This is a genomic window from Streptomyces sp. NPDC107765 (genome assembly GCF_055657085.1).
In genome coordinates this window covers 285,951-343,621 of record NZ_JBVKBL010000010.1, presented here as the reverse complement: position 1 = coordinate 343,621, position 57,671 = coordinate 285,951, and the positions used below count along the sequence as shown (strand labels likewise).

General features: G+C 73.1%; 42 protein-coding genes, 1 tRNA gene and 1 pseudogene (2 of these 44 cut by a window edge). 16 read left to right on the top strand and 28 right to left on the bottom strand.

Features of this window, described 5'->3' with window-relative positions:
• On the top strand, positions 1 to 1,005 hold the 3' portion of the coding sequence (locus ACZ7MX_RS25060; protein ID WP_472135468.1) for an FtsX-like permease family protein. The gene continues 1,764 nt to the left of window position 1, outside the view; the window shows 1,005 of its 2,769 coding nt (coding positions 1,765-2,769); its start codon lies off the left edge, out of view; it ends in the stop codon at positions 1,003 to 1,005.
• On the top strand, positions 1,002 to 2,048 hold the full coding sequence (locus ACZ7MX_RS25055; RefSeq protein ID WP_472135467.1) for an ABC transporter ATP-binding protein: 1,047 nt from the start codon (positions 1,002 to 1,004) through the stop codon (positions 2,046 to 2,048). The genes ACZ7MX_RS25060 and ACZ7MX_RS25055 overlap by 4 nt, the downstream gene beginning before the upstream one ends.
• Before the next feature lie 6 nt (positions 2,049 to 2,054).
• Here ACZ7MX_RS25055 and ACZ7MX_RS25050 read toward each other — a convergent pair whose 3' ends face one another.
• The 7 genes from ACZ7MX_RS25050 to ACZ7MX_RS25020 all read right to left on the bottom strand — a co-directional run bounded on the left by ACZ7MX_RS25050 (position 2,055) and on the right by ACZ7MX_RS25020 (position 12,822).
• On the bottom strand, positions 2,055 to 2,795 hold the full coding sequence (locus tag ACZ7MX_RS25050) for a DUF8010 domain-containing protein (RefSeq protein WP_472135466.1): 741 nt from the start codon (positions 2,793 to 2,795) through the stop codon (positions 2,055 to 2,057).
• On the bottom strand, positions 2,792 to 3,226 hold the full coding sequence (locus ACZ7MX_RS25045) for an acyl-CoA thioesterase (RefSeq protein WP_472135465.1): 435 nt from the start codon (positions 3,224 to 3,226) through the stop codon (positions 2,792 to 2,794). Before ACZ7MX_RS25045 ends, ACZ7MX_RS25050 begins: the two co-directional genes overlap by 4 nt.
• 4 nt (positions 3,227 to 3,230) lie before the next feature.
• Positions 3,231 to 4,895 (bottom strand): energy-dependent translational throttle protein EttA, encoded by a 1,665-nt coding sequence (gene ettA / locus ACZ7MX_RS25040; RefSeq protein WP_472135464.1) that lies wholly within the window; start codon positions 4,893 to 4,895, stop codon positions 3,231 to 3,233.
• Between the two features lie 593 nt (positions 4,896 to 5,488).
• Positions 5,489 to 6,886, bottom strand: a complete 1,398-nt coding sequence (locus ACZ7MX_RS25035; RefSeq protein WP_472135463.1) for a thioester domain-containing protein — start codon at positions 6,884 to 6,886, stop codon at positions 5,489 to 5,491.
• A gap of 232 nt (positions 6,887 to 7,118) precedes the next feature.
• A complete protein-coding gene (locus ACZ7MX_RS25030; RefSeq protein ID WP_472135462.1) occupies positions 7,119 to 7,841 on the bottom strand; it encodes a single-stranded DNA-binding protein in 723 nt (240 codons plus the stop codon).
• 179 nt (positions 7,842 to 8,020) lie between these two features.
• Positions 8,021 to 9,904 carry a YfjP family GTPase gene (locus ACZ7MX_RS25025; protein WP_472135483.1) on the bottom strand — a complete coding sequence of 628 codons (1,884 nt, stop codon included), beginning with the start codon at positions 9,902 to 9,904 and terminating at the stop codon, positions 8,021 to 8,023.
• Between the two features lie 956 nt (positions 9,905 to 10,860).
• Complete coding sequence (locus tag ACZ7MX_RS25020) at positions 10,861 to 12,822, bottom strand: dynamin family protein (protein ID WP_472135482.1); 1,962 nt, start codon at positions 12,820 to 12,822, stop codon at positions 10,861 to 10,863.
• Between the two features lie 310 nt (positions 12,823 to 13,132).
• Here ACZ7MX_RS25020 and ACZ7MX_RS25015 point away from each other — a divergent pair.
• Positions 13,133 to 13,208, top strand: a tRNA-Arg gene (locus ACZ7MX_RS25015).
• 55 nt (positions 13,209 to 13,263) lie between these two features.
• Here the strand turns inward: ACZ7MX_RS25015 and ACZ7MX_RS25010 are convergent.
• Together ACZ7MX_RS25010 and ACZ7MX_RS25005 are read right to left on the bottom strand one after the other, a co-directional pair.
• Complete coding sequence (locus tag ACZ7MX_RS25010) at positions 13,264 to 13,890, bottom strand: DUF1360 domain-containing protein (protein WP_472135461.1); 627 nt, start codon at positions 13,888 to 13,890, stop codon at positions 13,264 to 13,266.
• Between the two features lie 394 nt (positions 13,891 to 14,284).
• Positions 14,285 to 15,928 (bottom strand): MFS transporter, encoded by a 1,644-nt coding sequence (locus ACZ7MX_RS25005; protein WP_472135460.1) that lies wholly within the window; start codon positions 15,926 to 15,928, stop codon positions 14,285 to 14,287.
• 25 nt (positions 15,929 to 15,953) lie between these two features.
• Here ACZ7MX_RS25005 and ACZ7MX_RS25000 point away from each other — a divergent pair, with 25 nt between their 5' ends.
• Positions 15,954 to 16,478, top strand: a complete 525-nt coding sequence (locus ACZ7MX_RS25000; RefSeq protein WP_472135459.1) for a CGNR zinc finger domain-containing protein — start codon at positions 15,954 to 15,956, stop codon at positions 16,476 to 16,478.
• 367 nt (positions 16,479 to 16,845) lie between these two features.
• Here ACZ7MX_RS25000 and ACZ7MX_RS24995 read toward each other — a convergent pair whose 3' ends face one another.
• Positions 16,846 to 18,300 carry an FAD-dependent monooxygenase gene (locus ACZ7MX_RS24995; protein WP_472135458.1) on the bottom strand — a complete coding sequence of 485 codons (1,455 nt, stop codon included), beginning with the start codon at positions 18,298 to 18,300 and terminating at the stop codon, positions 16,846 to 16,848.
• A gap of 314 nt (positions 18,301 to 18,614) precedes the next feature.
• Between ACZ7MX_RS24995 and ACZ7MX_RS24990 the strand changes: the two genes are divergently transcribed.
• Positions 18,615 to 19,361 carry a TetR/AcrR family transcriptional regulator gene (locus tag ACZ7MX_RS24990; RefSeq protein WP_472135457.1) on the top strand — a complete coding sequence of 249 codons (747 nt, stop codon included), beginning with the start codon at positions 18,615 to 18,617 and terminating at the stop codon, positions 19,359 to 19,361.
• A 202-nt stretch (positions 19,362 to 19,563) separates the two neighbouring features.
• Here the strand turns inward: ACZ7MX_RS24990 and ACZ7MX_RS24985 are convergent, their stop codons facing one another.
• From ACZ7MX_RS24985 to ACZ7MX_RS24975, 3 genes are all read right to left on the bottom strand, one after another.
• On the bottom strand, positions 19,564 to 20,580 hold the full coding sequence (locus ACZ7MX_RS24985; protein WP_472135456.1) for an alpha/beta fold hydrolase: 1,017 nt from the start codon (positions 20,578 to 20,580) through the stop codon (positions 19,564 to 19,566).
• A gap of 144 nt (positions 20,581 to 20,724) precedes the next feature.
• Positions 20,725 to 21,804 carry a rod shape-determining protein MreB gene (gene mreB, locus ACZ7MX_RS24980; RefSeq protein ID WP_472135455.1) on the bottom strand — a complete coding sequence of 360 codons (1,080 nt, stop codon included), beginning with the start codon at positions 21,802 to 21,804 and terminating at the stop codon, positions 20,725 to 20,727.
• A 164-nt stretch (positions 21,805 to 21,968) separates the two neighbouring features.
• Complete coding sequence (locus tag ACZ7MX_RS24975; RefSeq protein WP_472135454.1) at positions 21,969 to 24,095, bottom strand: FUSC family protein; 2,127 nt, start codon at positions 24,093 to 24,095, stop codon at positions 21,969 to 21,971.
• A 301-nt stretch (positions 24,096 to 24,396) separates the two neighbouring features.
• On the opposite strand from ACZ7MX_RS24975, the gene ACZ7MX_RS24970 reads away from it, so the two are divergent.
• Complete coding sequence (locus tag ACZ7MX_RS24970; RefSeq protein ID WP_472135453.1) at positions 24,397 to 25,419, top strand: alpha/beta hydrolase; 1,023 nt, start codon at positions 24,397 to 24,399, stop codon at positions 25,417 to 25,419.
• Between the two features lie 33 nt (positions 25,420 to 25,452).
• On the opposite strand, the gene ACZ7MX_RS24965 is transcribed toward ACZ7MX_RS24970, so the two are convergent.
• The 8 genes from ACZ7MX_RS24965 to iolC form a co-directional block, all read right to left on the bottom strand.
• Entirely contained in the window at positions 25,453 to 26,394 is a 942-nt protein-coding gene (locus ACZ7MX_RS24965; RefSeq protein WP_472135452.1) for an ABC transporter permease, read from the bottom strand.
• A 23-nt stretch (positions 26,395 to 26,417) separates the two neighbouring features.
• Positions 26,418 to 29,150, bottom strand: a complete 2,733-nt coding sequence (locus ACZ7MX_RS24960) for an alpha/beta fold hydrolase (RefSeq protein ID WP_472135451.1) — start codon at positions 29,148 to 29,150, stop codon at positions 26,418 to 26,420.
• A 165-nt stretch (positions 29,151 to 29,315) separates the two neighbouring features.
• Entirely contained in the window at positions 29,316 to 30,455 is a 1,140-nt protein-coding gene (locus tag ACZ7MX_RS24955) for a hypothetical protein (protein ID WP_472135450.1), read from the bottom strand.
• 168 nt (positions 30,456 to 30,623) lie between these two features.
• The gene (locus ACZ7MX_RS24950; protein WP_472135449.1) at positions 30,624 to 32,117 is read right to left on the bottom strand and encodes a CoA-acylating methylmalonate-semialdehyde dehydrogenase; all 1,494 of its coding nucleotides are present in this window, start codon (positions 32,115 to 32,117) and stop codon (positions 30,624 to 30,626) included.
• Between the two features lie 53 nt (positions 32,118 to 32,170).
• Positions 32,171 to 34,057 carry a 3D-(3,5/4)-trihydroxycyclohexane-1,2-dione acylhydrolase (decyclizing) gene (gene iolD / locus ACZ7MX_RS24945; RefSeq protein WP_472135448.1) on the bottom strand — a complete coding sequence of 629 codons (1,887 nt, stop codon included), beginning with the start codon at positions 34,055 to 34,057 and terminating at the stop codon, positions 32,171 to 32,173.
• A complete protein-coding gene (iolB, locus tag ACZ7MX_RS24940) occupies positions 34,057 to 35,037 on the bottom strand; it encodes a 5-deoxy-glucuronate isomerase (RefSeq protein ID WP_472135447.1) in 981 nt (326 codons plus the stop codon). The genes iolD and iolB overlap by 1 nt, the downstream gene beginning before the upstream one ends.
• A 30-nt stretch (positions 35,038 to 35,067) precedes the next feature.
• Positions 35,068 to 35,955, bottom strand: coding sequence for a Cgl0159 family (beta/alpha)8-fold protein (locus ACZ7MX_RS24935; protein ID WP_472135446.1), 888 nt, complete (start codon positions 35,953 to 35,955; stop codon positions 35,068 to 35,070).
• 117 nt (positions 35,956 to 36,072) lie between these two features.
• Positions 36,073 to 37,065 (bottom strand): 5-dehydro-2-deoxygluconokinase, encoded by a 993-nt coding sequence (iolC, locus tag ACZ7MX_RS24930; protein WP_472135445.1) that lies wholly within the window; start codon positions 37,063 to 37,065, stop codon positions 36,073 to 36,075.
• Positions 37,066 to 37,396: 331 nt separating this feature from the next.
• On the opposite strand from iolC, the gene ACZ7MX_RS24925 reads away from it, so the two are divergent.
• The 5 genes from ACZ7MX_RS24925 to ACZ7MX_RS24905 all read left to right on the top strand — a co-directional run bounded on the left by ACZ7MX_RS24925 (position 37,397) and on the right by ACZ7MX_RS24905 (position 42,488).
• Positions 37,397 to 38,317, top strand: coding sequence for a sugar phosphate isomerase/epimerase family protein (locus ACZ7MX_RS24925; RefSeq protein ID WP_472135444.1), 921 nt, complete (start codon positions 37,397 to 37,399; stop codon positions 38,315 to 38,317).
• A gap of 99 nt (positions 38,318 to 38,416) precedes the next feature.
• Positions 38,417 to 39,454 (top strand): Gfo/Idh/MocA family protein, encoded by a 1,038-nt coding sequence (locus ACZ7MX_RS24920; protein ID WP_472135443.1) that lies wholly within the window; start codon positions 38,417 to 38,419, stop codon positions 39,452 to 39,454.
• A 166-nt stretch (positions 39,455 to 39,620) separates the two neighbouring features.
• Entirely contained in the window at positions 39,621 to 41,027 is a 1,407-nt protein-coding gene (locus ACZ7MX_RS24915) for a sugar porter family MFS transporter (RefSeq protein WP_472135481.1), read from the top strand.
• Between the two features lie 231 nt (positions 41,028 to 41,258).
• Positions 41,259 to 41,450: a helix-turn-helix transcriptional regulator gene (locus tag ACZ7MX_RS24910; RefSeq protein ID WP_030415392.1), complete on the top strand. Its 192-nt coding sequence runs from the start codon at positions 41,259 to 41,261 to the stop codon at positions 41,448 to 41,450.
• A gap of 87 nt (positions 41,451 to 41,537) precedes the next feature.
• A complete protein-coding gene (locus ACZ7MX_RS24905; RefSeq protein WP_472135442.1) occupies positions 41,538 to 42,488 on the top strand; it encodes a 2-dehydropantoate 2-reductase in 951 nt (316 codons plus the stop codon).
• Positions 42,489 to 42,554: 66 nt separating this feature from the next.
• On the opposite strand, the gene ACZ7MX_RS24900 is transcribed toward ACZ7MX_RS24905, so the two are convergent.
• Entirely contained in the window at positions 42,555 to 43,649 is a 1,095-nt protein-coding gene (locus ACZ7MX_RS24900) for a LacI family DNA-binding transcriptional regulator (protein WP_472135441.1), read from the bottom strand.
• 222 nt (positions 43,650 to 43,871) lie between these two features.
• On the opposite strand from ACZ7MX_RS24900, the gene ACZ7MX_RS24895 reads away from it, so the two are divergent.
• Positions 43,872 to 44,936: a Gfo/Idh/MocA family protein gene (locus tag ACZ7MX_RS24895; protein ID WP_472135440.1), complete on the top strand. Its 1,065-nt coding sequence runs from the start codon at positions 43,872 to 43,874 to the stop codon at positions 44,934 to 44,936.
• On the opposite strand, the gene ACZ7MX_RS24890 is transcribed toward ACZ7MX_RS24895, so the two are convergent.
• The gene (locus tag ACZ7MX_RS24890; RefSeq protein ID WP_472135439.1) at positions 44,872 to 45,495 is read right to left on the bottom strand and encodes a DedA family protein; all 624 of its coding nucleotides are present in this window, start codon (positions 45,493 to 45,495) and stop codon (positions 44,872 to 44,874) included. The two genes, ACZ7MX_RS24895 and ACZ7MX_RS24890, sit on opposite strands and share 65 nt — an antisense overlap.
• A gap of 197 nt (positions 45,496 to 45,692) precedes the next feature.
• On the opposite strand from ACZ7MX_RS24890, the gene ACZ7MX_RS24885 reads away from it, so the two are divergent.
• A complete protein-coding gene (locus tag ACZ7MX_RS24885) occupies positions 45,693 to 45,980 on the top strand; it encodes a heavy-metal-associated domain-containing protein (RefSeq protein WP_472135438.1) in 288 nt (95 codons plus the stop codon).
• A 556-nt stretch (positions 45,981 to 46,536) separates the two neighbouring features.
• On the opposite strand, the gene ACZ7MX_RS24880 is transcribed toward ACZ7MX_RS24885, so the two are convergent.
• From ACZ7MX_RS24880 to ACZ7MX_RS24860, 5 genes and pseudogenes are all read right to left on the bottom strand, one after another.
• Positions 46,537 to 47,826 (bottom strand): citrate synthase, encoded by a 1,290-nt coding sequence (locus ACZ7MX_RS24880; protein ID WP_472135437.1) that lies wholly within the window; start codon positions 47,824 to 47,826, stop codon positions 46,537 to 46,539.
• A 177-nt stretch (positions 47,827 to 48,003) separates the two neighbouring features.
• Positions 48,004 to 50,214, bottom strand: a complete 2,211-nt coding sequence (gene recD2 / locus ACZ7MX_RS24875; protein ID WP_472135436.1) for an SF1B family DNA helicase RecD2 — start codon at positions 50,212 to 50,214, stop codon at positions 48,004 to 48,006.
• A gap of 235 nt (positions 50,215 to 50,449) precedes the next feature.
• Positions 50,450 to 51,382 carry a sugar phosphate isomerase/epimerase family protein gene (locus ACZ7MX_RS24870; protein WP_472135435.1) on the bottom strand — a complete coding sequence of 311 codons (933 nt, stop codon included), beginning with the start codon at positions 51,380 to 51,382 and terminating at the stop codon, positions 50,450 to 50,452.
• Between the two features lie 71 nt (positions 51,383 to 51,453).
• Positions 51,454 to 52,578: pseudogene (locus ACZ7MX_RS24865) on the bottom strand (dihydrodipicolinate synthase family protein); the annotation flags it as partial.
• Entirely contained in the window at positions 52,575 to 53,726 is a 1,152-nt protein-coding gene (locus ACZ7MX_RS24860; protein WP_472135434.1) for a Gfo/Idh/MocA family protein, read from the bottom strand. The pseudogene ACZ7MX_RS24865 and the gene ACZ7MX_RS24860, both read right to left, overlap by 4 nt.
• 243 nt (positions 53,727 to 53,969) lie before the next feature.
• On the opposite strand from ACZ7MX_RS24860, the gene ACZ7MX_RS24855 reads away from it, so the two are divergent.
• From ACZ7MX_RS24855 to ACZ7MX_RS24845, 3 genes are all read left to right on the top strand, one after another.
• The gene (locus tag ACZ7MX_RS24855; RefSeq protein ID WP_472135433.1) at positions 53,970 to 55,040 is read left to right on the top strand and encodes a GNAT family N-acetyltransferase; all 1,071 of its coding nucleotides are present in this window, start codon (positions 53,970 to 53,972) and stop codon (positions 55,038 to 55,040) included.
• Positions 55,041 to 55,165: 125 nt separating this feature from the next.
• Positions 55,166 to 56,107 (top strand): sugar phosphate isomerase/epimerase family protein, encoded by a 942-nt coding sequence (locus ACZ7MX_RS24850; protein ID WP_472135480.1) that lies wholly within the window; start codon positions 55,166 to 55,168, stop codon positions 56,105 to 56,107.
• A 93-nt stretch (positions 56,108 to 56,200) separates the two neighbouring features.
• Positions 56,201 to 57,671 carry the 5' portion of a glycoside hydrolase family 3 protein gene (locus ACZ7MX_RS24845; protein ID WP_472135432.1) on the top strand. Its footprint extends 356 nt past the window's final position, so 1,471 of the gene's 1,827 nt are visible here — the first part of the coding sequence; the start codon lies at positions 56,201 to 56,203; its stop codon lies beyond the right edge, outside the window.

The window sequence follows — 57,671 nt, the reverse complement described above, 5'->3', positions numbered from 1 at the left end:
CTGCCCGCCGCGCTGCAGCGGGCCGTGGCCCGGGTGCCGGGCGTCGAGGACGCCGTACCGCTGCGGATCAGTGTGCAGACCGCGGACGACGGCGGCCCGCCCCTGTACCTGGTGATCGCCGAACCCGAGGCGTACGCCCGGCTCGCCCGCGCCACGGGCCTGGGCGCCTTCCCCGCCGCGGACCTCGCCGACCCGGGCGGTGACCGGCCGCTGCCCGCGATCGTCTCCCCGCGCGTGCGCACCCGGTTCGGCGACGCCCCGATGGCGCTGCAACCGGAGTACGGCCAACTCGTCGTCCGCCCCCGGGCGGTGCGCGCCGACACCCCGGCCCAGCCCGGCGGTGACTTCGTGCTGCTCAACGCCCGGAGCGTGGCCCGGCTGCATCCCGACACCTATGCCGAGGCGGACAACGGCCCCACCACGATGCTGCTGTCCGGCCGCGGGCTGGACGCCGGGGCGCTGCGGGCCGCGGTCCGCGCCCACACCCCGGCGTCGCTCACCGTCCAGGTGTCGCTGCGCTCCGCCGAACGCGCCGAGCTGGCCGATTCGCCGCTCCAGCAGGGCGCCGAACGCCTCTACACCGCCGCCGTGGTGGCCGGTACCGGCTTCGCGCTGCTCGCCCTGCTCCTCTCCCTGCTGCGGACCGCCCCGGAACGCACCCGTCTCCTGGCCGGGCTCCGCACGATGGGGCTGCCACCGGGGCGGGGGCGGCGGCTGATGGTGCTGGAGGCGCTGCCGCAGGCGCTGCTCGCGGCGGTCGGCGGGGTGCTGGCCGGGGCCGCCGCGATCCGGCTGCTGGGCCCCGGCACGGACCTCACCCCGCTCGCCCTGCCCGGCGCGGCCGGCGGCGGCCCGGGCACCGTACGACTGCAGACCGATCCCGTGTCCCTGCTGCTGCCGTCGGCGGGCGTGGTCGTCCTGGCCCTGGCGGTCGCCCTGGTCCAGGCGTGGCTGGGCGAACGGCGGCGGGAGAGCACCGAGTTGAGAGCGGGGGACCTCACATGAGCACACGGCCCGACGGCGCCACGAGTGCGCCGGTGAGCCTGGCGGAGCTGGAGGCGCGGGCGGCGGCCCGGCGCGAGCGGCCGGCCTACGGGCACGACGCGCTGATCGCCTGCGACCGTCTGGTGCGGGTCTTCTCCGCGGACGGCGTCGAGGTGCAGGCCCTTCAGGGCCTCGATCTGCTGGTGTCCGAGGGCGAGTTGATGGCTCTGGTGGGGGCGTCCGGCAGCGGCAAGTCGACGCTGATGAACATCCTCGCCGGCCTGGACGTGCCGACCGCGGGCGCCGCCACGGTCGCCGGCCGCGATCTGCTGACCATGGACGCCCGGGCCCGGCTCACCTACCGCCGGGAGGTCGTCGGTTTCGTCTGGCAGCAGACCGCGCGCAATCTGCTGCCGTATCTGACGGTGCTGCAGAACGTCACCCTGCCGATGCAGTTGCGCGGCGGACGGCGCCGGGCGGCCCGCACGAAGGCGGCCGGGGAGCTGCTGACGATGCTGTCGCTGGATCACTGCCGGGACCGCCGGCCGCACCAGCTGAGCGGCGGCGAACAGCAGCGCACCGCCATCGCGGTGGCGCTGGCCAACACCCCGGCGGTGCTGCTGGCCGACGAGCCCACCGGCGAACTGGACTCGCACACCGCCGAGCAGGTCTTCGCCGCGTTCCGCACCGCCAACGAGGAGCTGGGCACCACGATCGTGATCGTCACCCATGACCAGGCGGTGGCGGACGAGGTGCGGCGCACGGTCGCGATCCGCGACGGCCGGACGTCGTCGGAGGTGCTGCGGCGCACCGAACGGGACGCCGCGACCGGCCGGGAGGCGCTGGTGGCGCGGGAGTACGCGATGCTCGACCGGGCCGGCCGGCTCCAGCTGCCGGCCGACTACACCAGCAGCCTGGGCATGGCGCACCGGGTGCTGCTGGAGCTGGAGAGCGACCACATCGGGGTGTGGCCGGACCCGACGGCGGGCGGGGCCTCCGGCCGCGGGGCCGGTGACGGGACGACGTCCGCCGACGGCCCGAAGTCCGCCGACGGGACGCCGTGAGGGCGGTCAGACGGGGGTGACCGTCAGGCCCGACAGGCCGGTGAGCCCGGACGGTCCGCCGGTGCGCACCGCGACCGACCCGTACGGGGTGCGCAGCCGCAGCCAGCCGCCCGCGGACAGCAGGGTCAGCGCCGGTGGCTCGGTGGGGTGCGGGCCGCCGCCGGCCGCGAGCACGGCCGTGCGGACCGGGCGGAGGAAGCCCAGCGACTGGGCGGCGTGCGCGGCGCGCAGCGGGAGGTGGGTGTCCCCGAGGGTGCGCGACCAGATCTCCCGGCCGATACGGTCGCGTTCGGCGCGGGTGCGGCGCTCGGGCGGCAGTGCCTCGTCCCGGGCCCGGAACTCGGCGACCGCGGCGGCCACCGCGCGCAGCAGCGCTTCCGGTGCCGGCAGTCCCGGGACCCGCTGCCAGCCGCCGCGCGGCGGCAGCAGCCCGGCCCACGGCGGGCCGGTGACGGCGGCGGGCACGGTCAGCGTGCCGTGCTCCTCGTCGATGCCTTCGAGGAGGTCACCGGCGGAGACGGTGATGTCGAGGCCGGTGCCAGGTGCGTCGCCGGGGCCGGTGGGCGCGGCGAGTCGGGCCGTACGGATCGCCAGCACCTCGAAGGACGGCGGGCGGCCGAAGACGGCGAGCACCCCGCCGCCGGTCTGCAGCCGGACCGCGGCGGCCCGGTCGTAGTGGATCAGCCGGGCGAGGAAGGCGGCGAGGTCCGCCGCCTCCCCGGCGTCGGCGAGGGCGAGCACCGTCATACCGCGACGGCCCCCTCCTGGTGCGACGCGTCGTCCAGGTACTCCTTGAGGATCGCCTTCTCCTCCGCGGTGAGGCGGCGCGGACGCTCCTCGGCGAAGTTGTACGGCACGACGACGGTCGAGGCCCGCAGGTAGAGGGTGTCCTCGTCCTTGACCTCGTAGGCGACCGTCATCGACGCGGCGCTGATCTTCGTCACCCACAGCTCGACGGTGACCGGCGCGGGCCGGTGCACCAGCGGCCGCACGTAGTCGATCTCGTGCCGGGCGACGACCGAGCCCCCCGTGAACGACGGGCTGCCGCCCCCCGGCGCCAGCCGGCGCATGAAGTCGATCCGCGCCTCTTCGAGGTAGCGGACGAACACCGCGTTGTTGACATGGCCGAAGGCGTCCATGTCCGACCAGCGCAGGGGGCACGAGTAGAGGTGTCGCACGAGGTCAGCCCCGGGTGAGCTTCTTGTACGTGGCGCGGTGCGGACGGGCCGCGTCCGCGCCGAGGCGCTCGACCTTGTTCTTCTCGTAGGACTCGAAGTTGCCCTCGAACCAGAACCACTTGGAGTCGCCCTCGTACGCCAGGATGTGGGTGGCGACGCGGTCGAGGAACCAGCGGTCGTGGGAGACGACCACGGCGCAGCCCGGGAACTCGAGCAGCGCGTTCTCCAGCGAGGAGAGCGTCTCGACGTCCAGGTCGTTGGTCGGCTCGTCGAGGAGCAGGAGGTTGCCGCCCTGCTTGAGGGTGAGCGCGAGGTTGAGGCGGTTGCGCTCACCACCGGAGAGCACGCCGGCCGGCTTCTGCTGGTCCGGGCCCTTGAAGCCGAACGCACTGACGTACGCCCGCGAGGGCATCTCGACCTGGCCGACGTTGATGTAGTCCAGCTCGTCGGAGACCACGGCCCACAGCGTCTTCTTGGGGTCGATGTTGGAACGGCCCTGGTCGACGTAGGAGATCTTGACGGTCTCGCCGACCTTGATGTCGCCGGAGTCCGGGGTCTCCAGGCCCTGGATCATCTTGAACAGCGTGGTCTTGCCGGCGCCGTTGGGGCCGATGACGCCGACGATGCCGTTGCGCGGCAGGGTGAAGCTGAGGTCCTCGATGAGGACCTTCTCGCCGAAGGCCTTGTTGAGCTTGTCGACCTCGACGACGACGTTGCCCAGGCGCGGGCCCGGCGGGATCTGGATCTCCTCGAAGTCCAGCTTCCGCATCTTGTCGGCCTCGGCGGCCATCTCCTCGTAACGCGCCAGACGGGCCTTGGACTTGGCCTGCCGCCCCTTGGCGTTGGAGCGCACCCACTCCAGCTCGTCCTTGAGGCGCTTGGCGCGCTTGGCGTCCTTCTGGCCCTCGACCTTCAGACGGGTCTGCTTGGTCTCCAGGTACGTGGAGTAGTTGCCCGGGTAGGGGTGGGCGCGGCCGCGGTCGAGCTCGAGGATCCACTCGGCGACGTTGTCGAGGAAGTACCGGTCGTGGGTGACGGCGACGACGGTGCCGGGGTACTTGGCGAGGTGCTGCTCCAGCCACTGCACGGACTCGGCGTCCAGGTGGTTGGTGGGCTCGTCGAGCAGCAGCAGGTCGGGGGCCTCCAGCAGCAGCTTGCACAGTGCGACGCGGCGGCGCTCACCACCGGAGAGGTTGGTGACCGCCCAGTCACCGGGCGGGCAGCCCAGGGCGTCCATGGCCTGCTCCAGCTGGGTGTCCAGGTCCCACGCGTTGGCGTGGTCCAGGTCCTCCTGGAGCTTGCCCATCTCCTCCATGAGCTCGTCGCTGTAGTCGGTCGCCATCAGCTCGGCGACCTCGTTGAAGCGGTGCAGCTTGCCCATGATCTCGGCGGCGCCGTCCTGGACGTTCTGCAGCACCGTCTTCGACTCGTCGAGCGGCGGCTCCTGCAGGAGCATGCCGACGGTGTAGCCCGGAGAGAGGAAGGCATCGCCGTTCGACGGCTGCTCGAGACCGGCCATGATCTTCAGCACCGTGGACTTACCGGCGCCGTTGGGACCCACGACACCGATCTTCGCGCCCGGCAGGAAGCTCAGCGTCACGTCATCGAGGATGACCTTGTCGCCGTGCGCCTTGCGCGTCTTGCGCATCGTGTAGATGTACTCAGCCAAGAGAAACCGTCCGGCAGATTGGATCGATCAGGGTCTGTGCGGCACCGCCCGGGGCCACCGTCCGTCGTACGTCCGTCGTGCGTGCGCCGGCGTGGCGTCGTGACGTCCGTCGCGACCGTGGGAGGGCAGATACACCCATCTTGCCGTACGTCCGTCCCTGGAAGGAAACGGGTGCCGGGGGGCGGACGCCCGCGAGGCGGTGCGGGCACGGCGGGCAGGGTGCGTGCTGTCAGGGCGGTGGGTGCGGGATGTCGGGGACCGGAGGCGGCGTCGGGGCACTCAGGAAGGGGCGCGCCCCGGGACGCATGTCCGTGGCCCCGGAGCGTTAACCACTCGGGGGCCACGTTTTGTTCCCGCTGCGCGCAGATCTCGTTCCCGCTACGCACTGATCTTGTTCCCGCTGCGCGCAGATCGCCTCGTCGATTGCTCGTCGATTGCTCGTCGATCGCCTCGTTGCCGCTGGTCGCAGGCGTCGGGCCCCTCGTCGGGCTGCCCCTCGAAAACGTGGACGCCCGGCCGGCCACCTCTCGGTGACCGGCCGGGCGCCCGCCGTTTACTGCACGCCCGCTACAGGGCGCCTGCTGCCATGGCCCTTACTGGGCGGGGGTGCCGGCCTTCTTCTTGCGGAGGAAGAACACCGCAGCGCCGCCGACCACGACCAGGACGACCGCGACGCCCGCGATCATCGGGGTGGCGCTGCTGGAACCGGTCTCGGCGAGGTCGGTGCCGTGGCCGCCACCGGTGTTGCCGCCGACCGACGCCGGGGTGGGCTTGGGCGAGGGCTTGTCGCCGCCGCTGCCGGCGGTCTTGCAGTCGAGGACCCCGGAGAAGGTCTTCTTGAAGCCGCCCGCGCCCTTGATGGTGATCTCGTAGGGCTGGTCCTCGGCCACCGGGACGGTCACGGTCTGCGACTTGCCCGGGGCGATCTCGTAGTCCTTGCCCGCCAGCTGGAAGCGGAACGACTCATCGCCCTTGTTGCTGGCCGTGACGTCCACGCCGCCCTTGGCGCAGTTCTTCTCGGCGGTGATCGCCGGGATGGCGCCCTGCTTCTTCCAGGAGACCGTGGCGGCCGCGGAGACCGTGGACTCGCTGGAGCCGGCCAGGATCTGGGTCTGGCTCTTGGCGTGCTCGCCGATGCCGGTGAAGGCCCGGCCGACCGGCACCTTGGTGGCGGCCTGCGCGGTCAGCGAGGTGGTGCCGTCCGCGGTGCCCTTCGGCACGTCGAAGAACAGCTGGGTGCCGTCGGCGGCGCTGGTGACCGGCTTGCCGTCCTTGCCGACGATCTTGACGCCGGCCGGCGCACCGGCGGCCGGGGAGATCGTCACGCTGTCGGCGTTGGTGTGCACGGTGACCGGGCCGAGCTTGCTGCCCGACTTGCCGGAGACGGCCGGCGGGTCCAGCGTCAGCGACGCCTTGGGCTCCTCGACGCTCTGCGCGCTCTTCTCCAGGTAGGCGGCGAGCTTCTCCGCCGCCGGGTCGACCGCGTCCACCTTCACGTGGTCGGAGAAGCGCCAGATCGCGACCTGGGTGCCGGCCGCCGCGGTCTTCTCGGTGAGGTTCCCGGCACCGGCCTTGGAGGCGAGGGCGGCGAGGTCGTTCACCTGCGGGTAGGAGTTCTGCAGGATCCAGCGGATCTTGCCGGCGTCCGCGTTGTTGTGCAGCGACGAGGCGCTCCAGGGCACTTCCTGGTACTTCGCCTGCTGCTGCGTCGGGTTGTGGATGTCGATGCAGTACGTCTGGAGCGTGCCGCCGTTGTCCACGGCCATCTCGAAGAGGCCCGCGCCGACGCGCTGGTCGCCGCCGTCGTTGTGCACGACCGCCTGGTCGAAGATCTTCAGGCCGCCAAGGGTGGCGGTGGCACCCCCGTGAGCGGGGGTGGTCTCGTCCGCCACTGCGGTCCCCGCGGTGGCTATCGCACCCGCCGCGACCAGGCCGGAGGCCACGACCGCGGCGGCAAGGCGGGCTGCGCCCCGCCTCTTCATCGAAAGCATGAATTTCCCCTCTGGGCGAGGCGGTCGGGTGGGGAAGTTGCCTCGCCGGAAAGATCCAAAGAACTCAAAAGCCGAACGTCAGCCCCCGTGAGCCCCCGTGAGTACTCGTCGGATCTTATGGAGCAGGCGCATCAGGGTCCCCAGTAATGGCATCCCATAAGCGATCCGAATCGCAATCGTTACCGAACACAGGCACCCTGACCTGGCATCATCGACAAATCTCCGGAACGTTTCAGGGCACTGCGGCCTTCTGGGGCGAATTCCCCACCGTGACTGGTTCGGCGATCGGCTCGGTGACTGGCTTGGTGACTGGCTTGGTGACTGGCTCGGTGACTGGCTCGCCGGCTGCCTGGGTGACCGGCCCGGCAACTGCCTCCGTGACCGGCCCGGTGGCTCTCTCGGTGACTGCCCCTGTGACTTCCTTGTCGGCACCGCCCTCCGGCCTCCCGCCGGGCCGCTTCCCCAACCGCCCCGCTGCGTCCTGCGGTTGAGGGGCGTGACCCGGGCGCGCGGCCGTGGGGGATTCGGGGTCCGGGCGCGGGCCCGGGAACGGCTCCGGGTCCGCTGTGCCCATCCGGCTCACGCGGGTGACCCTGCGGAAGGCCGCCGTACCGCGCGACAGGTCGTGCCCGATCGCGACGGCGTCGACCTCGGCGGAGAACCAGCGCTGTCCGCCCTTCTCCGGTGGCTGCTCCCCTTCCCGCAGCCGCAACCGCCCCTGCACCACCAAGGGTTCGCCCACCGCCACCGAGGCCGCGACGTTGTCGGCCAGACCGCGCCACGAGCGGACCGTGTAGAAACTCGTCTCCCCGTCGGCCCACCGCTCCTGCGCCTTGTCCCATCGCCGGGACGTCGCCGCGAGCCGGAACCGCGCCACCGTCACGCCCGCCGCCGTCTGCCGGTGCTCCACCGCCGTCGCGGCGTTGCCCACCAGCGTCACCATCGTCTCGTTCACGGAAATCCACTCCCCCGTCTCCTGCGCGCTCGCCGGGTCGCTCGCGCTGCGTCGACCTCATGCTGCACGGATCCGGCAAGCCCCGCCGGGGCCTGTGGACAACCTGCCGACTGTGGACAACTCGGCCACCCACAAGGGGGGGCCGGGGCGCACCGCCCCAGCCCCGCGTCGTGCGCCCTTCAGGCCCCCGAGGCCACCGCGTACTGCTCCCGCACCTCGCGGTAGCGCAGCAGCTCGGCGGCGACCGGCTCCAGCACCCGGCCCCGGCCGCAGGCCGCCGCCGCGCTCCGCAGCCGCCGCTCGGCGTCCTGCCCGTACCGCCGGGCCGGACCGCGCGCCACCACCCGGCACAGCCACGCCAGTGCCGGGCCGCCCACCGACCCGATGACCGCGGGCAGCAGCCCGGAGACCCAGGTCGAGGCAGAGACCAGCCCGGTCAGCGCCGCCACCAGCCAGAGCACGCCGACGAGTTGCAGGGCGGACAGCATCCCCTGCAGTGCGGCCGCCACCGTGCACCACCGCGGCTTGACGGCCGGCCCGCCCCGTAGCGCCTCCTCGGCATCGGCCGCCACCTTGTCCAGCGCCTCCGGCAGCCCGCAGGCGCCCCGGTCCGCGGCCTCGCGCACCGCCTGCGCCCAGGGCGCCGGCAGCCCGTGCGCCGCCTCCGCGGCGACGCCCCGTACGGCCTGCTCCACCACCGGCCGGGCCGCCGCGCGGACCACCATCGGCTCCCCCGTCGCGTCGCCGCCCCAGGCCCCGGACGTCCGCCGGTGCCCCGCCGTCACCTGCCGTCCCACGAGAGACGGTCCGGCCGCGCCCTTGCGGCTCGTGCCCTCGGCGGCCGGGTCCTGCTGAGTGCCCGTCGGCCCCGGCGTGCGCACCCCGGTCGTTCCGCTTCCCACACCGGTCGCGGCCTGCTCCGCCCCGGTCGATCTGTGGCCCACGCCGGTCGTGGTGTGCCCCGCCCCGGTCGTGGCGCCTCCCGGCCCGTGGGCCGGCCGCGTGCCGCGGGCCCGGCGGCCCCGCATCCGTGCCCAGGGGGACCCGCAGGCCCGCTCCGCGTACCGGAGCCAGTCGCGTTCCGCCGCCCGTCCGGTGGCGACCGCGCCGACCGCCTCGGCCAACCGGTCGGCGAACTCCTCACGGGCCCCTTCGGTCAGTCCGACCTGGCTCCGCGCCACGTACACCGACCGCAGCCGCTCGGCCGCCGCATCCACGTCCGCCACCAGCCGCCGGTCCGCCGCGCCCCGTTCGGCGACGAACTGGCCGAGTGACTCCCGTAGTTCCGGCACGCCCTTCCCGGTCGCCGCCGAGAGGGCGAGCACCGCCGCGCCCGGCTCGCCGTGCTCGCCGAGCGCCAGCCCGTCCTCGTCGAGCAGCCGGCGCAGATCGTCCACCACCTGGTCGGCGGCCTCGCCGGGCAGCCGGTCCACCTGGTTGAGGACGACGAACATCACCTCGGCATAGCCCGCCAACGGCCGCAGATAGCGCTCGTGCAGCACCGCGTCCGCGTACTTCTCCGGGTCGACCACCCAGATCACCGCGTCCACCAGCTCCAGCATCCGGTCCACCTGGGCGCGGTGCTCGGTGGCCGAGGAGTCGTGGTCGGGCAGGTCGAGCAGGATGAGTCCGCGCAGTTCGGGGCTGCCGTCCGCGGCGATGTGCCGGCGGTGCGCGGGCACTCCGAGCCGCCGCAGCAGCCCCTCGGCGCCTGGTCTGCCGCCGGGCCAGACGCACGCCACCGGTTCGGCGGTGGTCGGCCGCCGCGGCCCGACCTGGGAACGGTTCGCCCCGGCCAGGGCGTTGAACAGCGACGACTTCCCACTGCCGGTGGCTCCGGCGATGGCAACCACGGTGTGCTCTCCGGACAGCCGGTACCGCTCGTCCGCGGCCTCCAGCACCCGCCCGGCCGCCGCCAGCGTCCGCCCGTCCAGCCGGGACCGCGACAGCGCGATCAGCTCCCGCAACGCCTCCAGCCGCGCCCGCAACCCGCCCCCCGGCGCCCGCCGGCCCCCGTCCGCGACCCACCGATAGCCCTCCACCGGGGGACGCGGCTGCACCATGGCCTCCGCGGGCGACTCCTGCGGCGATCCGCCACAAGGTTCGTCGTACGGCCCGTTACCCAGCTCGTCGAACGGTCCGTCATACGGCTGCCCGGCGCGGCGCTGCCCCTCGTACGGCCTTCCGTACGAGGCGCCGATGGAGTCCGCAGCGAACGCCCCCACGCGTCCCTCACCGAACGATCCGTCCCGCTCCTCGCCGGACGACCCGCCCCGCGCCTCTCCGTACGAACCGGAACGTCCGGCGGCGTACGAACCGGACCGTCCGTCGCCGGACGAAGCGGCACGGCCGGCTCCGTATGCCCCGGTAGGGGTAGTGCCACAGGACGCGGTAGGGGCAGCGCCAGAAGACGCGGTACCCGACCCGCCAACCGATACGGCGCGCGGCGCGCCACCCGGCTCGCCGTACGACCCTCCGTATGTCCCGGCGTGCGCTTCGGCGTAGACCTCGGCGTAGGCCCCGGGATATGCCCCGACGCATGACCCACCACCCGCTTTCTCCGCACCGGCGCCCGAAGCGCCCTCCGCCGCACCGGACTGCGGCTCGCCCCGTGACTCGGCCCGTGGCTCGCCCCGGTGCTCGATCCGCGCCCCGCCCGTCCCCCGCCGCACGCCCGGTCGCGGAACACCGCCTTCCGGCACCCTCCGCGCGATCAACCCGTCATCCCACGCCCCGCCCGGCCCCGGTTCCCCCGCCGCCGTACGGGCGCTCTCCGGCTGCCCGCTCCAGGACTCGCCGCATCCGGCCGCACCGCTGTCCGTGTCACCCGTTCCCGGCACGTCCCCGGCTCTCTCCGCGCCACCGGCCCTCCCGACGTCACCGGCTCTCGCCACGGCACCATCTCTCGCCACGGCACCGACTCTCTCCGCATCGCCCTCCCCCGTCCCGCTGCCCCCGCCTGAACCCGTACGCGCGGGCGCCCCCTCCCCCACACCCGAATCCGCCGTTCCGGAACCGCTCACCCCGACACCTCCGCCTTCTCCCGCTCTCGTTCCCGCTCGACCACTACTGCGTCCGACGCCGCCGCTCCCGCCACTACGGCCTCGACCCGTACGGCCCCTGCTGCCGCCCTCTCCTGCTGATGCTGAAGTTCCTGCGCCTGCTCCTGGCCCTGCTGCCGCTCGCGCTGCAATACGGACAACGCGGCGATCAGCTCGGCCTGCTGGTCCGGCGGTACGGTCAGCCGGTCCAGCGGCGCCAGCCGCCGCTCGCGCTCCCCGTCGAGCGCCCGTGCCAGATAGGTGGCCAACAGCCGGCCGCCCCGGTCGCGGAGCCGCAGTGCCGTCTGGGCACCCAGGAGGTCGGCGAGGTTCTCGCCGGCCGTACGGGCGCGCCGGCCGCCGAGCAGCGTGGCGGCCAGGAGAGCGGCCGCTTCCTCCGGCTCCACCTGGGCGACGCGTTCGCCGGCCGGTCCACCGCGCGTGTCACGGGCATCACGCGCCTCACGGGCCTCCTCCTCGGCCAGCTCCTCCAGACAGCGCCGCCAGCGCCGCACGAGCACGCCCAGCCGGCCGGCCGCCCCCGCGGCTTCCGAGGCGGCCGAAGCCCCCGAGGCACCCGGCGCCTCGGAGGCTCCCGGGGACGCTCCCGGGGAGGCCGTCAACAAGAGTTCGGAGGCCGCGGGATCGCGCCGCCAGGCTTCCGCAGCCCGCTCGTCGGCCTCCTCCACGGCGCAGGTCAGCAACGAGGTCAGCCCGTCCGTCAGGGCGTCGAGCAGCTCGTCCGAACGGCCGCCGGTCCCGTGGTCGCGCCAGTAGGCGCGGGCGTCCCCGGCCAGCACCTCACCGGCGGCCACTTCGTTCCGCACGCGTTCGGCGGCCCGTTCGTACGCCTCCTCGACCCGGCCGGCGAGCCGGAGCCCCGCGGCGTGCTGCGCGGCGGCGGCACCGGCGAGCGCGGGCAGCCGGCTGCGCAGCGAAGCGATCACCCCGGTGGCGGTACGGTCCGCGGCGGCCCTACGGGCGGCCGGGTCCTGGGCGTGCCGCTCCAGCCACTCGCGCAGCCCGGCGACCGCCGTGGCGGGCAGCAGCCCGCTGCCGCCGCCGGCCGACTCGGGAAGCTCGGGGATGGTGAACCGCGGTACGTGGCCGAGGCCGGCGCGCTGCAGCAGCTCCGCGTACCGCCCGGAGATGTCGGTGGCGATCTGGTGCGGCACCCGGTCCAGCACGGTCACCAGCGTGACGTCGTACTCCTTCGCCGCGCGCAGCAGATGCCAGGGGACCGCGTCGGCGTACCGGGCGGCCGTCGTGACCAGCACCCATACGTCCGCGGCGCAGATCAGCTCCGCGGCCAGCTCGCGGTTCCGGGCAACGAGCGAATCGATGTCCGGCGCATCCAGCAACGCCAGCCCACTGGGCAGGGCCGCCTCCACCTCGATCCGCACCGCGAACGGCTCCCCGCCCCCGGATGCTCCCCCCTTACCCGAGCCACTCCCGTCGCCGTATGCCCCACACCCCCCGTGCTCCCCGTGTCCCCCATATTCCTCATGGCCTCCGCGGCCCCCGTGGTCCCCGTTCTCCGGATGAGCCCCCTCCGCACCCTCGTCCTCCTCGGGCCCCCAGACCCGGGTGAGCTGCGGCAGCACCCGCCGCCCGGAGAACCAGTGGGCGTCGTCGGGATGGCACACCAGCACCGGCGTACGCGTCGTCGGACGCAGCACCCCGGCCTCCGAGACCCGCCGCCCCACCAGCGAATTCACCAGGGTGGACTTGCCGGCCCCGGTGGAGCCGCCGATCACCGCCAGCAGCGGCGCCTGCGGCGACCGGAGGCGGGGAATCACATAGTCGTCGAGCTGGGCGAGCAGCTCGGCCCGATTGCATCGGGCACGGGCGGCGCCCCGTAGTGGCAGCGGAAAGCGTGCGGCTTCGACGCGGTCGCGCAGTACGGACAGTGCGTCGAGCAGCCGGGGTCGTACGTCCAAGGTCGCCACATGTGCAGAATGCCCAATTTCGTTGGCTTTTTGAAGCGTATAACCCCTCGTGCGCGCCGCAAGAACCCCCACAGAATGGGACGAGTGACGCATGAGACGTTCGCGACAACTGAGACGCAGGCATAACGAGTGCACAACACCCGCCACGCCGCGCGTCAAAAGCGGTGCAGGATTCGTACCTGCCTGCGATTATCGGGACCGCTTCACCGAACCTCCACAACGTGCCACGGAGGTGAAGCAACCGGGACGAGGTACCCGGGCCTCTATCCTGGTCCGCGGTCCGTGATCCACGCCCACACCGGCCCCCGTAGCTCAGTGGATAGAGCAGGTGCCTTCTAAGCACTTGGCCGCAGGTTCGAGTCCTGCCGGGGGCGCCAGGCCAGACCCTCCCTTGGGGAGGGTCTTTTTCGTTGGGGCATGCGGCCGGGGAGGTCAGCGGGAGGGGGGTTCGGGGTGGCCGGCGCGGGATTCCAGGGCGGTGTAGGCCAACTGGAGTGTGTCGGCGGCGGCCAGGGCGGTGAGGGCGCCCGTCGCGGTGCGGGTGAGGCGGGGCCAGAGGAGTTGGGCGGCGGTGAGGGTGGAGGCCAGCCAGACGCTGAGGCAGAAGGGGCAGGTCAGCAGTTCGCCGAGGGTTTCGGTGGGACCGCCCTTGCGGGGGCGTTCGCTGACCTCTGCGGGGCCCTCGGGGCCTTCGTAGACCGTGAACGGGGCGCGGAGGGGGCTGGTGACCGAGCCCTTGGTGAGGAGCCTGCTGAGGCGGAAGGTGGCCACTGCGGTCAGGGCCAGGTCCCGGGGGTCGGGCCCTTCCGGCAGTGCCCGGCCGCGGCGGCGGATCACGACCGCCCAGCCGGCGTTGTACGCGCCGAAGGCGGCGAGGGCCGTGAGGTAGCCGCGTAGGGGGCGGTCCGTCTCGGGTGAGTAGTCGTGCCCTCCGGGCTGCCGTGTGTCGTCAGGCGGCTGTGACTCAAGCGATCGTGGCTCGGGCGACCGTGCGTCGGGCGGCGAGGGGTCCGGCAGGACGCGGGGAGGATCGTCTCGTCGGTGAGTGCGTCTGCCCATGTGGTGTCGCTTCCGTTGGGCGAGGCCGGTCGTGGGTCGTCGTCGGTCGTCGCGGGTCCTTGTGGGGCGTCGTGGGTCCTTGTAGGTCGTCGCCGGCCGGGCTCTGGTTGTGGCTCTGGCTCTGAGGCTGGCGCTGACCCTGGTTATTGCTTCTGTGGCCAGGTCTGGGGTCGGGCCCTGGGGCCACGCTCCTGCGGGCGAGCCCCTGTGGTCAGGCTAAGCGCCGGGGTGGGAGGGGGCACCTGATGTGGGCGGGGGGCGGGGTGGGGTGGGGTCGGTGGGGTGGTGTGGTGGCGGGGGCTGGCGTGGGGCGGATTGCGTGGGGGGGCCGGCTTGGTTGCTCTCTGCTGCTCGACTGCTCCGCTGCCCGTGCTGGGGCCTGGTTCGGGGCGGATCAGCTGGCGGCGGTGGGGCGGGTTTCGGGGTGGGCGGGGCGGCTCAGGAGGTGGGTCGATATGAGGCCGCCGGTGAGGGCGAGGGTGGCGGCGAGGAGGAAGACGGCGTGGAGGGCGTGGGCGTAGGCGGTGGGGGACTGGGCCGGGGGCGGAGCGGACTGGTGGAAGACGGTGCCCAGGAGGGCGATGCCCAGGGCCAGGCCGAGCTGGCGGGCGCTGTTGGCTGCGGCGGCGGCCACGCCGGCGTGGGCCGGAGGTGCCGAGGACATGGCGGTCGCGGGGAGGACGGGTGATACCAGGCCGGCGCCCACTCCGGTGAGGACGAGGCCGGGGAGCAGGGCCGGCCAGGAGGAGCCGGAGGCGGTCACGAGGAAGGCCAGGTTGCCGAGGCCGACGATCAGCGAGCCGCCGCCGAGCGTCCAGCGGGCGGGGAGGCGGTGCAGGGCACTGCCGATGAGGGCTGAGGTGGCGAAGAAGGCCGCCGGCTGGGCGGTGAGGACGAAGGCGGTGCCCAGGGAGGAGAGGCCGGCGCCGTCCTGGAGCCAGAGGGAGAGGACGGGCAGGAAGCCGAAGCCGGACAGGTAGTAGACGCAGGCGGCGAGGAGCATGCCGTTGAAGGCGCGGCTGCGGAAGAGGGTCAGGGGCAGCATGGGCCGGTGCGTGGGGTGGCGCGCCGCGGAACGTTCGACCAGGAGGAAGGTGGCCAGGAGCGCGGCGCCGGCCAGGAAGCCGAGCAGGGTGGACGGGGCCGACCAGCCCGCTTCGCCGCCGCGGATGAAGCCGAAGGTGATGCCGAGCGCTGCCAGGGTGAAGGTCGCTATGCCCGGCCAGTCGATGTGGCTCGGCCGGGTGGCGTCCCGGGGGAGCACCTTGGCGGAGAGGGCGATAGTGGCGGCGCAGAGGGGAACGGCGCCGTAGAAGATCCACTGCCAGGAGAGGAAGTGGGTGAGGACGCCACCCGCGATGTTTCCCGCGCAGCCGGCCGCGCCGGCCACCGCGCCCCAGATGGCGAATGCTTTGGCCCGGTCGCGCCCGGTGTAGGTGAGGCCGATCAGCGGGAGGAGAGTGGCGAACATGGCCGCGCCGGCGACTCCTTGGACAGCGCGGGCCGCGATCAGCACTTGGGCGTTGGGGGCCAGACCGCAGGCCAGGGTGGCGGCGGTGAAGGCGGTCAGGCCGCGGACGTAGAGGCGTTTGCGGCCCAGGCTGTCGCCGAGGGAGCCCATACCTAGGAGCAGTCCGGCGAGGGCGAGGGTGTAGACGTCGACGACCCACTGGAGCGGGCCGAAGCCGGCGTGCAGATCGGCGGCGATGCTCGGCAGCGCCACGGTCACGATCGTCGCGTAGACGAGGAGGAGGAACGTGCCGAGGCAGGTGGCCAGGAGGGGGAGCCATTTGCCGGGCGTGCGCGGGGTGCTGAGGATGCCTGGGGTGCCCAGGGTGTCTGGGGTGCCCAGGGTGTCTGGGGTGCCCAGGGTGTCTGGGGTGCTGAGGATGCCCGAGGTGTCAGGGGTGCTGAGGGTGTCCGGGGTGGCGAGGCTGCGGATTTCGGTGTCGTCGGCGGTGGGGGCAACTGGGCTTTGGTGGGCGGTTGTTGGGTGGCTGTCGGTGGGGTGGGGGTTCGTGGGTGGGTGGGAAGTCATGTGGTCAGCCTGATGTAATGGTCTTGTGCAGCTGAACCCTTACGGGGAGGATCCCGTCCGCTTTATGGTCGAGCTCACCAACGTGCCTCCGGGGAGCGTGCGGGAGCTGGCGGAACGGTGCGTTGCGGCGGGGATGGTGATCGACCGGCCCGTCGAACAGGGCGACCTGACCGAGGTGTTGGGCTTTCTCCGGCGGTGGGCGGAGGTGGTCGACGCCGGTACGGACGAGCGGCGGGCGGCGCTGGTCAACGGGCTGCTCGCCGAGGCGTCCACCCCTCCGAGACTGACCGACCATGCGGACGGCGGCTGGCACATTCACTACCGCGAGGACGGGATCGGGCTGGGCGGCGTACTGCGGGCCGTGGGTGCCGTGGGGACCGCGCTGCACCTGACCGGGCTGGGCATGCACCGACTGGGGCGCTGCGCGCTGGCCGAGTGCGGCAACGCGTATGCCGACTTCACTCGGGCCGGGCGGCAGCGCTACTGCTCACACGCCTGCGCCAACCGGGATGCCGTACGCCGACACCGAGCCAAGCGGCGGGCGCTGTAGGGGGCGTGGGCGTGGTCGGGGGGCGTGGTCGGGCTCCGCGTGCTTCTCTGCCGGCCGCTTCTCTCTGCCCCCCCCCGGCCCCCTCCCCCGCCCCTCCCCACCCACCGCCCCTCCCCTCACCCCTCCCCTCGCCCCTCCCCTCGCCCCTCCCCTCGGTTGCCTCAACCCGCGGTCCCGGGAACGCGTCACGCGTCCCGCGTCAACCTCGCGTCACGCGGGACCCAACGGACACATCACGCGGGCCTATGAACACGCCCCACACATCACGCGGGCCTATCAACACCTCACGCGCGTCACGCGGGCCTAGGAAGGCGTCACGCGCGTCACGCGGGGCCTAGGAACACGTCACGCCGAACCTATGAACGCGCTACGCGAGGTCTTTTGCCGTCCCGGTCGGGTGGAGGGCCCGTTCGGTCGGGAGGGGGTCGTCGAGGGTGATGGCCGTGGAGAGGTCGTGGCCCTGTTGCAGCATGGCGGCGCGGGTTGCCGGGTCGTTGAGGGCGGCGTTGCGGGCATCGATGGCCTCCTGGGTCGTGGGGGCGAGGAAGGCGCCGGTGCCGCGGCCGCCTTCCTGGCACTGGGTCACGTACGGGCGGAGTCTGCGTTCGTAGCGGGTGAAGGCCGCTGAGTGGTCGTGGGGGGACGCCGCCAGTTCGGCGGCCAGGACGTAGGCGCCGATGATCGCCGAGCCGGTGCCCATCCCGCCGAGGGTGGCGCCGTACGCGGCGTCGCCGAGGAGGGCGATGCGGCCCGTGGACCAGCACGGGACGTCGACGCGGCTGATGGAGTCGAAGTAGAGCTCCTCGGCGGCCCAGAGGGTGTCGATCAGCTCCGGGGTGCGCCAGCCGGCTCCTTCGTAGGCTCTGGCTATTGCCTCTTTGTGGGCGGGCAGATCACGCCGGTCGTGGGTCAGCTCCTCACCGGAGGCGAAGACGCAGAACGCCTCGCCCGCATAGCCCGGCTCGGTGCTGCGGCGCGGAGTGCGGCCGACGGTCGCCAAGCGGCCAGGTTCGGAGTAGCCGACGGATTGGGCGGCCAGGTCACCGGCGGACTCCGGGAGGTCCCAGGCGGCGACGTAGTAGCCGAGGTGGCTGACGAAGTCCCGCTCGGGGCCGAACGCCAGCCTGCGCACGGTGGAGTGCAGACCGTCTGCGCCGATCACCAGGTCGAAGGTGCGGGCCGGGGTGCGCGCGAAGGTGGCGTGGACTCCGTCCGGGGCGGGGGTGAGGGAGGTGAGGGTGTCGTCGAAGAGGTACTCGGGCGCCGGGTGCCCGTCCGCCGCCGCGGCCAGGCTGTGGCGGTAGAGGAGCCGGGAGAGGTCGGAGCGGAGGATTTCGAGGTCGCCGCCGGCGAACTCGGGCGACAGGGCGGCGAGTTGGCCGCCCCGTTCGTCGATGAAGCTCATAGCGGAGCCGCCGCCGGTGCTGTGGCGTCTGATCTCGTCCAGGATTCCCATGCGCTCCAGGACCGTCAGATGTGCCGCGCCCCGGAAGTCGACCGCGAACCCGCCGTCGCGCAGGGCGGGGGCCACCTCGACCACGGTGGGGCGGTAGCCGTGGCGGCAGAGCCAATACGCGAGGGCCGGGCCGGCCACGCTGGCGCCGGAGATGAGGACCGTGCGGTTGTTCCGAGCACCGTCGTTTTCGCCGTCGGAGCGGCCCGTGGGCCGGTCGCCAGGGCCGCCGTCGGCCTCAGTGAGGCGGACATCCGGGCCCGGGCCCGGGTTCGCGTCCGCGCTCGGGGCCGCGCCCGCCGTCTGCGCGCGGGACGTTTCATACGTCTCGCGCCCGCTGTCGTGGGACGTCGTCGTACGTCGAGTCATCGTTCATTCCCCCGTCATCACACATCGTCATCACGCATGGAGACCGATCCGCGGTCCGATCCGCGGTCCGATCCGCGGTCCTCAGATCGCTCGGAGCGGATCCCTCGAAGCGGATCGGGCGGAGCAGATTCCTCAGACGGATCGGTCAGATCGGATCGGCCGGTCGGAGCACTCCGGCTGACTTATCGAGCCCGACTGATCGGCCGGGCCGATGAAGCCGCGCCGGCCCGGGCCGGCCCAGGCCGGGCCGACGAATCAACTGTATCCGATGGACACTTTTTTGTGTACCCCGGACGCAGTTTTAGGATGCGGGGATGGTGGGCGAGGACAAGAAGCGCAGTGTGTTCGGGGATCAGGCGGGCAGTGTCGAACTGCTGTGGGGCGGGCGTGAGCGGCCCAGTCGCGGGCCACGGCCCGCGCTGAGCCTGGAGCGGATCACCCGGACCGCCATCGCACTCGCCGATGCGGGCGGGCTGGGGGCGGTCTCGATGCAACGGGTCGCGGGCGAGCTGGACTTCACGAAGATGTCCCTGTACCGCTATGTGCCGGGCAAGAACGAGCTGGTCGCGCTGATGATCGACAGCGCGATGGGCGAACCGCCGCAGCTGCCCGAGGGGTGGCGGAACGGGCTGCGGGCCTGGGCGGGCGCGCTGACGGCCGTCTACCACCGGCACCCCTGGCTGCTCGGTGCCGCCACCGGTCCGCGCGTCATGGGGCCGAACGAACTCGGCTGGACGGAGACGGCCGTGGCCGCGCTGGCGGACACCGGGCTGAGCGGTGGGGAGCAGCTCGATGCCGTGGTCGTGGTGAGCGGCCACGTACGGGCCCTCGCGCAGGTGTCGGCCTCGATGGGACTGGGCAGCGCGCGGGCGACGGAGCCCGAGCAGGTGATGAGCGCGGCGCTGAACGAGCTGCTGGTGGGCCGCGCCGACCGCTATCCGGCGGTCGCCGCGGCCCTCGCCTCCACGGAAGCCGATGCGGCCGCGCGCGACCGGGCGGACGAGTTCGGCCTGGAGCGCATCCTCGACGGGCTGGAGACCTATATGGGCGACAGCCGGTAGAGGGTTCGACCCTCGGGCCCCGGGCCCCCGGGCCCCCGGATTCTCGGACCCGCGGATTCTCGGACCCGCGGCCCCTCGGCCTCTCGGACCCGCCGGCCCTCGGCCTCTCGGACCCGCGCCCCCCGGACCCGCGAACCCCAGGCCCCCAGGCCCCAGCCCCCAGGCCCTCAGAGCCCCTCAGACCCTTGGTAGGGCGGTCTTCTCAAGCAGGCAGGTCGCGCAGCCAGTCGAGCAGGAGCCGGTTGACCTCTTCGGGGCGTTCCTGTTGGACCCAGTGGCCGCAGCCTTCGAGGATGTGGGAGCCGGAGAGGGCCGGGAGGGTCACCGGGAACGCCTTGATGGCGTCGGCCAGCCAATGGGTGGGGGCGTCGCGGTCGCCGCCGATGTAGAGGGCGGGCCGGGTGATCGGGGCGCCCTGCCAGGCGGCGAGGTCCGCCCAGTCCCGGTCGACGTTGCGGTAGCGGTTGAGGGCGCCGGTCAGTCCGGAGCGCTCGAATTCGCCGGCGTAGTAATCGAGATCGGCTTCGGTGAGCCAGGACGGCAGGGTGGTGTCTGCCGGGAAGCGGTCGGAGAGCTTGCCGCCCGCGGGGACCGTGAGCCGCATCAGGCCGCTGCCGTCCTGGTCGTCGGCGGAGGGCTTGGCGTCGCCCGAGAGGCCGGCGTAGATGCCGGCCAGCCAGCCGCGGACGTCCGGTTCGATCTCCGCCTCGGCGCGGCCCGGCTCCTGGAAGTAGCTGACGTAGAACTCCTCGTCGCCGCCGACCCGCGCGAACGCCTCGGTGGGACGGCTGGCGCCCCGGGGCACGTACGGCACGCTCAGCAGGGCGACGGCGGTGAAGAGGTCGGGCCGGAGCAGGGCGGTGTGGGCGGCGATGGGCGCGCCCCAGTCGTGGCCCGCGATGATCGCGGTCTCCTCCCCCAGGGCGCGCAGCACGGCGACGTTGTCGGCCACATGGGCCAGCATGCGGTAGGCCGACACCTCATTCGGCTTGGACGACCGTCCGTAGCCGCGGACGTCGATGGCGACCGCCCGATAGCCGGCGGCGGCCAGCGCGGCGAGTTGGTGGCGCCAGGAGTACCAGGACTCGGGGAAGCCGTGGACCAGGAGGACCACCGGGCCGGTGCCCTGCTCGACGAAGTGGATGCGGCCTTCGGGGATCTGGGCGAAGCGGTGGACCGGGCCGGCGGGGTGGTCGGCCGGTTCCGTGGTCTGCGGCATGCGTCCTCCTGGGAGCGGTCTCCTGGTGGGGCGACCTTCTGGTGGGGCGGTCTTCTTTGCAGCGGTCAGCCCCCGCAGCGTCCCGCCCGTAGCGGTCAGTGCCACAGCGGTCGGCCGCCGGTGTTCGGCCCTGCAGCGGTCACCCTACAAACGCACGGTCTTCCGGGGTTGTTCCTTCGCGCCCGTCAACAGGCCGTGCAGATGGGCGAATTCGTCGACGCATTTGGCGGTGCCGTTGACGACGCAGTCCAGGGGCTGGTCGGCGACGCGTACGGGCACGCCCATTTCCTGGTGCAGCCGCCGGTCCAGGCCGCGCAGCAGGGCGCCGCCGCCGGTGAGGGCGATGCCGCGCTCGATGATGTCGCCGGAGAGCTCCGGTGGGCAGGCGTCGAGGGTCTGGTGGACGGCGCGGACGATCGCGTCGACCGGTTCGGCCAGCGCCTGGCGGATCTCCTCCTCGCCGATCTCCTGGAGGCGGGGCAGGCCGCTGACGTGGTCGCGGCCGCGGACCGTGTAGGAGGAGGGGCGGTCCGGCTCGCCGTCCTCGTCGACGTCGACGGGGGTCCACACCGCCGACCCGATGGCGATCTTGATGTCCTCGGCGGTGCGCTCGCCGATGTCCAGGGAGTGCTTCTTCTTGACGTACGCGGTGATCGCGGCGTCCAGGGCGTCGCCGGCGACCCGCAGGGACTGGGCGGTGACCAGGCCGCCCATGGAGACCACGGCGACCTCGGTGGTGCCGCCGCCGATGTCCACCACCATGCAGCCGACCGGCTCGTCCACCGGGAGGCCGGCGCCGATCGCGGCGGCCATCGGCTCCTCTATCAGGTGCACCTCGCGGGCCCCGGCGCCGCGGGCGGAGTCGATGACCGCGCGCCGTTCGACGCCCGTGATGCCGGAGGGGACGCAGATGACCACCCGTGGCCGGGCGAAGCGGCGGCTGGGCAGGGCCTTCTTCATCAGGGCGCGGAGCATCTGCTCGGCGGCCTCGAAGTCGGCGATGACGCCCTCCTTGAGGGGGCGCATCGCGGTGATGCCGGAGGGCGTGCGGCCGATGGTCCGCTTGGCCTCCTCGCCCACGGCGATGACCTCGCCGTGGGCGTTGACGGCGACCACCGACGGCTCGTTCAGCACCACGCCCTTGCCGCGCGCGTACACCAGGGTGTTGGCGGTGCCGAGGTCGATGCCTATGTCGTACGTACCGGAGGAAGTGCTGGACGCCATGGGGAGTGGGGTTGCTCTCTCGCGACGGGGCGGAACTGACGGGGAGGGAACTGAGGGGGCGGAACTGTGGGGAGGCGGAGGTGAGCTGACGGGGACTGGGGGGCGGCGGGCCGCAGATGGACTCATTGGGCACCAATGGGGTTCATTGCGGGCAATTAATAAGACTACTGGGGGCGTGGGATGGTTCCCCGCGCCCCCTCCTCGTGTGCTTCCGGGTCGCCGGACAGCGCCTCGGCCAGCTCGTCGAGGGCGTCGAGCAGCAGCCCGGCGGCGCGCGGCGCGACCCCCTCACTTCCCGTTTCGGCGTCCCACCATTCCCATACGGTGCGCAGGGCGCTCCAGTTCAGCGGGCCGCGTTCCCGTACGGCCACCGCGGCGCGCTCCAGGGAGGGGCGCAGTTCGGCGGCGAACGCGGCGGCGCCGGCGGAGGGCTCGGTGTCCTTGGCGGGCAGATGGGCCTCCAGGATCATGGTGACCCGGCCCATGGTGGCGAGCGCGGTGCCGGCCGCCTTCGCCGCACCCGGCGACAGTCCGCGGTGCCGCACCGGCTCCTTCTCGGCGCGGCCCTCGCTCTTCTCCCAGGCGACGCGGGCGGCCCGGGCGTCCAGCAGGGCCTCGCGGACCTGCCGCGGGCGGCGTGCCGCGGGCCGGGCGCAGGCCTCCCATACGGCGAGCGCATAACGTCCGTTGGCGTCCAGCCAGTCGGCGAGCCGGTCGCGCAGCCGGGGCGTCTCCCAGGCGGGGAAGAGCGCGTAGGAGAGCATCGCCAGCAGTCCGCCGACGAGGGTGAGCACGACGCGTTCCTGGACGGTCTGTTCCCAGCCGGCGCCGGCGATGCCCAGCAGGAAGACCACGTAGGCGGCCACGCAGGCCGAGGTCACCGAGAAGCCGGTGCGCATCAGCAGGTACATCAGCCAGACGCAGACCACGGCGAGCGCGGCGCTGACGTAGGCGCCGGGGTGCACCAGGGCCATCACCGTGCCCGCGACGGCGACGCCGACGAGGGTGCCGCAGAAGCGGGCCACGCCCCGGGAGTAGGTCTGCGCGAAGTCCGGGCGCATCACCATGACGGAGGCCAGCGGCGCCCAGTAGCCGTGGCCGAACGGCAGCGCGGTGCCCAGCAGATAGCCGACGGCGGCGACCCCGGCCACCCGCAGGGCGTGCCGGAAGATGTGCGAGGACCAGCGGGCCTCGCGGTGCAGGGAGCGCAGCGCGACCGGTACCAGCCGGGGGACGCTGGGACGCAGCAGGTGACTGCCTTCTCCCCGCCCGCGTTCCGCCTCGGTGGTGGGGCGGGTGGCGCGTACCGGCTCGTCGGTGAGCTCGACGGCGTCGGCGAGCAGGGAGATCAGGCGGTAGGCGGAGCGCCGGGCGGGGCCGTGCAGCATCGGGCCGGTCGCCGGGACCTCCAGGGTGGCCATCGCCTCCGGCGGCAGCCGTACGGGCCGGGCGTGCCGTACGGCGTGGGCGACGGCGTCCAGGACGGTGGCCGCGGCGCCCAGCAGGTCGCGGGCGCGGTCGCGTTCGGGTCCCTCCAGGGGGGCGCCGACGACCGGGTCGGCCAGGGAGGCGAGGACCGGCCGGACGCGTTCGGCGAGGCCGCGCGGGCCGTGCAGCTGGACGGGGCGGCGCCGGGCCTGACGGGCGGTCACGGCGGCGGCGAGCCGGGCGTCCATCAGGGGCGCCGGGTCGAAGGGCGCGACGGGGTCGTGCCGCAGCCGGCGGGCGTAGTCGGCCTCGGCGGCCAGTGCGTCGGCGAGCGCATCGCGCTGGGTGCCCCAGGGGCGGACCGGGAAGACGACGATCAGGGTGGCCTGGACGAGCCCGCCGAAGAAGATCAGCGCGGCGTGTTCCAGGGCGCCGAGGACGGAGGTCGGCAGGGTGACCGTGACCAGCATGATCGCCACGGTCTGGGTGCCGGCCAGCCCGGAGACCGGGCCGATCGCCCAGGCCATTCCGGCCAGCAGGGTCCAGCCGGCGAGCAGCAGGACGAACGCGGCGACATGGGCGGCGGCGAGATAGCCGAGGAAGGTGGAGACCGCCAGCGCGCCGGCGACGACGAGCGCGAGCACCGGGCGCGGCCGCATGCTGCGCTGGAAGGTGACGATGCCGGAGGAGAACGCGCCGAAGGCGGAGGACACCGCGAGGGCGGGGTTGCCGCGCCACAGGCACAGGCCGATGACGAGCGCGACACCGGCCGTGCCGCGGACCGCGATCAGCGGGGTGAGCTTGGTCCGCTCGATGGTCAGCCCGGAGCGGGCGGCGTCCTTCAGGGCACGCGACCAGGTCATAACGAGAGGATACGGGGCCAAGCAGGGCGCACCGGGGCGGCGGGCGGGCCGGCGCCCCGGTGCGGCCCGGCGGGTCCGCCCCGGCGCGCGGCAGTGCCCCAAGCGCCCCGTCCGCCGGGAAAATCCTGGTAAACCGGCCTTCCGTCGGGCGTAAAACATCGCAGGTCAGGAAGGGGAAGGCCGAATTCCGGGTAAGGGTGCGAGCAACCCGACACCCGTCGGGGGAAACCCGGGCGCGCCCCCGCGCCCTCTTGCTGGTCGGCCGGGACGCATCCCGGCAGGTTCGGCAAGGAGAAGGCCCGTGCGCAAAGCCCTGTTCCCTCCGGTGGTCGCGTTGATCGCCCTGACCGTGCTCGTCACCACGGCCGGCTGCGGCACCAGCACCTCCCCGCCTTCCCCCGTACGCTTCGGCGGCGGCCCCAAGACGGGCGCCGCGCTGCACACCACGCCCCACGGGAAGCGCTCCCTGGTGCAGTGGCCCACCAAGCCGATCACCTTCCAGGAGGAGAGCCGGGTCGGCGGCGCCGGCGGCAACACCCCGATCGGCGTGACCACCCTGCACGGCCCGAAGTCCGGCTTCACCGGCAAGGTGTGGGTCTGGGCGCCGCCGGAGTACTACGAGAAGCGCAACGCCGACAAGGGCTTCCCGGTGATGGAGGCGCTGCCCGGCGCGTACGGCTACCCCGTCAACTACTGGATCGGCTCCGACCTCAAGCTGGAGGAGAGCCTCGCCCGGTGGTCGAAGAACGGCACCAGCCTGCCCTTCATCGTCGTCATGCCGGTCCTCAACCCCAACGACAAGCAGTACTACGACGGCAGCGACATACCCGGTCAGCCGAAGATCGGGACCTGGCTCAGCCAGGACGTGCCCGACCTCGTGCGGCAGAACTTCCGCACCCTCAAGACCCGTGACGCCTGGGCCATCATGGGCTCCTCCTCGGGCGGCTTCGCGGCCCTGAAGAACGTCCTGCAGAACCCGGGCACCTTCAAGGTGGCCATCCCCAACGGGCCGGACATCGTGCCCGACTCCCCGCTGTGGAACGGCCACGCCAAGGAGGAACGGGACAACAACCCCGAGGAGCTGGCCCGCCGTCTGACGGCGCGCGGCGGACCGGAGGTCTACCTGGCCTTCCAGGACGGCTCGAAGGAGTACACCGTGCTGCCGAAGGTCCGGAACTTCATCGCCCGGTACGGGCGCGGCCCGGTGCACACCCGGCTCCAGATAGTGCCGGGCGGCACGCACAGTGCGGCCACCTACGTGCAGGGCCTGGGCGAGGGCACCATGCGCTGGGTCAGCGCGCACATGCAGGGGCCGACCGCCTGATCACGGCGGCCGGGCCGCATCATCGTCGCGCCTTCACGACACCACGTCCTTGCGCGCGAACCCCCGGAACGCCAGCGCGACCAGCACCAGCGCGTACGCCACCGACACCGCCGCGCCCTGGACCATCCCGGACCACTCCACCGTCGGCTGGAGGGCGTCCGCCCAGGCGTACTGCCAGTGGGCGGGCAGCACGTCCCGCCAGCCACCGAGGGCGGTGACCTGGTCGAGGACGTTGCCGACGATGGTCAGTCCGACCGCGCCGCCGACCGCGCCCAGCGGCGCGTCGGTGACCGTCGACAACCAGAACGCCAGCGCCGCGGTGACCAGCTGGCTGACGAAGACATAGCCGACCACGACCGCCAGCCGCCCCACCGCGTCCCCCGCGGACAGCGCCCCGCCGGTGGGCAGTTGCAGCGGCCCCCAGCCGTACGCGGCGGTGCCCACGCCCAGCGCGACCAGCGGCAGCAGCACCATCGCGGCGGCGCTGAACAGCAGCGCCACGGACAGCTTGGCCAGCAGCAGCCGGGCCCGCGGCACCGGCGCGGCGAGCAGGTACCGCAGCGACGCCCAGCTCGCCTCCGACGCGACCGTGTCACCGCAGAACAGCGCCACCGGTACCACCAGCAGGAACCCCGCGGACACGAACAGCACGGTCGCGGCGAAGTTCCCGCCGGAGGCGGTGGCAGCGGCCATCAGCGAGACCCGGCCGCCGCCGCGGGTGGACGGGTCGCCGCCGATCGCGAACGCCGCCACCAGCACGAACGGCAGCAGCACCAGCACCGCGGCGACGACCAGGGTGCGGCGGCGCAGCAGCTGCCGCCGGGCCTCCACACGCAGCGGCAGGGTGCGGCGCGGCCGGTAGCCCGCCGCCCGGCCGTCCCCGGGCACCGGCTCCGGCCCGGCCGCCGTCGCGGACCCGCTCCCGGCAGAGCTGCCGGTCGCGGCCGTGGCGCGTCCCTGGGCATCAGCGGCCATCGTGCGTCCCCTCCGGTCAGCGGTCATCGTGCGTCGCCTCCGATCAGGGTGAGGAAGGCGTCCTCCAGCCGGTGGTACGGGCCCACGCGGTCCACCGGGACGTCCAGCCGGACGAGTTCGGCCACCAGGTGCGGCGTACCGGCGGCGTCCGTCAGCCGCACCAGCAGCCCGCCGTCGGCGCGGACCGCCGAGGCGACGCCCGGCAGCGCGGCCACCTTCTCCACCACGGCGTCGGCGACCTCCCCGGCGACCCCGACCAGCAGGGTGTCGCCGGAGCCGGTGATCTCGGCGACCGGCCCGGCCTGCACCAGCCGCCCGCGGTCCATGACGACCAGATGCGTACAGCTCTGCTCGACCTCGGACAGCAGATGGCTGGAGACGATGACGGTCCGCCCGGCCGCGGCGTAACGGACCATCACCTCCCGCATCTCGCGGATCTGCGGCGGGTCCAGCCCGTTGGTCGGCTCGTCGAGGATCAGCAGGTCGGGCAGGCCGAGCATGGCCTGGGCGAGCGCCAGCCGCTGCCGCATGCCCTGCGAGTAGGTGCGGACCGCGCGCGGCAGCGCCTCCCCCAGGCCGGCGATCGCCAGCGCCTCGTCCAGGTGCGCGTCCTCGGCGGGCCGGCCGGTCGCCTGCCAGTACAGCTCCAGATTGGCCCGGCCGGACAGATGCGGCAGGAACCCGGCGCCCTCGACGAACGCGCCGACCCGCGACAGCACCGGCGCACCCGGCCGCACCGCCTGCCCGAAGATCCTGACCTCGCCCTCGTCCGGCGCGATCAGGCCCATCAGCATCCGCAGCGTCGTCGTCTTCCCGGCACCGTTGGGCCCCAGCAGCCCCAGCACCTGCCCCCGCTCCACCCGGAACGACAACCCCCGCACGGCGTACCGGTCCTCGGGCCCCGCATACCGCTTGCTCAGGCCGCGGATCTCCAGCGGCACCCCGGTGAGCGCCGGATCGGGCGGGGGCGCCGCGGTCCGGCGGCGGGCGGTGAGCAGCAGCAGCCCGGCCAGCACGGCGGCCGCGGCGGGCAGCGCCCAGGTCCACGCCGGCAGCGGCGCGGCCGCGCTGCGCACCTGCGGCACGGTCGGCACGTCCAGCACCCCGCCGCCCTTCAGCGAGACGGTGTACGCGGTGGGTCCGGCCGGTGAGGCGTAGCCGAGGTCGGTGGCCGCCAGGACCAGTCGCATCCGGTGCCCGACCGCGAACTCGTGGTCGGCGGCGGGCAGTTGGAGCCGCACCGTCCGGCCCGCGCGGGCGTCCGCGATGCGGTAGGGGGCGACGAGCTGCGCGGGCAGCACCTGGCGGCGGCCGTCCGGGGCGACGTCGTAGAGCTTGGCGAAGAGCACCGCGTCCCGGGAGCCGGACCGTACGTGCACGGTCACCTCGGGGCGGCCGGTCAGCCGGACGGCCGAGGACAGCGGTGCCGACTCGAACCGGGCGTACTGGCCGGGGAAGTCCAGCGACAGCCCGCCGGAACCGAGCGAGGAGAGATCACCGAGCGCCCCGACCCCGGGCACCGCGGAGATCGCCGGCGGCCCGGCGCCGGCCGGATTGCGGAAGGTCTGGGTGCGGCCGGTGAGCCGGATCCGCCGCGGGTCGTGCGTCAGCCCGGCGTACCGGTCCGCGCTCGCCCCGCGCAGCCGCACCGCACCGTCGGTGGAGTCCACGCCCCCGGTCCGGCTGATCCGGAACCCGGGCCCGGTGTCGGCGCCCTTGTCGCCCTTCAGATAGCGGTCGAACCACGCCGCCGTACGGCCCGTCAGGCGGGCGGTCTCCCGGTCGCCGCCGTCGTGGCCGCCGGCGATCCAGTCGACCGCGACCGGCGCCCCGTTGCGGCGGACCGCCCGCTGCACGGCATCGGCCTGGTCCAGGGTGAACAGCGAGTCGGTCTGGCCCTGCATGATCAGCGTGGGGACCTTGATGCGGTCCCCGACGGCGGACGGACTGCGGGCCGCCAGCAGCCTGCGGGCCTCCGCATCCGGCCGGCCGGAGACCGCGGTCCGCTCGTACATCCGGCACAGCGCCGGCTCGAACCGGCCGCAGCCGCCCGAGGAGGCGGGCGGGGTGCGCGGCGCGCCGGTGGGGGCGCCGGACTGGCCGGTGGTGAAGAAGATCCCGGCCCACAGCTTCTTGAACACCCCGTGCGGGAAGAGCGCATCGGCGAGGTTCCAGTACGTGATCTGCGGGGCGATCGCGTCCACCCGCCGGTCGTACCCGGCGGCCAGCAGCGACACCGCCCCGCCGTACGAGGCGCCGGCCACGCCCACCCGGGGGTCGCCGGGCCGGTCGAGCCGCACCTCGGGCCGCCGGGCCAGCCAGTCGATCAGCCGGCGGGCGTCGGCGACCTCGCCGTCCGGGTCGTTCAGCCCGATCTTCCCGGTGGACCTGCCGAAGCCGCGTGCCGACCAGGTCAGTACGGCATAGCCGTCCCGGGCCAGCCGCTCGGCCTCGGGACGGACATCGGCCTTGCTGCCGCCGAAGCCGTGGCCGAGCAGCACCGCGGGCCGCCGGCCGGACGCCGGGCCGGACGTGAAGAAGGAGGTGTCGATCCGCACCTCCTTCGAGCCGCCGGGACGTTCCGGCAGGGACAGCACCCGGTCCTCGCGGTGCACCGCGGGCGCCGCGTCCGAGGAGGCCGCCGCCCAGGTGCCGCCCCCCGCCAGCACGGCCAGCGCACCGACGGCCGCGTACAGCCGCCGCCCGCGCAACGCCGCGCGCGACCGTGCCCGCCGCCCCACACCTCGCAGATCCATACCGCGATCCTAGGTACGGGGCAGTGCGGGCGGCCGGTCCCCCGGGGTGAACCCGGGGGCCTCCAGGGGGAGTACGCTCCGCCCCCGGCTACCACGGATGCGGTACGCGGATGCGGTATGCGGGCGCCGGCCGGGGCTCGCGCCGTACGGAACCCGGTCCGGGCCTCAGTACGGGGCGGGGCCGAAACCGCCCGGCGGCTGCGGCGGGTTGCCCGGGGGCACCGGCGGCATCGGCGGCATCGGCGGACCGCCGACCGGAGGACCGGGCGGCACCGGCGGCTGCCAGCCCGGCGCCGGCTGCTGCGGCGGGCCGGCCGGCGGGACGTAGCCGGGCACCCCGAACTGCGGCGCCGCGGCCGGCGGATACCAGGCGGGGGCCACCGGCTCACCGCGTGCCATCAGCGCCAGCAGCGCCGCCGAACCCAACAGGTCCAGCAGCAGTTGCACATCGCCCAGGACGCTCAGGCCCGGCATCGACTCGTTCAGGCTGAACAGCTCGCCGTTGCCGGCCAGCCCGATCAGCGTCAGCACGGCACCCGGCAGCGACACCACCGACAACCCGATCGCCAGGCCGCGGGCCGCACCGCCCCGCATCAGGCTGTTGAGCGCGGCCAGCGCGGTCAGGACCAGGAACACCAGCCCCGACCAGCCCGGCGCCAGACTCAGCAGCGACGGCAGCGCGCCCCGGCCGAGGTAGAGCATCTCGAAGGACCCGGTGCCCCTCTGCACCAGCATGTAGAGGTGCCAGACGACCAGGCACAGCGCCATCGCGCCGAGCAGCAGCCCGGCCACCACACCGGCCTGCCCGGCGGGCCGCAGCGGTGGCTCACTGGGCTTCGGGCGGGGCCACGCCCGCATCCCGGCCAGCAGCACCACACCGGCGACGAGGGTCAGCAGGAACAGCAGACCGCTGCTGATGAACACCCCGTCGAAGGTCGAGGTGCCGGTCTCCGCGTGCTGGAACCACTTGTCGTCACTGGTGTGGTTGCCGACGCTGACGATCGCCTGCAGCGTCGTCGCGAAGGTCAGCGTCGTCGCCACCGCGAGCAGCCCGCCGGCCACCCGCCGCCCGGCGAACGCCGTGACCGCCGCCGCCAACTGCAGCAGCGCCAGCCCCAGATGGAACGGCGCGGTGACCTGGTTCAGGCCGGCGGGACGCTGGAAGGTCCAGAACCCCCACATCCCGTCGATACCGAACTCGCCCAGATCGACGGCCAGCCAGTACGCCGTGAACAGGAAGAAGAGCAGGCAGAACGCCCCGCCCGTGATGCGGGCGCCCTTGGCGAGCGCCATGGATGACTGCATTCGTCCCCCGTTGTCCCCGGTGCCCCGCCAACCCGGCGCGCCGCTCGTCCCATCTGCTGCGAGGGAGCACCGTAGCAATGCGCCGCGCCGCGGTCTCCCCCGGCCCGGACGCAAACCGGACCCCCCGCCGGGAACGGGCCGGCAGGGGGTCGGGTGATGCGGTTTTTGTCAGTGGTTGCTGGGGAAGCCCAGGTTGATCCCACCGTCCGACGGGTCCGGCCAGCGGGTCGTGACGACCTTGCCGCGGGTGTAGAAGTGCACCCCGTCGTTGCCGTAGATGTGGTGGTCGCCGAAGAGCGAGTCCTTCCAGCCGCCGAAGGAGTGGTAGCCCACCGGCACCGGGATCGGCACGTTCACGCCGACCATGCCGGCCTCCACCTCCATCTGGAAGCGGCGGGCCGCGCCACCGTCCCGCGTGAAGATCGCGGTGCCGTTGCCCCACGGCGAGTTGTTCATCAGCGCGATCGCCTCGTCGTACGTCTCCACCCGCACGACCGACAGCACCGGGCCGAAGATCTCGTCACGGTAGGCGTCCATCTCCGGCGTGACGTTGTCCAGCAGCGAGACGCCGATCCAGTGGCCGTCCTCATAGCCCTCGACGGTGTAGCCCGTGCCGTCGATGACCACGTCCGCGCCCTGCGCCGCGGCGCCCGAGACGTAGGAGGCGACCTTGTCGCGGTGCGCCTTCGTGATCAGCGGGCCCATCTCGGACGCCGGGTCCTCGCCGGGGCCGATCCGCAGCCGGTCGGCGCGCTCCTTGATCTTGCCGATCAGCGGGTCCGCGGTGTCCCCCACCGCGACGACCACGGAGATCGCCATGCAGCGCTCACCGGCCGAACCGTAGGCGGCGTTGATCGCCGAGTCCGCGGCCAGGTCCAGATCGGCGTCCGGCAGCACCAGCATGTGGTTCTTCGCGCCGCCCAGCGCCTGGACCCGCTTGCCGTTCGCCGTACCGGTGGTGTGGATGTAGCGGGCGATCGGCGTGGACCCGACGAACGAGACCGCCGCGATGTCCGGGTGCGCCAGCAGGGCGTCCACCGCCACCTTGTCGCCGTTGACGACGTTCAGCACACCGTCCGGCAGACCCGCCTCGGCCGCCAGCTCCGCCAGCTTGAACGCCGCGCTCGGCACCTTCTCGCTCGGCTTCAGCACGAAGGTGTTCCCGCAGGCGATCGCGATCGGGAACATCCACATCGGCACCATCGCCGGGAAGTTGAACGGCGTGATCCCCGCCACCACACCCAGCGACTGGCGGATCGACGCCACGTCCACCCGCGTGGACACCTGCGTGGACAGCTCGCCCTTCAGCTTCTCCGGAATGCCGCAGGCCAGCTCGATGATCTCCAGACCGCGGGCGACCTCACCGAGCGCGTCCGAATGCACCTTGCCGTGCTCGGCCGTGATCAGCCGGGCCAGCTCCGCACGGTGCGCGTCGACCAGCTCCCGGTACTTGAACAGCACCGACGTGCGCTTCGCCAGGGAGCTGGTGCCCCACGTCGCGAACGCCTCCTTCGCGGCACGCACCGCCGCGTCCACCTCACCGGCCGAGGCGAAGGCGACCTGCTTCTCCTGGGCGCCGGTGGCCGGGTTGTAGACCGGACCGAAGTTGCCGGAGACGCCCTCGACGGGCTTACCGCCGATCCAGTGGCTGATGGTCTTCATGCGAGGGGCCTTTCTGGGGTGACGACTTCGCTTGACGATGTGGGGAACGTGGGTCAGAGGTGGCGGCGGCGCCCGGCGGCCTGCCGGTCGTACGCCGCACGCGCGGCGACCGCCGCCGGACGCGTCGCGATCTCGGCAACGGGAACATCCCACCAGGCCTGCGCCTCCGGCGCGCCCGGCACAGTGTCAGCCGTTTCGGTCTCGACATAGACACATGTGGGCCGGTTCGCGCCACGCGCCTCGGCCAGCGCCGCCCGCAGCTCACCGACCGTCGCGGCCCGGATCACCCGCATCCCGAGCGAGGCGGCGTTCGCGGCCAGATCCACCGGCAGCGGCGCCCCCGTGTACGTACCGTCCCCGGCCCGGAAGCGGTACGCCGTCCCGAACCGCTCCCCGCCGGTCGCCTCGGACAGCCCGCCGATCGACGCGTACCCGTGGTTCTGGATCAGCACGATCGTGAAGGTGATGCCCTCCTGCACCGCGGTGACGATCTCGGTCGGATTCATCAGATACGTGCCGTCGCCGACCAGCGCCCACACCGGGCGGTCCGGCGCGGCCAGCCGCACCCCGATCGCCGCCGGGATCTCGTAGCCCATGCAGGAGTACCCGTACTCCAGGTGGTACTGCCGGCGGGACCGGGCCCGCCACAGCTTGTGCAGATCACCGGGCAGCGACCCGGCCGCGTTGATCACGATGTCGGACTCGTCCACCAGCGCGTCCAGCGCCCCCAGCACCTGCGTCTGGGACGGCCGCGCCGACGCGTCCGCGGCACCGTACGCCGCGTCCACCCGCCGCTCCCACTCCTCCTTCGCCGCCGCGTACGCCGCCTCGTACTCCTTCTCCACCCGGTGCCCGGCCAGCGCGTCCGTCAGCGCCGCGAGGCCCGCCCGCGCATCGGCCACCAGCGACAGCGCGCCCAGCTTGTGGGAGTCGAACGCGGCGATGTTGAGGTTGACGAACCGCACGCCCGGCTCCGCGAACAGCGTCGCCGACGCGGTCGTGAAGTCCGTGTAGCGGGTGCCCACGCCGATCACCAGATCCGCCTCACGGGCCAGCGCATCCGCCGTCGCCGTACCGGTGTGCCCGATACCGCCCACGTCGCACGGATGGTCATGGCGCAGCGACCCCTTCCCGGCCTGGGTCGACGCCACCGGGATCCCGGTCGCGTCGGCGAACGCCCGCAGCGCCTCCTCCGCCTCCGAGTGGTGCACCCCGCCACCCGCGATCACCAACGGCCGGCGGGCCCCGCGGACCGCCCGCACCGCCTCCGCCAGCGCGGCGGCGTCCGGGGCCGGCCGCGGCACCCGCCACACCCGGTCGGCGAAGAACTCCTCCGGCCAGTCGTACGCCTCCGCCTGCACGTCCTGCGGCAGCGCCAGCGTGACCGCCCCGGTGTCCACCGGATCGGCCAGCACCCGCATCGCCTGCATCGCCGCCGGGATCAGCGCCTCCGGCCGGGTCACCCGGTCGAAATACCGCGACACCGGACGCAGCGCGTCATTGACCGACACATCACCGGCGTACGGCACCTCCAGCTGCTGCAGCACCGGCTCCGCGGGCCGGGTGGCGAAGGTGTCCCCCGGCAGCAGCAGCACCGGCAGACGGTTCACGGTGGCCAGCGCCGCGCCCGTGACCAGGTTCGTCGCACCCGGACCGATGGACGTGGTCACGGCGTGCGCGGACAGCCGGTCGCACTGCCGGGCGTACCCGACCGCGGCATGCACCATGGCCTGCTCGTTACGGCCCTGCAGATACGGCAGGGCCGTACCGGACTCCAGCAGTGCCTGGCCGACACCGGCGACATTGCCGTGGCCGAAGATGCCCCAGCAGGCAGCGATCAGCCGCTGCCGCCGGCCGTCCCGCTCGGTGTACTGGTGGGCGAGGAACTCGACCAGGGCCTGCGCGACGGTCAGGCGGCGGGTCGTCGGGGCGGCGTTCATCAGACGTCTCCTACGGGCGCGTCGTAGAGCGGAAGGCGGGGGTCGACGGGCTGGTCGGGCCAGGTGTCACGGATCCAGCCGTGCTCGGGGTGGTCGCAGATCAGCCACTCCCGCTCCGCCCCCGGGCCGGCCATGACGTTGAGGTAGTACATGGCGTGGCCGGGCGTCGCGATCGACGGCCCGTGCCAGCCGTCCGGGATCAGCACCGCGTCGCCGCCCCGCACCTCGGCGAGCACATCCGTACCGCGGCCGTGCCCGGACGGGCTGACGCGCTGGTAACCGACGCCCTCCGTACCGCGCGCGGACGCGATCTCGAAGTAGTAGATCTCCTCCAGCTCGGACTCCACGCCCGGGCGGCACTCGTCGTGCTTGTGCGGCGGGTACGACGACCAGTTGCCGCCCGGGGTGAGCACCTCCACCGCGATCAGCCGGTCGCACTCGAACGTGCCGGCCGCGGCGAAGTTGTTCACCTGCCGCGAGCAGTTCCCGCGGCCGCGCAGCTCCACCTGCACCTCGGAGGCGGCACCGTAACGGGCCGGCAGCGTCAGCTCGCAGCGGGCACCGGTCAGCGCGAACCGCCCGCCGGCGTCGCTCGCGATGCCCACGTGCGCGTCCCTGGGCACGTACGCGAAGTCCGTGACCCCGCTGAACACGTCGTCCCGGCCGAGCAGTTCGAACTCTTCACCGCCGTCCACCACGACCGTGCACCCGCCGGACAACGGCAGCACGATCCACTCGCTGTCCTGGGTGTCGAACGCGTGGTGGCCCCCGGGCGCCAGCTCCAGGACCCGCAACGCGGAATACCCCCAGCCGGCCCGCTCCGGGTCGATGTCCACGGCGTACGGCCCGCGCGCGGCGTCGCCGGCTTTGAGGTGGAGATCGGCAAGGGGGCGGCGCGCGTCCTCGGGACGGACCCCGGAGGCGGTACGGCCCTCGGGACGGGTCCTGCCCCGCGCGGTCGGGGGGAATTCAGCACTCATGTCTCAAGTCTCCTGCGGATATCGCGGCGTTTACAGCAGGCCGACGGCGGTGTCCACGGCGGTCGCGACATCACCGTCGGCCGGATAGAGCAGCGACCGTCCGACGACCAGGCCCTGCACCGTCGGCAGCCGCAGCGCCTTGGCCCACTTCTCGTACGCGGCCTCCTGCTCCCGCACGGTCGAGCCGATGTCGCCGCCGAGCAGCACGGTCGGCAGCGTGGTGGCCTCACAGACCCGCGCCATCGCCTCCGGGTCGTCGGTGACCGGCAGCTTCAGCCAGGTGTACGCGGAGGTGCCGCCGAGGCCGGAGGCGATGGCGACGGAGCGGATGACCGCCTCCGGGCCGAGGTCGTTGCGGACCCTGCCGTCTATTCGGGACGACAGGAACGGCTCGACGAACACGGGCAGTTCCCGCTCGGCCATCGCGTCGATGGCGCGGGCGGTGGCCTCCAACGTGGTCAGCGACCCGGGATCGTCGTAGTCGATGCGGAGCAGCAGCTTCCCCGCGTCGAACCGGAGCCGGGCCAGATCCTGCGGCCGGTGCCCGGTGAACCGGTCGTCCATCTCGAACGACGCGCCGGCGATCCCGCCGCGGTTCATCGAGCCCATCACCACCTTGCCCTCCAGGGCACCGAGCAGCAGCAGGTCCTCCAGGATGTCCGCGGTGGCCAGCACCCCGTCCACCCCCGGCCGCGACAGCGCGAGCACCAGACGTTCGAGCAGGTCCAAGCGATTGGCCATGGCCAGCCGCCGGTCACCCACGGCGAGCGCGCCGCGGGCCGGGTGGTCCGCGGCCACGATCATCAGCCGCCCGCTGTCACCGATGAGCGGCCGACGGGTACGGCGGGCGGCGGCCTCCGCCACCGCTCCGGGCTGCCGCGCCCGCAACGTCGCGAGATCACTGATCCGAGGGGACAAGGGTCAACTCACCTTCTGGGGGCGGGGTGGGGTGGAGCGGGGTGGGGTGGGGCGGGCCGACCGCGGGGGCGGGCGAGGGGGTGAGGGGGGCGAGGACTTCTGACCGGGCCGCCGGGGCTACCGGCGGGCGAGGAACTCCTCGACCTCCTCCCGCGTGGGCATCGCGGAGGAACAGGCGAGCCGGGAGGCAACGATCGCCCCGGCCGCGTTCGCGTACCGCATCATCGGCTCCAGCTCCCAGCCGGAGAGCAGGCCGTGGCACAGCGCCCCGCCGAACGAGTCCCCGGCACCGAGCCCGTTGACGACCTCGACGGGGGTGGGCGGCACCTCGGCGACCCGGCCGTCCCGGTGCACGGCCAACACCCCCTTGGGCCCCTGTTTGACGACGGCCAGCTCGACGCCCATGTCCAGCAGCGCCTGCGCACACGCCTTGGGATCGCGCAGCCCGGTGGCGACCTCGGCCTCGTCCACATTCCCGACCGCCACGGTGGCGTGCCGCAGCGCGGCCTCGTAATACGGCCGGGCGACGGCCCGCGCCGCGGCGCCGGTCGTCCCGCCGTCCCCGGAGGCGCCCCCCTCACCGCCCCAGAACATCGGCCGCCAGTCGAGGTCGAAGACGGTCGGCCCGCACGTGGCGCGGGCCTCCAGCGCGGCCAGGGTGGCGCTGCGGCTCGGCTCCTCACACAGTCCCGTACCGGTGACCCAGAAGATCCGCGCGGCGGCGATCGCGTCACGGTCCAGCTCCTCCGGGTGGATGACGAGGTCCGGGGCCTTCGGACGCCGGTAGAAGTACAGGGGGAAGTCGTCCGGCGGGAAGATCTCGCAGAAGGTCACCGGGGTCGGATAGGCCGCGACCGGCGTCACCCACCGGTCGTCCACCCCGAACTCCCGCAGCGCCCGGTGCAGGAACTCCCCGAACGGGTCCTTGCCGGTCCGGCTGATGACCGCGCTGCGCCGCCCGAGCCGGGCGGCCGCCACCGCGACGTTCGCGGCCGAGCCCCCCAGGAACTTCCCGAAGGTCTCCACCCGCGCCAACGACACACCGGTCTCCAGCGGATAGAGGTCCACCCCGATCCGGCCCATCGTGATCAGGTCGTACGACTCGGTCATACCCGCCCCTCCAGGTCAGCGCGCCACATCCGGCATCTCACGGTTTCCCCTCAGCAGGACCGGGTTCTGCCCTCCCGTCCGAGGAAAGGTCTAACGGTGACCCTCAGACCCTGTCAACAGTTTGTCCTTACATTCTGACGTCAAAGCCAAACCCTCAGCCCCGACCAAGCACCCCGCCCGACAACCCGGCAGCCCACCCCACCCGCAAGTCCTTACGTCCTTATGTCAGGACGAAGTCTTGACACTCCCCGGGGCGACAGAGAGGCTGTGCCCCACAACCCCACCCCGCGCCTTCCCGGTCACCGCCGACCGGCGAGAGGAGAGCCGCAGCATGCCCGCACGCCATGCCGCCCCGCCCGTCCTGGACCGCCTCCGCATCGGTTCGGCCCCCGACTCGTGGGGAGTCTGGTTCCCCGACGACGACCAGCAAGTGCCCTGGCACCGCTTCCTCGACGAGGTCGCCGAGGCCGGCTACGAGTGGATCGAACTCGGCCCGTACGGCTACCTGCCCACCGACCCCGCCGTCCTCCGCGACGAGGTCGCCCGCCGCGACCTCCAGGTCTCGGCCGGCACGATCTTCACGTCCCTGCACCACGGCCCGTCCGTATGGGACAAGACCTGGACCCACGTCTCCGAGGTCGCCACCCTCACCCAGGCCATGGGCGCCCGGCACCTCGTCGTCATCCCGTCCTTCTGGCGGGACGACAAGACCGCCGAGGAACTCGAACCGCGCGAGCTCACCGTCGAGCAGTGGAAGCACCTGACGACGGGCATGGAGCGCCTGGGCAAGCGGGTGCGCGACGAGTTCGGGCTCGACATCGTCGTCCACCCGCACGCCGACACCCACATCGACACCGAGGAGCACGTCGAGCGCTTCCTCCACGTCACCGACTCCGACCTGGTCAACCTGTGCCTGGACACCGGCCACTACGCCTACTGCGGCGGCGACAGCGTCAAGCTGATCCGCACCTACGGCGAACGGATCGGATACCTGCACCTCAAGCAGGTCGACCCGGACATCCTCAGCGACGTCGTCGCGAAGGGCACCCCCTTCGGCCCGGCCGTCCAGCAGGGCGTGATGTGCGAACCGCCGCTCGGCGTGCCCGCACTGCCGCCCGTCCTGGAAGCTGCGCAGGCGCTGAACGTCGACCTCTTCGCCATCGTCGAGCAGGACATGTACCCCTGCCCGCCCGACCGCCCGTTCCCCATCGCCGAACGCACCCGCCGCTTCCTGCGCTCCTGCGGCGCCTGACGGCCGGCGGAGGAAACCAGCGGCAAAGAGACCGCGGACGTTGCGGGATCGAGGACTTGAGGAGTTGAGGACGGTATGGAGGGTGACATGGAGGAGAGCATGAGCGGGCGGAGTGGCGTGGGCGTCCGGGGGACGCTCGGGGTGGCGGTCATCGGTACCGGGCGGATGGGGGCGGACCATGTGCGGCGGATCAATGAGGTGATCAGCGGGGCCCGGGTGGCGGCGGTGGCGGACATCGACGCGGCGCGGGTGAAGCATCTGGCGGACGGCATCGAGGGCTGTACCCCGTACACCGATCCCGCCGCCGCCATGGACGACCCGGCCGTCGATGCCGTGCTGATCGCCTCGCCCGGCCCCGCGCACGAGGCGGCGCTGCTGGAGGCGTTCGCGCGCGATCTGCCCGTGCTCTGCGAGAAGCCGCTGACACCGGACGCCGCGTCCGCGCTGCGCGTGCTGGAGGCCGAGCAGACGCTGGGGCGCCGCCGCGTACAGGTGGGCTTCATGCGTCGTTACGATGCGGATTACCGGAGCCTCAAGTCCCTTCTCGCACAAGGGACTTACGGGCGCCCGTTGATGCTGCACAACCGGCACCGGAACGCGGACACGCCGCCCGGCTTCACCAACGCGATGATGATCAATGACTCGGTGGTGCACGAGATCGATGTGACGCGCTGGCTGCTGGACGACGAGATCACCGCCGTACGCGTGCTGCGCCCTGCCCCCACCGGGAACGCGCCCGAGGGGCTCAGCGACCCGCAGCTGGTCCTCTTCGAGACCGCGGGCGGCCAGGTCGTGGACACCGAGATCTTCGTCAACTGCGGTTTCGGCTACCAGGTCAGCTGCGAGGCGGTCTGCGAGGGCGGCACCGCCCGGATCGGTGACGACCGCGGCGTCTTCAGCAACACCGCCGGCCGCTGGGGCGGCGCCATTCCGCCCGGTTTCGTGGAGCGCTTCGAGGACGCGTACGACCGGCAGGTGCAGCTGTGGGTGAACGCGACCCGGCGCGGCGAGGTCGAGGGCCCCAGTTGCTGGGACGGCTATGCCGCGGCGGCGGTCTGCGAGGCCGGGGTGCGTGCGCAGGCCACCGGTGAGCGCGTCACGGTGGAGCTGGTCGAGCGGCCGGCGATGTATCGCTGAGCCGTCGGCCTCAGCCGTACGCGTACCCGTACCCGCACCCGAAACCTGCGCCCGTGCCCGTCCGAAAGGCTCCCGTTCTCGTGTCTGTCGCGCCCGTGCCTGTCGCGCGTGTCCTGCCCGTTCCGTCCCGGCTCATACGGGCGGCCTCCGTGGCGCGGCGGGGATGATGGGCGTTCCGACCAGTCAGGTGGTGTCCGCCGGTCAGCGTCCTGCCGCGCGGGACCGGAACGCCCGGCGCTTCATCGTCGGCATCGCTGCCATCGCCGCCCTCGGGGGCGCCCTGTTCGGCTACGACACCGGGGTGATCTCCGGTGCGCTGCCCTTCATGGAGGCGCACTTCGGTCTGACGTCGCTGGGTGAGGGCGTCATCACCAGTGCCCTGTTGATCGGCGCCGCGTTCGGTTCGCTGATCGGCGGGCGGATGTCCGATGTACTGGGCCGGCGCACTGCGCTGCTGTGGGCCGGTGCGGTGTTCATCGGGGGTGCGGTGGCCGTCGCGCTCTCCCCCACGGTGGCGTTCATGACGGTGGCGCGGTTCGTGCTGGGGCTGGCCGTCGGCAGCGCGTCCGTGATCACCCCGCTGTATCTGTCCGAGATCGCGCCGGTGCACATCCGGGGCCGGCTGGTCTCGTTCAACTCCCTCATGATCGTCAGCGGGCAGTTGCTCGCGTACCTCCTGAACGCGGTGCTGGCGCAGTGGGCGGCCTGGCGCTGGATGCTGGGGCTCGCCGCGCTGCCCGCCGTGGCGCTGTTCGCCGGGCTGTTCTTCCTGCCCGACACGCCGCGCTGGTACGTCGGCAGGGGGCGGCGGGAGGACGCGGCACGGGTGCTCGGCCGTACGCTGCCGGCCGAGGACGTACCCGGCGAGCTGGCCCGGATCGACCACGCCCGCAGTCTGGAGGCGGACGCCCGGCGCGGCGCCTGGCGGGAGCTGCGTACGCCGTGGGTGCGGCGGCTGCTGCTGGTCGGCATCGGGCTGGCGGCGGTGCAGCAGATCACCGGCGTCAACGCGGTGGTGTACTTCGCGCCGAAGATCCTTGCCTCGACCGGTCTGGGCACCGGCGCCGCCATTACGGCCACGATCGCCGTCGGGGCCGTCTCCGTGGTGGCCACGGCGATCGGGATGTCCCTGATCGACCGGGTCGGCCGGCGTCCCCTGCTGCTGTGCGGGCTGGCGGGGATGACGGTGGCGCTCGCGCTGCTGGGAGCCTCCTTCCACCTCCCGCACTCGCCGGCCGTCAGCGTGCTGGTGCTGGGCCTGATGGTGCTGTACATGGCGTTCATGCAGGCGACCCTGAACACCGGGGTGTGGCTGCTGCTCGCCGAGATGTTCCCGCTGAGGGTGCGCGGACTGGCCATGGGCGCCGCGGTGTTCGTGATGTGGATGGTCAACTTCGCGGTGGCGCTGGTCTTCCCGGTGCTGCTGGACGCGGTCGGGGCGAGCAGCACGTTCTGGTTCTTCGGGGCGATGTGCGTGCTGTCGTGGGTCTTCTGCCGGCGTTGGGCACCGGAGACGAAGGGGCTGGCCCTGGAGGATCTTGAGCACGAGCTGCGGAGGGCGGCGGGCGAGTAGGAGGCCACCGGGGGACCCCTCGCGGGGCGTCACATGCGCACACGGAAGTACGGCGTGCGTCACGGCTGTCACAGTTCGCCGGGCCTTCGGTCACAACCGTTCGACAGCCCCTCGCCGGTCGTCACCGAGTGTCGTTGTCCGGGCACAGGCTCAGTGATCACCAGGCCGTGCGCGGCCCCGGCCGGCTCACCCCGGGCCGGCCCTGCGTGCGGCGCTCAGGAGGTGGCAGAGATGACCGACCGCAGGCTCTGGTCGTACAAGGAGATCGCGGCACACATCCAGGTGCAGCCGGACACCGTGCGCTCGTACCGCAAGCACGGGCTGCTGCCCGAACCGGATCTGGTGGAGGGCGGGAAACCGTACTGGTTCGCGGACACGGTCAGAACGTGGGTGGCGCAGCGGCCGGGCCGGGGCGGCCGGTAGCAAAGCCACCCCCATCGGTACGAGCACGTCGGCCGGCCGCCGGCAGAAGTCCCCCGCGACACCCGGCCGCGTGGCTACGATCGAGGTATGGCCCTCACTCCCCAGGCCGCCGCCGCGCCGGACCGGGCCGCCGCCGCGCCCGCGCGGGTCGCGGTGATCGGGGCCGGTGCGATCGGCGGGTACGTCGCCGCCCTCGCCCGGTGGGCGGGCCTGGACGTCACACTGTGCGTCCGCAGTCCGTTGCGTGACCTCGCCGTCGAGAGCGGCGGCGAGGTCCGGACCGCGCCGGTGCGGATCGTCACCGATCCGGCGCGGGTGGCGCCGGTCGACTGGGTGCTGCTGACCACCAAGGCGCAGGACACCGCGAGCGCCGAGGGCTGGCTGCGACGGCTGTGCGGCCCGGACACCGCCGTCGCGGTGCTGCAGAACGGCCTCGACCAGGAGGCGCGGGTGGTGCCGCTCGTTCCTCCGGGAACCGCGATCCTGCCGACCGTGGTCTACATCTCCGCCGAGCGCATCGCGCCCGGGCGGGTGAGGCACCACGTCGCCAGTGAACTGCACGTTCCCGACGGCCCGTTGGCGGACCGGTTCGCCGCGCTGCTGGCCGGTACGGGGCTGCGGGTGCATCCGGTGCCGGACTTCACCACGGCCGTCTGGCGCAAGCTGTTCACGAACCTCGCGGCGAACCCCCTCACGGCGCTGCTCCAGCAGCGGATCGGCGTCTTCGCGGATCCGGAGATGGCGGCGCTCAGCCGCGATCTGCTGCGGGAGGCCGCGGCGGTGGCCCGCGCGGAGGGGGCGGACATCGGTGAGGCGGACATCGCGCGGACGCTGGAGCTGTACGCGCACGCGCCGCCGGACGGTGGTTCGTCGATGCTGTACGACCGGCTCGCGGGCCGTCCGCTGGAGCACGAGTACCTCACCGGCGCGGTGGTGCGGGCGGCCGAACGGCACGGCATCGCGACGCCGTTGAACCGGATGCTGCTGGTGCTGCTGCGGGCGGTGGACCGCGACCTGCGGGCCGGGCGGCAGGCGTAGGGGGACGCCGGCGGCGTGCCGTGGGCGCTCCTGGCGCGCCCTGAGCAGCAACCGCGTGCGCAGGTGCTACGCCGCTCCGGGCGGTGCCGTGGACCCTCTGATCTCCAGTTCCGGGGCGACGAGTTGGTGGCCCGCGGGCCGGTTCGTACCGGTCGGTGGGTTCGTACCGGCCGGTGCGTCCTGGTTCGCCATGCGGTCCAGGAGGCAGCGGGCGGCCCGCCGGCCGACGTCGTGGCTGGCGTTGTTGACCGAGGTCAGCCAGAGGTGGCGGATGCGGGCGAGGTAGGTGTTGTCGTAGCCGACGAGGGAGAGGTCGACGGGGACGGTCAGCCCGAGTTCCTGGGCTGCGGACAGGGCGCCGACGCAGGAGATGTCGTTGAACGCGAAGACGGCGGTGGGGCGTTCGGTGCGGCGGGCGGGGTTGAGGAGGCGCACGGCGGCGCGGTAGCCGCCCTCCTCCGTGCCGTCGGCGTTCTCCACCACGGCGGCGGTGTGGAGTCCGTGGGCGCGGACGGCGGCCTCGAATCCGCGGCGGCGCAGTGCGCCGACCACGCCGCGGCCGGCGATGTGGGCGATCCGCCGGTGGCCGAGGGAGATCAGGTGCTCGGTGGCGAGCCGGGCGCCGCGTTCGTCGTCGTTGGCGACGATGTCGACGTGCGGGAGCCGGGGTTCGTGGTTGCCCGCGATGACGGTGGGCAGCCGCTCGGCGATCTCGGCGAGGCCGTCGGTGTCGGGGAGGGTGCCGACCACGACGAGGCCGTCGACCCGTAGTTCCTGGAAGGTGCGGGTGACGTCCTGGCCGGTGCGCCGGTCGAGCCGGCCGTCGGCCATCAGCATGCGCAGGCCGTGGGCGTGGAGGACCGAGTTCAGGCCGTCGAGGAGGTCGACGAACCAGGGGTTGCGCAGGTCGTTCAGCAGGACGCCGACGGTGTGGGTGCGGCGTGCGACGAGGCTGCGGGCGGCGGCGTTGGGCCGGTAGCCGAGCTCGTCGATGGCGTCCAGGACGGCCCGCCGCTTGGCGTCGCTGACCCGCGGTGAGTCCTGCAGGACGAGCGAGACCAGCGATTTGGAGACGCCGGCGCGTTCGGCGACGCCGCGGATCGTGGGGGGCCGGCCGGCGGCCGTCCGAGGGCCGCCGGCGTGCTCGTTGGACCGTTCCATGTGCCGGGATCCTGCCATCGCCGCAGGTGACCGTCAACGCCCGGCCGGTGGACCGCCCTTCGGTCTCCCTGCGGACCGCCACCCGGCCTGCGGAAAGGGTTGACATGCGGACATCCGGACATGCAGGGTGCGCGGAACGGCCGGCGTTGGACCGTTCCAATAGGAGTTTCCCCCGACGTTCCGGCAACGGCCGGCACCGCCACCTCCTGGAAGGACCGAGAAGTGAAGATCGGCCTCATCGGCACCGGGCGCATCGGCGCGTTCCACGCCAAGACCCTTCAGCAGGTTCCCGGCGTCACCGACCTGGTGGTCGCGGATGCCGACCCGGCGCGGGCCGCGTCGCTGGCCAGGACGCTGGGCGTGCGCGCGGCCGCGGGCATCGGCGAGCTGTACGCGGACGGCCTGGACGGGGTGGTGATCACCGCCGCGACCAGTGCGCACGCGGCCCTGATCCATCAGGCACTGGACGCCGGCGTGCCGGTCTTCTGCGAGAAGCCGGTGGCCCTGGACGTGGCGGGCACGATCGGCGTCGTGGAGCGGGCGCAGGCGGGCCCGGTACCGGTCCAGATCGGCTTCCAGCGGCGCTTCGACGCGGGCTACCGGGCCGCCCGTGAGGCGCTGCGCTCGGGCGAGCTGGGCTGGCTGCACACGCTGCGCGCCTGCACCAGCGACCAGAGCCCGCCGCCGGCCGCGTACCTCCCCACTTCGGGCGGGCTGTTCCGGGACTGCTCCATCCATGACTTCGACGTGCTGCGCTGGCTCACCGGCCGCGAGGTGGTCTCGGTCTATGCGCAAGGGGCCAACCGCGGTGCGTCCTTCTTCGCCGACGGCGACGACGTCGACACCTGTGCGGCGCTGCTGCGGTTCGACGACGACACCCTGGCGACGGTCACGGCGACCCGCTACAACGGCGCGGGGCACGACGTCCGCCTGGAGGTGTGCGGATCGCGGGGCGCCCGGATCGTGGGTCTCGACGACCGGGCGCCGCTGCCGTCCGCGGAGCCGCGGCTGTCGTGGCGGCGGGCGGCCGCCCCGTACGCGACGTTCATGGAGCGCTTCCACGAGGCGTACGCCACCGAGCTGGGTGTCTTCACCGAGGTGGCCGCGGGGCGGGCGGCGAACCCGTGTCCGCCCGCGGAGGCGCTGGAGGCGCTGTACGTGGCCGAGGCGTGCGAGCGGTCCCGGCGGTCCGGTGCGCCGGTGGCGCTCGCCGAGGTCCGCGCTACGGCCGGTCCGGCAGGCCCGAGCGGTCCGGCGGACGCGGGCACGGCGGGCGGGGAGCGGTAGCCGCGCGGCGGGCCGCCCGGCGGTGGCCGGCCCACTGGAGGGCGCTGGCGGTGGCGGCGACCGCACAGGAGACGCCCAGGCCGATGGCGGCGGCGTACAAGGGGCGGCCGGCGGTGGCGGTGCCGAGGTAGCCGAGGCCGACGGAGTACGCCGCCCAGGTCGCCTCGGCGATGCCGGCGCCGAGGAGGTACTTGGGCAGCGGATAGCGCAGGATGCCGGAGGCCAGCGCGCCGGCGATCCGGCCGCTGGGGAGGAACCGTATGGCGATCACGAACGGGACGCCGTGGCGCTCGATGCGCCGGGAGGTGCGGTCCAGGAGTGCGCGGCGGCGCGGGTTGCGCCGCATCCAGTCCCGTACGGGTCCGCCGAAGCGGCGCGCGGCGAGGAACATCAGCAGGTCCCCGGTCAGGGCGCTGCCCGCCACGGTGAGCCAGACGAGGGGGAGGAAGAGGGCACCCCGGGAGGCGAGGACACCGGCGGAGACGAGCAGGGCGGAGTTGGGGACGAGGGGCGGCAGGGTGGTGAGCGCCAGCAGGGCGTAGAAGGCGAGTACGGCCATGCGCCGCCTCCTCGGATCGGCTCCGAGTCCGTATCCCAAGGCTGACGCGTGACGGGGTGCGCGGCAACGCGACGGGTGCGCTGCCGCCGGGAATCGGCATGCCCTTGCTTGGATCCATACCCCCTAGGGGTATAGGGTGACCAAGGCCGGTCGAAGCTCGGACAGAAGCTCGGACATCCGCACCACGAGGAGAAGCCATGACTGAGAACAGCTCCTGCTGCACCCCGGAAGGCTCCTGCCACTCCGGCACCACCGATGTCGAGGCGGCCGCGGTGACCACGACGTACCAGGTCACCGGCATGACCTGCGGTCACTGCGAGGGCGCGGTGTCGTCGGAGATCTCGGAGATTCCGGGGGTGAGCGCGGTGCAGGCGGTCGCGGCGACCGGGCTGGTGACGGTCACCTCGAAGGCGCCGCTGGACGAGGAGGCGGTGCGGGCGGCCGTCGATGAGGCGGGTTACGAACTGGTGGGCCGGGCGGCCTGATTCCGGTTCGCCGGTCCGCGGCTACGGGTGCGGGTCGCCGCCCTGCGGGGTGCGGCCCGCGCCGTCGCGCGTAACCATTCAAATCTTCACATAATCCCCACAGTTGCCACAACGTCCACACTCCGGGACGCAACACCCATACCCCAGGGCCCCGATCTTCAGATCGAGGGCCTTGACCGTATTCGCCCCCATATGGCAAGAGACCCAGATCACACTCAGAGGAACGTAACCATTGAGGGGGGTCGTGAGTCTAACCGGGCAGTGCAGGCACCCCGGCGGGGCTTGCACTGCACAGCCGTGTCGGTCTTGGGGGACCGTGCCACGGCTACGCGTGGCCGGGGCGACGTGCCCGGGGAGCTTTGAGCGGCCCTCCCGATGTGCGCGTCCCGGCGGAGCGCGGTGCAACCCGGAACGCCCGGACGGATCCCGTGGGGGGAATCCAACCGGGACAAGGGAGGCGCCCCGCACTCTGGACCCGTGGGGGGATCCGGAGGCGGGGCGCTTCTCGCTTTTTTGGGGCTCGGTTCGCCCGGGCCGCCCGGAGCAGGCGCAGGTGTCAGCGCTGCTCGACCGGGACGAAGTCGCGCTCGATGACGCCGGTGTAGATCTGGCGCGGGCGGCCGATGCGGGAGCCCGGCTCCTTGATCATCTCGTGCCACTGGGCGATCCAGCCGGGGAGCCGGCCGAGCGCGAAGAGCACCGTGAACATCTCGGTCGGGAAGCCCATCGCCCGGTAGATCAGGCCGGTGTAGAAGTCCACGTTGGGGTAGAGCTTGCGCGAGACGAAGTAGTCGTCGGAGAGCGCGTGCTCCTCCAGCTTGAGGGCGATGTCCAGCAGCTCGTCGGACTTGCCGAGCGCGGAGAGGACGTCGTGCGCCGCCGCCTTGATGATCTTCGCCCGGGGGTCGAAGTTCTTGTAGACGCGGTGCCCGAAGCCCATGAGCTTCACGCCGTCTTCCTTGTTCTTCACCTTGCGGATGAAGGCGTCGACGTCGCCGCCGTCGCGCCGGATGCGCTCCAGCATCTCCAGCACGGACTGGTTGGCGCCGCCGTGCAGGGGGCCCCACAGGGCGTTGATGCCGGCGGAGATCGAGGCGAAGAGGTTCGCCTGCGAGGAGCCGACCAGGCGGACCGTGGAGGTCGAGCAGTTCTGCTCGTGGTCGGCGTGCAGGATCAGCAGCTTGTCCAGGGCGCTGACGACGACCGGGTCCAGCTCGTAGTCGGCGGCGGGCACCGAGAAGGTCATCCGCAGGAAGTTCTCGACGTAGCCGAGGTTGTTGCTCGGGTAGACGACCGGGTGGCCGACCGACTTCTTGTAGGCGTAGGCCGCGATCGTCGGGAGCTTGGCCAGCAGCCGGATCGTGGAGATGTGGCGCTGCTGCTCGTCGAACGGGTTGTGGCTGTCCTGGTAGAAGGTCGACAGCGCGCTGACCACCGAGGACAGCATCGCCATCGGGTGCGCGTCCCGGGGGAAGCCGTCGTAGAAGCGCTTGACGTCCTCGTGGAGCAGGGTGTGGTAGGTGATGTCCTGCTTGAAGGCCGACAGCTGGTCGACGGTGGGCAGCTCACCGTTGATCAGGAGGTACGCGGTCTCGACGAACGTGCTGCGCTCTGCGAGCTGCTCGATCGGATACCCGCGGTAACGAAGAATTCCCTGCTCACCATCGAGATAGGTGATCGCGGATTTGTATGCCGCGGTGTTGCCGTAACCGGAATCCAGGGTCACCAGACCGGTCTGGGCGCGCAGCTTCGAGATATCGAAGCCCTTGTCGCCGACAGTGCTGTCGACGACCGGGTAGCTGTATTCGCCGTCCCCGTAACGCAGTACTACAGAGTTGTCGCTCACGTCATCCCTCACCGACGTTGTGCCTCTTCTTCGAGGTGCCCTGACTGCCTATACCTTCCCCCATTTGGACCTTCGTTGTGCACTCGGGGTCGGCCATAGGGCCTCATTACGGCACTCAGTGCCGCGTCAGTGTCCCATCCTGCTCCCCTTCGCCCTGATTGGGAAAGAGGAGTGACATCACATCGCCCCGGCGAGCCGGTGAGCCAGCGCCGTACCCCGCCGACCGGCGGAAACCGTGCGGACGGCCTGCCCCAGGGCCTTGCGGGAGCCGACCAGCACCACCAAGCGCTTTGCCCGGGTGACGGCGGTATACAGCAGATTGCGCTGCAGCATCATCCAGGCGCTGGTGGTGACCGGAATCACCACCGCTGGATACTCACTACCCTGCGAGCGATGGATCGTCACGGCATAGGCGTGGGCGAGTTCGTCGAGTTCGTCGAAGTCGTACGGAACCTCCTCGTCCTCGTCCGTGCGGACCGTCAGCCGCTGCTCGACCTCGTCCAGTGCGGTGACCACGCCCACCGTGCCGTTGAAGACGCCGTTGCGGCCCTTTTCGTAGTTGTTCCTGATCTGGGTGACCTTGTCGCCCACCCGGAAGACCCGGCCGCCGAAGCGCCGCTCGGGCAGGTCGGGGCGGGCGGGGGTGATGGCCTGCTGGAGCAGGCCGTTCAGGGCGCCCGCTCCGGCCGGGCCGCGGTGCATGGGGGTCAGCACCTGGACGTCCCGGCGCGGGTCGAGACCGAACTTCGCCGGGATGCGGCGGGCCGCGACGTCCACGGCGAGCCGCCCGGCCTCCTCATTGTCCTCCTCCGCGAACAGGAAGAAATCGCTCAGCCCGGTGGTCAGCGGCGGGACGCCGGAATTGATGCGGTGGGCGTTGGTGACCACACCGGACTGCTGGGCCTGCCGGAAGATCCGGGTCAGCCGGACGGCCGGCACGGGGCCGGAGGGGGCCAGCAGGTCCCGCAGCACCTCACCGGCCCCGACGGACGGCAGCTGGTCGACGTCGCCCACCAGGAGCAGGTGGGCGCCCGGCGGGACCGCCTTGACGAGCTTGTTGGCCAGCAGCAGGTCCAGCATGGACGCCTCGTCGACGACCACCAGATCGGCGTCCAGCGGCCGGTCCGCGTCGTAGGCGGCGTCCCCGCCGGGCTTGAGCTCCAGGAGGCGGTGGACCGTGGAGGCCTCCGCGCCGGTCAGCTCCGACAGCCGCTTGGCGGCCCGGCCCGTGGGCGCGGCCAGCACGACCGTGGCCTTCTTGGCGCGGGCCAGCTCGACGACCGAGCGGACCGTGAAGGACTTGCCGCAGCCCGGGCCGCCGGTGAGCACCGCGACCTTCTGGGTCAGCGCCAGCCGCACCGCCTCCTGTTGCTCGGGGGCCAGCTCGGCGCCCGTACGGCGGGCCAGCCAGGCCAGCGCCTTGTCCCAGGCGACGTCCCGGAACGCCGGCATCCGGTCCTCGTCCGTGCGCAGCAGCCGGGTCAGCCGCCCGGCGAGCGAGATCTCCGCGCGGTGGAACGGCACCAGATAGACGGCGGTGACCTCCGCGCCGTCCTCCCCGGCGGGCACCTTCTCGCGCACCACGCCCTCCGGCTCCGCGGCCAGCTCGCCCAGGCAGTCGATCACCAGGCCGGTGTCCACCTGGAGCAACTTCACCGCGTCGGCGATCAGTTGCTCCTCGGGCAGGAAGCAGTGGCCCTGGTCCGTGGACTGCGACAGGGCGTACTGAAGGCCGGCCTTGACCCGGTCCGGGCTGTCGTGCGGGATCCCGACGGACTGGGCGATGCGGTCGGCGGTCAGGAAGCCGATGCCCCAGACGTCGGCGGCGAGCTTGTAGGGCTGGTTGCGGACGACGGAGATCGAGGCGTCGCCGTACTTCTTGTAGATCCGCACGGCGATGGACGTGGAGACCCCGACGCCCTGGAGGAAGACCATGACCTCCTTGATGGCCTTCTGCTCCTCCCAGGCGTCGGCGATCTTCTTGGTGCGCTTGGGGCCGAGGCCCGGCACCTCGACGAGGCGCTGCGGCTCGCGCTCGATGATGTCGAGGGTGTCGACGCCGAAGTGCTGGGTGATGCGGTCCGCGAAGACCGGGCCGATGCCCTTGACCAGACCGGAGCCGAGGTAGCGGCGGATGCCCTGGACGGTGGCGGGCAGCACCGTGGTGTAGTTCTCGCACGTGAACTGCTTGCCGTACTGCGGGTGCGAGCCCCAGCGGCCCTCCATCCGGAGGGACTCCCCCACCTGCGCACCGAGCAGCGCCCCGACGACGGTCAGCAGATCGCCCGCGCCGCGGCCGGTGTCGACCCGGGCGACCGTGTAGCCGGTCTCCTCGTTGGCGTACGTGATCCGCTCCAGGACCCCTTCCACCACGGCTGTGTTGACCATGCCCCGACGGTACCGCCGGGGTCTGACAGCGCGCCGGGGCGGGAGGTCCGCCGGAGCCGTCGTACGCGCCGTCGTACGCATCGTCGAGGGGCCCGTCCCCCCAGGTCGGGCCCCTCGATCCCCCCTCCCGTGCCGGCCCCGGATCCCCCCGGATCCCTCCCCCTCCTGAGCCAGCGACAGCTATGACCTCTGCCGGCCGCGAACGGTTGCGCGCATCCGCAGAGTTATTTGCCCGTCACCCCTTGTACGAATTCCGTTCACCTGGCGCCGCCGGTCCGGGCTCCGCCCGGGCGGCGACGTGCCGGCGGAAACGGTCCACGATCTCGGCCAGCGCCTCGGTGCCGTCGCGGGCCCACAGCGCCGGGTTGAAGATCTCCACCTCGATCGCCCCCCGGTAGCCGGCCGCCTCGACGCGCTCCCGGAACCAGCGCAGGTCCACCACGCCGTCCCCCAACTGCCCGCGGCCCAGCAGGACGCCCTCCGGGAGCGGGGTGATCCAGTCGGCCAGCTGGAAGGCGGCGAGGCGGGCGGCGGCCCCGGCGCGGTCGATCTGTGCCCCGGCCGTGTCGTCCCACCACAGGTGGTAGGTGTCCACGACCACCCCGACCCGGTCCGCGGGGAACCGCTCGGCGAGGTCCAGCGCCTGGGCGAGCGTGGAGACCACGCACCGGTCCGCCGCGTACATCGGGTGCAGCGGTTCGATCGCCAGCCGTACCCCCCGATCCGCGGCGTACGGCGCCAACTCCCCCAGGGCGTCCGCGATCCGCTCCCGGGCGCCGGGCAGGTCCCGGCTGCCGGCCGGCAGCCCGCCCGAGACCAGCACCAGGGTGTCCGTCCCCAGGGTGGCGGCCTCGTCGACCGCCGCCCGGTTGTCGTCCAGGGCCGCCGCCCGCCCACCGGGGTCGAGCGCGGTGAGGAACCCGCCCCGGCACAGGCTGCTGACCCGCAGCCCGGCCGCGCGGACGAGCCGGGCGGCCGCGGCCACGCCGTACGCCTGCACGGGCGCGCGCCACAGCCCGACGGCCGGGACGCCGGCCCGGACGCAGCCGTCGGTGAGTTCGGGCAGCGACCACTGCCTGAGGGTCTCCTGATTGAGGCTCAGGCGGGAGAGATCGGCGGGGCCGGTAGGGCCAGTGAGGTCGGTGGGGCCGGTGAAGTCGTCGGTCATGCGGGGGCTCCCCTGTGTTTCGCTCCGCCTGCGCCCGGGGGCGGGCCCGGGGCCGGGAACGCGTCCTCGGCGCCGTACACGGACAGCAGCCGGCGCATCCGGTGAGCGGCGAGGTCGGGGTCCGGGAACAGGCCGAGTCCCGCGGCGAGTTGGTGAGCACGGTGCAGATGGGGCAGCGAGCGGGCCGACTGTTGGCCGCCGACCATGGTGAAGTGCGCCTGGTGGCCCGCCAGCCAGGCCAGCAGGACGACACCGGTCTTGTAGTGGCGGGTGGGTTCTTGGAAGAGGTGGCGGGCCAACGCGACGGTGGGGTCGAGGAGTTCACGGAAGCCGGCCGGGTCGCCGGTGTCGAGGTGGCGGACGGCCTCGGCCGCCAAGGGAGCCAGCGGGTCGAAGATGCCGAGCAGGGCGTGGCTGAAGCCCTGTTCGTCGCCCGCGATCAGCTCGGGGTAGTGGAAGTCGTCACCGGTGTAGCAGCGCACGCCCGGCGGCAGGCGGCGGCGCAGTGCGCGCTCCCGTGGGGCGTCCAGCAGGGAGATCTTGACGCCGTCGACCTTGCCGGGGTGGGCGGCGACGACCGCGAGGAGGGTGTCGGTGGCCGCGTCCAGGTCGGCGGACCCCCAGTAGCCCGCGAGTGCCGGGTCGAACATCGGGCCCAGCCAGTGCAGGACGACCGGTTGGGCGGCCTGGCGGAGGAGGTGGCCGTAGACGTCGAGGTAGTCCTCGGGGCCGCGGGCCGCGGCGGCGAGCGCGCGGGAGGCCATCAGGACGGCCTGCGCGCCGGCTCCCGCGACGACCGCGAGCTGCTCCTCGTAGGCGGCCCGGATCGCGGCGAGCGATCCGCCGGTGATCTGGTCGGTGCCGGCGCCGCAGACCAGCCGGCCGCCGGCCGCGCGGGCCTCGGCGCCGGAGCGGCGGATGAGTTCGGCGGCGGCGGCCCAGTCCAGGCCCGTCCCGCGCTGCGCGGTGTCCATCGCCTCGGCCACGCCCAGGCCGTGCGACCAGAGGTGGTGGCGGAAGGCGAGGGTGGCGTCCCAGTCGAGGGCGGCCGGCCCGTCCGGGGTGGTGTCGGCGTACGGATCGGCGACGACGTGGGCGGCGGCGAAGACGGTGCGGGACCGCAACGGGGAGCGGGCCCCGGGCTCCGGGGTGGCCGGGGGCCCGGATGCGGCGCTGCCGGGTGTCCGGGCGGTCACCGGCCCGGCTCCGGGACGTCCAGGCGGCGGCCCTCCGCGGAGGACCGGGCGGCCAGTTCGGCGAGTTGGACGCCGCGGGCGCCGGCCGCCAGGTCCCAGCGCCAGGGCTCGTCGCGGACGACATGGCGCAGGAAGAGCTCCCACTGCGTCTTGAAGCCGTTGGCGAAGTCGGCGTTGTCGGGAACCTCCTGCCACTGCGCGCGGAACGGTTCGGCCACCGGCAGGTCGGGGTTCCAGACGGGCCTGGGGGTGACGGAGCGGTGCTGCACCCGGCAGCCGCGCAGCCCGGCGACGGCCGAGCCCTCGGTGCCGTCCACCTGGAACTCCACGAGTTCGTCGCGGTGCACCCGGACCGCCCAGGAGGAGTTGATCTGCGCGACGATGCCGCCGGCCAGTTGGAACACGGCGTAGGCGGCGTCGTCGGCGGTGGCGTCGTACGGCGTGCCGGACTCGTCCCGGCGGCGCGGGAGGTGGGTGGTCAGCTGCGCCTGGACGGTTCGGACCGGGCCGAAGAGTTCGTGCAGGACGTACTCCCAGTGCGGGAACATGTCGGCCGCGATGCCGCCGCCGTCCTCGGCCCGGTAGTTCCAGGAGGGGCGCTGGGCCTGCTGCCAGTCGCCCTCGAAGACCCAGTAGCCGAACTCGCCGCGTACGGACAGGATCCGGCCGAAGAAGCCGCCCTCGACGAGGCGGCGGAGTTTGCGCAGGCCGGGGAGGAAGAGCTTGTCCTGGACGACGCCGTTCTTCACGCCGGCCTCCTGGGCGAGCCGGGCGAGTTCGAGAGCGCCGGCGAGGCTGCTCGCGGTGGGCTTCTCGACGTAGAGGTGCTTGCCGGCGGCGATCGCCTTCTTCCCGGCCTCCTCGCGGGCGGCGGTGACCTGGGCGTCGAAGTAGATCTCGACGGTGTCGTCGGCCAGTACGGCGTCGAGGTCGCAGGACCACTCCGGCAGACCGTGCCGCTCGGCCAGGGCCCGCAGCTTCTGCGGGGAGCGGCCGACCAGCACCGGCTCCGGCCAGATGACCGTGCCGTCGTCCAGGGGAAGTCCGCCCTGGTCACGCAGGGCGAGGAGGGAGCGGACCAGGTGCTGGCGGTAGCCCATGCGCCCGGTCACGCCGTTCATGGCGATGCGTACGGTCCTGCGTGTCACGGCCCGGCCTCTCTTCCCCCTCGTGCGGGGACGGCTTCCTCGGTGGCGGGTGGAGCAGCGGCGTGGTGCGGCGGGAACGGAGGTGGAGCAAGCGCGTTCCATGGTGGCATCGGGCCGGGCGGCTGGTGACGGGGTGTGAGGAGCGGCCGCCGGGCGGGCCGGTGGCGTTGCCGGCGCAGGGGTGGTGTGCGGATCGGCCTCGGTTCGTTACCCTTGACTGAGTCAACGGTGAGGTGGTCGACGATGACAACCGAAGCACCCTCCGACGCCCGGTCCGGCAGCACGCCGGGGGGCTCCGCCGCGACGTCCGATCCCGCCGCCGACGTCCGTGAGCTGCGCAGGTTCAACCGCTTCTACACCAACCTGATCGGCGCGCTCGACTACGGCCGGCACCTCTACACCCCGTTCACCCTCACCGAGGCGCGGGTGCTCTACGAACTCGCCCACCAGGAGCGGGTGGACGCGGCGGATCTGCGCGCCTCGCTGTCCCTGGACGCCGGGTATCTCAGCCGGCTGCTCGGCAAGTTCGAGGACCGGGAGCTGATCAGCCGCGGCAGGTCCGAGCAGGACCCGCGCCGCCAGCGGATCACGCTCACCGGGGACGGCCGGGAGGCGGCCGGGCTGCTGGAGGAGCGCTCCCAGGAGGCCGCGGGCTCACTGCTCCGGCACCTTCCGGCGGCGGACCGGGCCCGCCTGGCGGACGCGATGCGGACCATCCGCGCCCTGCTCGGCGACGACCCGGCGGCCACCGGCGAGGCGCCTCCGGCCGCCTCCCCCACGGTCACCCTGCGCACCGCCCGCCCCGGTGACCTCGGCTGGATGGTCGAGCGGAACGCCGCGCTCTACGCCGCCGAGTACGGCTTCGACCTGAGCTACGAGGCGCTGGTCGCCCGGATCGTCGCGGAGTACGCCGAGGCGTTCGACCCGCGGTGGGACCGCACCTGGATAGCGGAGGTGGACAGGACGGGGGTCTCCCCTGGCGCGGAGACCGCCGGCGCTCCTGGAGGGAGGGCCGGTGCGGTGATGTGCGTACGGGACGGCCGGCCGGGCGTGGCCCGGTTGCGGCTGCTGCTGGTGGAGCCGTCCGCGCGGGGCCTTGGCCTCGGGCGGCAACTCGTCGACGCGTGTGTCGATTTCGCGCGGGAGGCCGGGTACGAGGAGATGGTGCTGTGGACGAATTCCGTCCTCGGCGCGGCCCGCCGGATCTACCGGCGGGCCGGCTTCGAGCTGGTCGCGGAGACGCCGCACCACAGCTTCGGGCAGGACCTGGTCGGCCAGGACTGGCGGCTGTCGCTGCGCGGGGCGGGCACGTAGGAGCGACCACCAAGGAGAGGAGCGCGGGCATGACCGGAACGGACGGCACACAGGGCACGGGCGACGACGGCGGTCCGGGCGGCGGCACCCCGGCCGGCGCTCCGGGCCGGGCGGCGGCGCCGCCCTTGCGCCTGGCGTTCTCCACGCTGGGGGTGCCGGGCATGCCGGTCGCCGACGTGGTGCGGCTGGCCGCCGGGGCCGGCTATCAGGGGGTGGAGCTGCGGGCCCATCCGGAGGAGCCGGTGCATCCGCTGATCGGGGCGCGGGAGCGGGCCGCGGTGCGCGCGGAGTTCGCGGCGGCCGGGGTGGAGATCCTGGCCGTCGCCGGGTACGCCCGGGTCGCCGCCGAGCGGGACCCGGCGGGCGAGGAGGAGCTGGCGCACGAACTGTCCGAGCTGGTGCTGCTCGCCGCGGATCTGGGCGCGCCGTATGTGCGGGTGTTCCCCGGCGGCGGGGAGCGGCCGGCGGACGCGGCGGACGCGGATGCCGCCCGGCGGCTCGCCGCGGTGGCCCCGCTCGCGGCCGAGCGGGGCGTCCGGGTGCTGCTGGAGACCCATGACTCGCACGGCACGGGCGCGGCCGCCGCGCGGGTGCTGGGACTGGTCGGGCACCGCAGCGTCGGCGCGCTGTGGGACGTGCTGCACACCTGGCGCGGTGGTGAGCGGCCCGTCGACACCCGGGCGGCACTCGCTCCGTATCTGGGCTATGTGCAGGTCAAGGACGTGGTGTCGGCGGCGGATCCGCGTCCGGTGCCGCTCGGTGCGGGGGCCCTGCCGCTGGCGTCCGCGCTGGCCGCGCTCGGGCCGGAGCCGGCGGCGGCGCACGGTCCGGTGCCCGCGCCGGAGGGCGGTTTCGGCCTGGGCGCGGGCGGCTGGCTGTGCTGGGAGTACGAGAAGCGCTGGTTCCCGGAGGCGCCCGAGCTGCCCGGGTTGCTGGTCGCGGGCCGGGACCACCTGCGGCGGCTGCTCGACGGGGTGGCGGCGGGCGGCGCCGGGTCTCCCGCGGTCCCTCCCACACCCCCGGCCGGCGTGCAAGAGGAGGGCGGCACCCCCGACCGGAGTGATTGACCGACAATAGTTTTCCGGCTATCCGTGTCTCCTTGGAAGTTTCCTTCAACGAGTCCTGTACGAGGTCGAGGAAGCCCTCCGGAAGGAGCGCGGATGCACTCCAGACGTACCGTTCTGACCACCGCGGCCGGTGCCGTCGCCGCCTGTGCGGCGGGTACCGGGCCCGCCGTGGCGGCGCCCGTCACCGGCCGCCGGCCCGCCCCCGATGCCGCCGCCCGGGACCGGCTGCGCCGCCTGATCGCCCGAATGACTCCGGAGGAGAAGGTCGGCCAGCTCTTCGTGATGCGGGTCTACGGCCACTCGGCGACCGACCCCGACCCGGCCGACGCGGCCGCCAACCAGAAGGAGATCGGGGTCGCCAACGCGGCGGAGCTGATCGCGAAGTACCACGTCGGCGGCATCATCTACTTCGGCTGGGCGCACAACACCCGTGAGCCGCACCAGATCGCCGAGCTGTCCAACGGCATCCAGAAGGCCGCGGCCGCCCAGCGCGTGCCCGTACCGGTGCTGATCTCCACGGACCAGGAGCACGGCATAGTGGCCCGGGTCGGCGCGCCCGCGACACTGTTCCCCGGTGCGATGGCCCTCGGCGCCGGCGGCTCCCGCGACGACGCCCGCACGGCGGGCCGGATCGCCGGGCAGGAGCTGGCCGCGATGGGCATCCGGCAGGACTACGCGCCGGACGCGGACGTGAACGTCAACCCGGCCAACCCGGTCATCGGGGTGCGGTCCTTCGGCGCCGATCCGCAGGCGGTGGCCCGTATGGTCGGCGGGCAGGTGAGGGGCTATCAGGACGGCGGGGTGGCCGCCTGCGCCAAGCACTTCCCCGGCCACGGCGACACCGACACCGACAGCCATGTGGGGCTGCCGTACATCCACCACACCGCCGAGGAGTGGGAGCGGCTGGACGCGCCGCCGTTCAAGGCCGCGATCGCCGCGGGGATCGATTCGATCATGACGGCGCACATCGTCGTGCCGGCGTTCGACGCGAGCGAGGACCCGGCGACGCTGTCCCGGCCGATCCTCACAGGTCTGCTGCGCGAACGCCTCGGCTACGACGGGGTGGTGGTAACGGACTCGCTGGGCATGGAGGGCGTACGGAAGAAGTACGGCGACGCCCGGGTGCCGGTCCTCGCACTGAAGGCCGGCGTGGACCAGCTGCTGAACCCGCCGGACCTCTCGCTGGCGCACCACGCCGTCCTGACGGCGCTCAAGGACGGGGAACTGTCCGAGCGCGACCTCGACGCGAAGCTGCTGCGCATCCTGCTGCTGAAGGAGCGGCGGGGGCTGTTCGACGACCCGTACACCAGCCGGGACGAGGTGGACCGGGTCGTCGGGACCCGGGGCCATCTGGCGGCCGCGGACCGGATCGCGGACCGTACGACGACGCTGCTGCGCAACGACGGCGGGGTGCTGCCGCTGTCCCGCCGGCGGGAGCGGCGGGTGCTGGTGGTGGGCGTCGACGCGGCCGCGCCGTCGGGCACCGGCGGCCCGCCCACCACGGTCCTGGCGCGGACCCTGGGCGAGCTGGGGTTCACGGCCACCGCGCAGTCCACGGGCCTGT

Coding starts and splice junctions, on each gene's coding strand:
- ACZ7MX_RS25055 (WP_472135467.1), top strand. CDS start 1,002: ATGAGCACACGGCCCGACGGCGCCACGAGTGCGCCGGTGAGCCTGGCG.
- ACZ7MX_RS25050 (WP_472135466.1), bottom strand. CDS start 2,795: ATGACGGTGCTCGCCCTCGCCGACGCCGGGGAGGCGGCGGACCTCGCC.
- ACZ7MX_RS25035 (WP_472135463.1), bottom strand. CDS start 6,886: ATGCTTTCGATGAAGAGGCGGGGCGCAGCCCGCCTTGCCGCCGCGGTC.
- ACZ7MX_RS25025 (WP_472135483.1), bottom strand. CDS start 9,904: ATGGTGCAGCCGCGTCCCCCGGTGGAGGGCTATCGGTGGGTCGCGGAC.
- ACZ7MX_RS25010 (WP_472135461.1), bottom strand. CDS start 13,890: ATGGGCAGACGCACTCACCGACGAGACGATCCTCCCCGCGTCCTGCCG.
- ACZ7MX_RS25005 (WP_472135460.1), bottom strand. CDS start 15,928: ATGACTTCCCACCCACCCACGAACCCCCACCCCACCGACAGCCACCCA.
- ACZ7MX_RS24995 (WP_472135458.1), bottom strand. CDS start 18,300: ATGACTCGACGTACGACGACGTCCCACGACAGCGGGCGCGAGACGTAT.
- ACZ7MX_RS24990 (WP_472135457.1), top strand. CDS start 18,615: ATGGTGGGCGAGGACAAGAAGCGCAGTGTGTTCGGGGATCAGGCGGGC.
- ACZ7MX_RS24985 (WP_472135456.1), bottom strand. CDS start 20,580: ATGCCGCAGACCACGGAACCGGCCGACCACCCCGCCGGCCCGGTCCAC.
- mreB (WP_472135455.1), bottom strand. CDS start 21,804: ATGGCGTCCAGCACTTCCTCCGGTACGTACGACATAGGCATCGACCTC.
- ACZ7MX_RS24975 (WP_472135454.1), bottom strand. CDS start 24,095: ATGACCTGGTCGCGTGCCCTGAAGGACGCCGCCCGCTCCGGGCTGACC.
- ACZ7MX_RS24965 (WP_472135452.1), bottom strand. CDS start 26,394: ATGGCCGCTGATGCCCAGGGACGCGCCACGGCCGCGACCGGCAGCTCT.
- ACZ7MX_RS24960 (WP_472135451.1), bottom strand. CDS start 29,150: ATGGATCTGCGAGGTGTGGGGCGGCGGGCACGGTCGCGCGCGGCGTTG.
- ACZ7MX_RS24955 (WP_472135450.1), bottom strand. CDS start 30,455: ATGCAGTCATCCATGGCGCTCGCCAAGGGCGCCCGCATCACGGGCGGG.
- ACZ7MX_RS24950 (WP_472135449.1), bottom strand. CDS start 32,117: ATGAAGACCATCAGCCACTGGATCGGCGGTAAGCCCGTCGAGGGCGTC.
- iolD (WP_472135448.1), bottom strand. CDS start 34,057: ATGAACGCCGCCCCGACGACCCGCCGCCTGACCGTCGCGCAGGCCCTG.
- iolB (WP_472135447.1), bottom strand. CDS start 35,037: ATGAGTGCTGAATTCCCCCCGACCGCGCGGGGCAGGACCCGTCCCGAG.
- iolC (WP_472135445.1), bottom strand. CDS start 37,065: ATGACCGAGTCGTACGACCTGATCACGATGGGCCGGATCGGGGTGGAC.
- ACZ7MX_RS24925 (WP_472135444.1), top strand. CDS start 37,397: ATGCCCGCACGCCATGCCGCCCCGCCCGTCCTGGACCGCCTCCGCATC.
- ACZ7MX_RS24920 (WP_472135443.1), top strand. CDS start 38,417: ATGAGCGGGCGGAGTGGCGTGGGCGTCCGGGGGACGCTCGGGGTGGCG.
- ACZ7MX_RS24915 (WP_472135481.1), top strand. CDS start 39,621: ATGGGCGTTCCGACCAGTCAGGTGGTGTCCGCCGGTCAGCGTCCTGCC.
- ACZ7MX_RS24910 (WP_030415392.1), top strand. CDS start 41,259: ATGACCGACCGCAGGCTCTGGTCGTACAAGGAGATCGCGGCACACATC.
- ACZ7MX_RS24905 (WP_472135442.1), top strand. CDS start 41,538: ATGGCCCTCACTCCCCAGGCCGCCGCCGCGCCGGACCGGGCCGCCGCC.
- ACZ7MX_RS24900 (WP_472135441.1), bottom strand. CDS start 43,649: ATGGAACGGTCCAACGAGCACGCCGGCGGCCCTCGGACGGCCGCCGGC.
- ACZ7MX_RS24890 (WP_472135439.1), bottom strand. CDS start 45,495: ATGGCCGTACTCGCCTTCTACGCCCTGCTGGCGCTCACCACCCTGCCG.
- ACZ7MX_RS24885 (WP_472135438.1), top strand. CDS start 45,693: ATGACTGAGAACAGCTCCTGCTGCACCCCGGAAGGCTCCTGCCACTCC.
- recD2 (WP_472135436.1), bottom strand. CDS start 50,214: ATGGTCAACACAGCCGTGGTGGAAGGGGTCCTGGAGCGGATCACGTAC.
- ACZ7MX_RS24870 (WP_472135435.1), bottom strand. CDS start 51,382: ATGACCGACGACTTCACCGGCCCCACCGACCTCACTGGCCCTACCGGC.
- ACZ7MX_RS24855 (WP_472135433.1), top strand. CDS start 53,970: ATGACAACCGAAGCACCCTCCGACGCCCGGTCCGGCAGCACGCCGGGG.